Raw genomic sequence first — 57,671 nt, 5'->3', positions numbered from 1 at the left:
CATGAGCGGAATACTGAAATAGCGGCCATTTTTGCTGATATCTACGTATGCCATCTGCTTAAGCTGGGGATCTTTAGCAAAGAATTGCATTTCATGTTGTTCGGAGGTGATGGCTAAATCGATACGTCCAGCCTTCAACATATTGATTAACTGACCGTTATCATTAACAAAAGACACTTTTAGTTGGTTTTGATTGTCATTGAACTGCGGACAGTAAAAAGCGCCTCTAAGTGCGCCAATGATATGAGGTTTTAGTTCATCGAAATGTTTGACTTCAAGTTGTCTATTCGCAAGGGCAAAGTAATAGACGTAGCGCTTGTCGTATCCCAGTAGCATAGGGTCTAGAAAATCGTTGCGCTCTGGCTTCATCGAATGGACGGGGATTAGGTCGACTTGTCCCATTTCTGCCACTTTAATTGTGCGTGCCCAAGGCACATTACTCCAATTTATCTTGTGACCTAGGCGGGCGATGACTTCATTGATGACAGCTGCACCTGGGCCTTTGCACTCACCATTTTCGACATAAATAACAGGATGCCTATCGCGGCAGTGTGCTTGCCAGACAACGGCAGAGGTTTCTGCCCTTGCTTGGGGCAGAAATAAGCATGAAATGACAATGATCAGTATCAGCCTCATACATCTTGCCTATTAAAATGGTCAGTTTTAATTTAGGGCTGGGCAGTTAACCTGACTATGTTTTATTTTTGAGTCGTTTAGCTGCGCAGGTTTGGTCAATAATTGATTGTAGTGCTTATACATCCACTGTGCTTTTTAAGTAATTATAAATTCACTCTATTTTATAACCAAACGGTTTGGCCTGTTAAATCTGACCAAACCTTTTCTGGGGCTCATTCGCTGCTAGGAAACTTACCTATCCGACTCAAGATAGGGCGTTAATTGGGTTTCAATAGCCTCAATTTGAGTTTCGGCGTAGGCAAGTTCGGATTCGGTTAAACATGATTTTGCGGTGTTTTGATGGAGTCGTTGAGCGCTATTCATCCCGTATTTACCAAAATGACGTAGCAATAAACTAGACCAAATAAACATTTGTATAGGTTTATTTAATTGTTCTGCGCCGTAAATATTGACCAGTTCCCGCATAGCAATTTCATGACCTAGCTCTGCCGATTTGACGTACCAAGCTTCTGCCGCTTGTAGAGCCTCTTGAGTGGGTTTTTCACCACTTAAAAATGATTCAGCCTTATAGAAATAAAAATATTGTTGTTGCTCAGCGGGGATTGGATGCTGATGCAAGAAACTGTCACGTAGACGCTCAGCCTCTCTTATCTCTAAGGTACCTAGTTGCTGACTGAATCTGGCTAATTCTTTTAGATGATCGGCTCTATTGCTCATGGCCGCGAGCTGGTAATACATTAACGCTTTAATCGGTTGGCGACTCACGCCTAAACCTTGCTCATAAATCTTGCCTAAGCCTAGCAGTGCGTCTTCATTCCACTTAAGTGCGAATTCTTCAAAGTCAATTTTAGCCTGTTGGTAATCACTCTCATTTTGTGGCGCTTTCAGTAAAAGATGAGCAAATTCAATCTTAGCGAAGTCATTACCTCTAGCGACAGATTGGCTTAACCAATGGCGCGCCTTGTCATAGTCGACAGCCAAATCTTCACCGTAGAGGAAACGTTTACCAAGATAATACTGGCGGAAATCATCGTCTGCGGCGCGCTCGCTAAGTAATGCCTCTGCACGCGCTAAATCTTTAGGTCCACCTTGGCCAGCAGCAAGCATATGTCCTAGATCATCTTTTGCTAATTCATCACCAGCGGCGGCGGATTTCTCAAAGTATTCCCGTGCTTTGGAATAGTCCGAAGTAACGCGTTCATCATGCCAGTAGAGTGTGGCTAAATGGTAATAGGCTCTTTGGTCTTCTTGTGCGGCGGCTTTTTCGAACCAGTAAATTGCTTGGCTAGCATCGGGATCGAGAAAGGGCTGGCTTAGATACAAGTAAGCAAGCTCATATTGAAACTCGGCTTGCCCCGCTTCGGCATTAGGTTTGAGCTGTTCTGCCTGTGCGATTAACTCATCGAGTGTTTGCGACTCAGAAGAGAGCAAATTAGGTAGTGTGAGCATGGGTAAAAATTGAGGCTCTATTTCGGCGGCTTTTTTATACCAATCGTTAGATGCCTTGGGATCGGCGGGAACTTGTGGGAATCGACCGGAATAAAGTTCGGCCATAGCAATGGCGGCAACGGCTAAGCCTTTATCGACTGCCTGCTGAATATAATCTAGGCCAGAGTTGACTTCGCCTTGGTTAATCAGTGTTAAGCCATGATTGAGTAGCGCAGTAGGATCACCTGCGGCAAGTGCTTTAGCTTGCACTTGTTTTTTTTGATATTTAGCGAAAAAAATAAACAGTACAATAAAAGCAATAATTATGAGTATCAACAACATAGTAGTCCATCACTATCGATATTTGGGAGTATAGTAAACGTAAATTTTTACAAGAATGCAAGTTTACAATTTGGGCTAGGCTGATCGACTAAGCCTACCAATCCCATGGGCATTAGCGTTATTTATCTTGCAGATGGATCTCCCTAATGGGGCAGGCAATCTCGATTCCTGCCTGCTTAAGGGCGTTATAAAGAGCGAGGTTCACCTTATATTTATGTTGAAAATAGCTTTGTGTGGGCACCCAGTAACGAACCCCCATTTCAATTCCATTAGCATTAAAACCATTGATGCCAATATTAGGTGTGGTCTCTTGATAAACATAGGGATTATTGCTCAATAACTCAGTAATCACACTAATGGCTCGTTCGGGATCTGTGTTGTAACTGAGATTGAACTGGGTTTCGACTAGCTTATTGCTGAAGGAGTTGTGCAGGATTTCGCCGACGATATGCTTATTAGGAATGCTGATTTGCTCGCCTTCCTCATTGGTGAGTATGGTCATGCCTAAGTGGATACGTTTAACAACGCCGCTTTCCCCTTTAATTTCAATAGTATTGCCTACCACAAAAGGGCGGGTGACGATAATAGTCACGCCTGCGGCATAGTTCGCTAGCATACCTTGTAAGGCTAAACCTGCACCGAGGGAGGCGGCACCAATTGCCGCAACCATAGGGGTAATACTGATGCCGATTTTGCCGAGGGCGATAATCCCAACCATGACGATGATCAGAATGCGGATAAGATTGCTGACAAAATTGCTTAGGGTGATATCGATATTGTGTTTGTCGAATTGCTTAGCGACTAAGCGTGATACTTTACTGGCTACCCATAAACCTAACAAAAAGATCAGCAAAGCACCTACGAGTTGAAAGCTGTAGGTGACTAAAAACTCGGTGATGAGTTGATAAACGCCTTGTAGTTGCTGCAATTCTTGATCGAGTCCAGGTGTTATCATTATGATATCCTTGTAATAAAATTAACTGTGCGATTATAGCGTAGAAATTTCACCAAATACTTTTCGCCCTTCATGTGTGAAGCGTATCATGTAATCGTGGTTGATTTAATGAGTCGATAGGGGGAGTCAGGTATGCTGTTCGCCTATCCAATAATGGAGTCGAGTGTTTATGAAAACGCTGTTGTTATGTTTGTCTTGTCTGTTAACCCCAATCTGGGCGTATGCTGCGAGTTATGTTGCCGGAGATGCGATTAATCCCATTTCACTTCTCGACCAAAATGATAAAACCATTAATGTGACTGATGAGACTCAAGTGCTGCTCTTTAGTCGCAGCATGAAAGGCGGTGATGTGATTAAGGATGCACTTACCCCCTTGAGCGCGACTCAAATGCCAGCGGGTTTAGTTTATGTTGCCGATATCAGTGGTATGCCTTCTTTGATCGCTAAATTTGTGGCTGTGCCACAGATGCAAGATTTACCTTTTGCGATTGGGTTAGATAGGGATGGTGAGATCAGTCGTTTATTACCTGATAACAAAGATATGGCCACTATGATATTGCTCAAGCAGCGTAACATTTTGGACATTGCCTATTTTGATTCCAGTGAAGCCTTGAACCAAGCCCTCGCAAAACTCAATCAGCCGCAGTAACGACTCGATTTAACGGACGTATTTTAAGGCATCCATTAGTCTTCTTTTCGCTGTGTGACTGTTACTTCAAGATAACTGTTTTTAGATGGATATTTTGGCTCCAGCCAGTCTATCCATCTCCCTTCCGATAACGTCGTAAAAAATTCACTTTTTATTCTGATAATGAACACAAATTTACCTTAGGGTTTGTGTGCATAATTATTTGTTTTATAGCGCCTTTTTTTGATGGTTCAGTTCCTTAAAGAGTTGGGGAATAAAAAGTTATTAATTCAGCATAAAAATTCGTTGCGTAAAGCGAAAAAATATCGTTTACTGCGCACGTTTTTACTACATCACACTTACTGTTATCTATCTGACCCAAAGGAGACTCTGGCCCAATGAGCCAATTTCAATCTATTGATGTTGCTGACTATTATGATATGGACACATTCAAGCGTATTGAAGCGTTTGCCAAAGACAAAGCAACCCCGTTCGTCGTGATCGATACCAGTATCATAGCGAAACAATACGATGACATGGTTAATAGTTTTCCTTACGCCAACGTTTATTATGCAGTTAAGGCAAACCCTGCGGCCGAGATCTTATCTTTACTAAAAGATAAAGGATCAAACTTTGATATAGCCTCGATTTATGAGCTAGATATGGTCATGAATGTCGGTGTGACAACCGATCGAGTCAGCTATGGTAATACGATTAAAAAGCGTCAAGATGTACGTGCATTTTATGAGCGTGGCGTGCGTATGTATGCATCTGACTCAGAAGCCGATTTGCGAATGATCGCTGAAGAAGCGCCGGGTTCACGTATTTATGTGCGCATTCTGACCGAAGGTACAGATACTGCTGATTGGCCGTTATCCCGTAAATTCGGCTGCCAAAACGAAATGGCCTATGAGCTATTAGTATTGGCGCAGGAATTAGGCTTAGAACCTTTCGGTATTTCTTTCCATGTGGGTTCTCAGCAACGTGACATAGGTGCTTGGGATTCCGCTATTGGTAAAGTGAAAAGTATTTTTGACCGACTGCGTGATGAGCACAATATCACCCTGAAGATGATCAATATGGGCGGCGGTTTCCCTGCTAACTATATTGATAAAACCAATCAATTGGGTGTGTATGCCGAGCAAATCACTCACTTCCTGAAGGAAGATTTTGGTGATGATTTACCACAAATTATTTTGGAACCAGGTCGTTCGTTGATCTCTAACGCGGGGATTTTAGTGTCTGAAGTGGTACTGATCAGCAAAAAATCTTACACAGCGTTAGAGCGTTGGGTGTTTACCGATGTGGGTAAATTCTCTGGCTTGATTGAAACGATGGACGAGGCGATTAAGTTCCCGATTTATACTGAGCGTCAAGGCGAGCTGGATAAATGCGTGATTGCCGGCCCAACCTGTGACAGTGCAGATATCATGTATGAGCACTATAGCTATGGCTTACCAAATGACTTAGCCATTGGCGATCGTATGTATTGGTTAACCGCAGGGGCTTATACGACGACGTATTCAGCAGTATGCTTTAACGGTTTCCCACCGCTGAAGGATTACTATCTGTAAGCGATTGTGATGACATTAATAAGGGCGCTTAGGCGCCCTTATTTGTCTTTAGAGTAATAGTAGGATTACTCGTGGGATTTGAGGATCTGATAAATTTCCTCTTTTAAGTGTAACTTTCTGCTTTTGAGTTCTTTCACAGTGGGATTGAAATCACTGGCGACACGTTTTTCCAGTTGTTTGATTTCCTCGTCTAACTGATTATGCTCATTAAACTTACGTTGAAAATGAGCATCTTGGGTTTTCAGGGTGGAAATTAATTCTCTGTACTCTGGAAACATCGGCATTCTCCTTGTCGTCATTTACTACACTTCAGGTTACGCCTTAACCCTAACCTTATACCAAGTCGTTAAACGTGACTTAGATCACCTTTAGCGGTCACTTAGATTAATACTAATGGATGATTTATTTTAATCTATTTTAAATCAGTACCTTAGGTATTTGTTGCCACAGACTCTGGCATGAGTTCAGGATCTAGTTCACACTTTGTTTGGTATAAATCAGACTGACATTCGAAATATGGGCAAATTTGCTATCTTGTGAGCAGATGCTGGTGTAGTTGGTAATTTCATTACGACTAAACAATTACTTCTTGCCGATAATTCTGTGATCAAGTTAACCTTCACCGCTTCGATACTAGGTTAAAGTCGATTTTATAAGAATTTAATTATCAAAAATGAAAGGGGTTTTCACAATGGCTGATGTATTTCATTTAGGTTTGACCAAAGCGATGCTCGATGGTGCAACCTTAGCAATCGTTCCTGGTGATCCAGAGCGTGTAAAACGTATTGCCGAACTAATGGACAATGCGACGTTTCTTGCTAGCCACCGCGAGTATACAAGCTATTTAGCGTATGCCGATGGCAAGCCAGTAGTAGTTTGTTCAACCGGTATCGGTGGTCCATCTACTTCTATTGCAGTAGAAGAACTTGCACAATTAGGTGTGAATACCTTCCTGCGTGTAGGGACTACAGGCGCAATCCAACCTCATGTTAATGTGGGTGATGTGATTGTGACTCAAGCTTCAGTACGTTTAGATGGCGCGAGCTTACATTTTGCACCTATGGAATATCCAGCGGTTGCAAACTTTGAATGTACCACTGCTATGGTTGCAGCGTGTCGCGATGCTGGTGTTGAGCCACACATTGGCGTAACAGCTTCTTCTGATACTTTCTACCCAGGCCAAGAGCGTTATGACACTGTCACAGGCCGTGTAACGCGTCGTTTCGCGGGTTCAATGAAAGAATGGCAAGATATGGGCGTACTGAACTATGAGATGGAGTCTTCCACTTTGTTCACTATGTGTGCCACTCAAGGTTGGCGTGCAGCCTGCGTTGCTGGTGTGATTGTAAACCGCACCCAACAAGAAATTCCTAATGAAGCCACAATGAAGAAAACTGAAGTGAGTGCGGTTTCTATCGTGGTTGCAGCGGCGAAAAAACTGTTAGCTTAATTTTTACTAAGCTAAGCGACACTCCCCTGCAAAGTGAGTGCTCAAAATAGAAAAGGTGCCAATGGCACCTTTTTTGTTGCTTTAAAACTATGCCGATACCGATTAGAAATGGTATTGAGCAATCACAGAGTAAGTGTCTTGATCGACGCCTTTCACCCCGTATTTATTGGTCCACAGATCATATTCGATACCCACCAATAATTTATTGGCTTGATGATCACCGAACAGGCTCTTACCGAGATCGTATTTTAGCTGTGGGTTGAAATGGAAGTTTTCCTCGTAGCCGTTATCGTCGGTGGCAAATACCCAGTCGATAAAGCCATCGAGTACTATGTTGGCAGATCCAACAGGGATATCGATACGAAATACAGGAGTGAACTGCCAGCCGTCACTATTGTTACCAGTGCTCATACCATCGCGGCGATAGGTATTAAAGTTAAGATAAGTGAAGTATGGTACTGCTACGTCAACCCCTAAACCGTAAAGTAGGCTGTGGACTGGGCCTTCACCTTCTTCATAGGTTAACGCTAAAGACAAGTCTGTTATTGGGCCAAAGGCGATTTTCTCGCCAAGAATTTTACTGGCACTAAAACGTGGCGAAATTTCACCATAGGTAGTGCTTTCCATGCCTGTATCGTTACCTTTGAAATAGATAAAATCTTGGAAGGCAAACCAATCACCGTATTTCCAGCCGCCAGCCGTTTCTAGGGTGATAGTGGCTTGTTTATCCGATGGCGCTAAATCGTAGTCTTCGCCATAGAGGGCTGTTGCACTGAAATCCCACCACTGTACTAAGTCACCCGCAAATGCTTGAGGAGAAAGCATTAGTGCTAGGCATAGGCATGTTTTTTTCATTGTTATTTCCTGTTGTATAGGTCGAAGTTAATTCGTGTCTTACTCAATCCGCTCTCTGACCTATGGCATGGTTTGATGGGTAAGTTCAAACCTAGCGCGAGTGTACGTCAAAGGACTTGCTCAAAAGTGGGGGCAATATATGCAAAAATTTACATTTATTCAAAGTTTTTATCGAATGTTGTTGTCAAAATCACATAATCATTAGTGAAGGATTTTATTTTTAGATAATTGATTTTTAATGTTTTTTATTGTTATTGCGCCGCTTGTGGATTGGGAGCTTGCTATCTTTTTGAATTGATTATGCTTAATTTTAAAACAACCTAACGGCTTTCGTGGGCGGATATGGGAGAATGAGGATTAAGTCATAGGTGATTGAGTGTGCGTTTTGACTGGGTAAATTTTGACATATTATGTCGATTATCCGAAACTCTGCTGTTATAGTGCAGTAAAGGACACTCTCATTTCAGGGGGAAATATGGAGTTTTCAAATCCGATTTTAGTGTGGGCTGTGGTGGGGCTAGTATTCATGCTCGCCGAAATAGTGGTTCCAGGTGGCATAATAGTGTTGCTGGGTGCGGCTTGTTTAGTCGTGGCAGGTGCGTTAGGCATAGGACTGGTCGAAGGTGTCGTGCAGAGCATGACCCTGTGGTTTATCTCTGCCATTGTGTTGTTATTGGCTTTCAGACAAGTCACTCAGAGGCTCGTTGGTGGTGATTCCCATGTGGATAACACGGATGAAGCAATCGAACTATACAATCAAATTGTTCGCGTAAAGCAGACCATAGGTCCTGGGCAAACACCTGGACGGGTGGAGTTTCAAGGTAGTGAATGGCCAGCGCTTGGCGATGGCAGCATTATTGAGGCGGGTACCGAAGTCAGAATTATTTGTCGTGAAAATATCGCTCTAGTCGTTGAGCCTATTTCAATAGAAGCTTCCAAAAACTAAAGGATGGAATCTATGTTTGTATTTACCTTAGTCATTTTATTTATCTTTTTTATTCTTTATAAGTTGATGTTAATTGTGCCGATGCGTGAAGTGCATGTCATTGAGCGTCTTGGCAAATTCCGCGCAGTATTAAGCCCTGGATTTCATTTTTTGATCCCTTTTTTCGATCGCGTCTCCTACCGTCACGATACCCGTGAGCAAGTATTAGATGTGCCGCCACAGAGTTGTATCTCCAAAGATAACACTCAACTTGAAGTGGACGGCTTGGTCTACCTAAAAGTGATGGATGGCAAATTGGCGAGTTATGGTATTGAAAACTACCGTAAAGCAGCGGTGAATTTAGCCCAGACCACTATGCGATCTGAAATTGGTAAGCTGAGTTTGAGTGAAACTTTCTCTGAGCGTGATAGCTTAAATGAATCAATAGTGCGTGAAATAGATAAGGCTTCCGAGCCATGGGGAATTAAAGTATTGCGCTATGAAATTCGTAATATCACGCCTTCACGCCATGTGATCCACACTCTTGAGAAGCAGATGGAAGCTGAACGCCGTAAACGTGCCGAAATTACCTTAGCGAATGCCGAAAAAGCCGCGATGATCAATATGTCTGAAGGTGAGCGCCAAGAGGCGATTAACCTGTCAGAAGGTCAAAAACAGAAACGGATTAATGAAGCCAAAGGTACAGGTCAGGAGATTGCTATCATAGCGAAAGCCAAATCCGAAGGTATGGCAATGATCTCGCAAGCATTAGCCGTCAATGGCGGCACAGATGCGATGAATATGTTATTGAAAGAACAGTTTATCGCTCAAGTTGGCAAGATCCTCAATGATGCACATGTCTCTGTTGTCCCCGCTGAAATGGCGAAACTCGGAGGTTTCTTCGAAGGCATGGAGCAAGTCACTCAGACTGTGAGTGGCCAAAATAATAGTGGCAAAGGAGCGCGATAATGAATCTTCCATTAGATACAGATTTGATTGTGATGGCAATTTGGGGACTAATATTTGCCATTTTTGTGATTAAACTATTTCAATCGATCCGCCTAGTACCCACTAAATCGGCTTTTATTGTTGAGCGTTTAGGTAAGTATCACAGTACGTTAGATGCGGGGTTTCATACTTTGATCCCCTTTGTGGATAAAGTGGCTTTTATTCATGATTTGAAAGAAGAAACCATTGACGTACCACCGCAGGAATGTTTCTCGAGCGACGAAGTAAACGTTGAAGTGGATGGGGTGATTTATATCTCTGTGACTGATCCAGTGAAGGCCAGCTATGGTATTACTGATTATCGTTATGCAGCAATTCAGTTGGCGCAAACGACGACGCGCTCTGTCATAGGGACACTTGATCTTGATCGTACGTTTGAAGAGCGTGATGTGATTTCAGCCAAGGTAGTGCAAGTCTTAGATCAAGCGGGTGCCCTGTGGGGAATACGCGTGCATCGTTATGAAATTAAAAATATTACACCACCTGAAACCGTTAAAAATGCCATGGAAATGCAAGTAAATGCCGAGCGTGAGCGCCGTGCATTATTGGCTAAGAGTGAAGGCGACAAACAGAGTAAAATTAACCGTTCTGAAGGGGTTAAAGCTGAAACGGTAAACCGTTCTGAAGGTGAGATGCAGCGCCGGATTAACGAAGCCGAAGGTAAGGCTGAGGAAATTTTAACCATTTCCCGCGCAACGGCAGAATCGATTGAACGTCTCGCCTCTGTTATTGCCGCGCCGGGTGGTCACAATGCCCTGCGGATGCAACTCGGTGAGCAATACTTTAAACAGCTCGATGGCTTAAGCCAGAAGAATAGTCGAGTCGTATTGCCGGGTAATATGGTGGATTTCGATTACTGGATGAATAGCATAGGCTTAACGGAAGAAAAACCGAGCTAAGGCTGTGGTTAAAATCTGAAACTAGCTAGATTATTAAGGTCAAATACTTAGGTGTTTGGCCTTATTTTTTGGCCGAAATTTGATTCTGTGTGATGGAGAGTGAGTGGGTTAGACAGCTTCTGTTGAATGAACCGCCAGAAGCTGCAGTTGGGCATAGATAAATTTTTCATTGAATGGAAGGCTAATAAGCTAGGCGTTCATGAATTTGGGAATGGGCGTGGGTTTCAATGAGCTTGGCAATTTGGTTTTGTTCTAATTGCTGAAGCGCAGAAATTTCGTCATAAATCTTGTCTTGAACATCCAGCGGCATGCGCACATGTTCCATAAACATCCTAATTCCCAGCATGTCGCCACTCTTGAACAGTTGGCTGAATTCGGTGGCTTCTATCTCGATTAATGCATTCATAATACTTCACCCTGAGGTTGGATTTGACACAGATACAGCGGTTTTGCTGTTAATTAAGAGATACGCCTAAGTTTGATCTAGGTCAATTAAACTGCATATTAATCTTTCTTAATAAAGAATTTTGTTGTTTACAAATAATGGGTTATAAATTTAGTAGATCAGCAAATTTGAAATGAGTTGTTGTTTAAAACTGACTTTTTATGGGCTGGCAGAATCAATAAGTGAGTCATGTGATACGGACAAAAAAATAGCGACGAGCGATAAAACGCTGGCCGCTATTTATTCTTAATAGTCTATCAGGAGTAGGCTAAAGCCTTATTTAGGAATCGCCAGAATCTGGCAACCATTAATCCCCGCTTTTTGCAGTGTATGACGTTTACGCTCTGCATCACGTTTACGCTCGAAGGGTCCTAAAGCAACCTTGTACCATACGCCAGTCGTACCTTCGACTTGTCTCACTTGCGCCTCTAAACCTTGGAAAGCGATGACGGCTTTCATCTCGTTCGCCTGTGATTCTTGGCGGAAAGAAGCACACTGCAACTGATATTGCATCGGTGTTCTGCTCGCAACAATATCGGGAATATCGACCTCAACATGCTTATTTTCAAGCTCGTTGAGATAGGTCCATTCTTCCTTTGGTTGTGGTGGCAGAGCATTAGGATCCTTCTTTGGCGGAACAATAAGCTCAGCAGTTTCAGTTGTCTCTACTGGGATAATGACCGCTTGGCGTTCAGGTTCTTTGACCTTAGGAGTAAGCACTGCTGTTTCTTGAGGCTTAACTTGTACTTCCGTTTTCTTGGCTGGAGCGGGTATCGGCTTCACTTCTTGCTTAGCATTATCTTTAATGCTTGACAGGAAATAGACGAAACAACCCACAGCGAGTATGACAAAGCCTATCAAGGTCAGCGGCAGCTTCTTACGCGGCGCCGATTTAGATTGTGAAGGCTTTGCTCGAGTTGGGCGAGTCGCGCGGATTGGGCGCGGTTTAGCGCCCGACTGCGGCCTTCTATTGGCATAATCGCGATTACTCATGGCTTACATCCGCTCTAAGGTTTCAATACCGAGTAGATTTAGGCCTTTTTGTAACGTACGAGCCGTCAGTTGCGCGAGTAATAAACGGCTGTTCTTTTGCGCGTCATTATCGGCGGCAAGCACTGGACAAGCTTCGTAAAAGCTAGAGAAAGCACCCGCTAATTCATATAAATAAGCACACAGTACGTGCGGCTGACCTTTATCGACAACACGATTGAGGATCTCACCGAACTGTGCCAACTTATTACCCAGATCTTTCTCTTTTTCATGCTCAAGCACGATTTTCGCTTGGCTGAGATCCAGATCGGTTACTCGCTTGAATATGCCCGCAACACGGGTGTAAGCGTACAGCAGGTAAGGTGCGGTATTGCCTTCGAAGCTGAGCATTTGTTCAAAGCTGAAAATGTAATCGCTGGTGCGGTTTTTCGACAAGTCAGCATATTTAACGGCGCTGATCCCAACGACGCGGGCAATTTCAGTCAGCGTGGCCTCATCCATATCAGGATTTTTGCTACGAACGAGTTCTAGCGCGCGCACATTGGCTTCTTCTAACAGGTCAACTAACTTAACGACACCGCCGCTACGGGTTTTGAATGGACGGCCATCTTCGCCGTTCATAGTGCCAAAACCTAAGTGTTCTAACGACATATCTTCACGGACAAACTTAGCCAGTTTCGCTAGGCTAAAGACTTGTTGGAAATGCAGTGCCTGACGTAGGTCAACAAAATACAGGACGCGATCGGCCTTTAACACGTTCGAGCGGTAGCGCATTGCCGCAAGATCTGAGGTGGCATACAAATAGCCGCCATCGGCTTTTTGGATGATAACAGGCAATGGCTCACCTTCTTTGTTGCGGAAGGCTTCTTGGAATACGACTTTAGCGCCGTTACTTTCGGTTAATAAACCTTGGGCATCTAAATCTTTAACCACTTGCTCGAGATCGGCGTTATAAGCACTTTCACCGTGTACATCGGCGCGGGTCAGGCTCACACCTAAACGGGCGTAGACTTCATGGCAGTGGCTTAACGAAATATCGTTAAATTCGCGCCACAGTTTGTTGCAATACTCGTCGCCAGATTGCAGTTCAACCACTAACTGACGAGCGCGGGTGGCGAATTCTGCTGATTCGTCGAAACGCAGTTTAGCGGCACGATAAAAGTTTTCTAAATCAGACAGTTCAAGTTGAGCTTCTTCACCATTTTTGGCGCGCAGCTCTTCCATATAGGCCAGCAACATACCAAATTGTGTGCCCCAGTCGCCCACATGGTTTTGACGAATAACCTTGTGGCCTAAAAATTCTAACGCACGCACAACACTGTCACCAATGATGGTTGAACGTAGATGGCCTACATGCATTTCTTTGGCGAGGTTGGGTGAAGAGTAATCGACAACAACGGTTTGTGGTGTCGGTAACTTAATGCCTAAATGCTCATCGTTGACGGCATTTTGCAGTTGATCTGCTAAGGCGCTGTCGTTGATGAAAAAGTTGATAAAGCCTGGGCCTGCAATTTCAACCTTAGCCACAAAAGCCGAAGCCGGTAAGGTATCTATGATCAGTTGGGCTAATTCGCGTGGATTCTTGCCTGCGACCTTGGTCAGCATCATGGCTAAGTTGGTTGCCAAGTCGCCATGACTCTTATCCTTGGTTCGATCTACCTGAATGCGTGCTTCAAAGTCAGCAGGCACAATACCTTGTTGTTTAAAGGATTCTAGAGTTTGTTCAAGTAATGATTGGATATGTGATTTCATGGGTTCTAATCGGCACTAACTTTAAGAGTGAATACAGGGAATAACCGCATATTTTAGCCGTTTGTGGTTAACAATTGCTATCTTCCCGATGATTTTTTATCAAATGATTGTCAAATACTCGACTCAGAGGAGATCCTGTGGATCTCTGTCTAAGCTCCATCGGCAGCGTTTAGCTTCGATAAGTTGTTCTACAAGCGGATGAATACGTTCAAACTCTTGTTGTAAGCGATTGCGGTTTTTAGCTTGGAATAAGAGTTGGCGGCGGAACTTGCCGGCTTTTTTATCTAAGGGCGCTGGCATAGGACCAATCACCTCAAATTCTTTATCTTGGGGCAAAAGCGCGGCAAAGGCGTTGAGAAAGTTATCGGCATCACTGGCTAAATGTGCTTCGGCGCGCACCAACACCATGTGCCATGCTGGCGGCAGCAGTGCTTGTTGACGTTCTTTGAGCTGGCTGCGAGCAAACTCGCCATAACCGCGGTGCAGCAAATCCCGCAAAATGGGATTGTCGCTCTGGTGAGTTTGCAATAATACCGTGCCGGGTTTACTGGCGCGCCCTGCGCGACCTGCAACTTGGGTATAGAGTTGTCCAAAACGTTCGGGCGCGCGGAAGTCGGCGCTAAATAAAGCGCCATCGACATCGAGTAACCCAACAAGCGTCACATCAGGGAAGTGGTGGCCCTTAGCTAGCATTTGCGTGCCGACGAGGATTTTATATTCCCCCTTATGAATCGCATTTAAGTGGGTTTCTAATGAACCTTTAAGGCGGGTCGTATCACGGTCGATGCGCACTACTGGATGTTTAGGAAACTCTTGTTGCAGCGCTTCGGCGAGCTGTTCTGTGCCTATGCCTTGGCCCATCAACATAGTACTGCCACATTTGTGACACTGCTTGGGGATAGCGTATTGATTGCCACAATGGTGACAGCAAATTTCGCCAAGGGATTGATGTACTGTGAAAAACGCGTCGCAGCGGTCGCATTCGTGTAAGTGCCCACACTCGTGGCAAAGCAGGGCTGGTGCGAAGCCGCGGCGATTGAGAAACAACAAGACTTGGTTGCCTGCGTCTAAATGCAAGCGGATTTCGTTCAGTAACGGCACTGACATACCGGCTTTCAGCGGCATATTTTTAATGTCGATAATGCCTTGGCGCACTTTTTTAGCCGCACCTGCGCGTTCACCCAATTGTAAATGATGGTAACGGCCGCTTAAGGCATTTTGTAGACTTTCGAGTGAGGGTGTCGCTGTGCCCAAAATCACCGGAATCGCTTCTAAATGGCCACGCATGACTGCCAAGTCGCGGGCATGATAACCAACGCCTTCCTGTTGTTTGAAACTATTGTCGTGTTCTTCATCGAGTATGATGATGCCGGGATACGCCATAGGTGTGAACAATGCTGAGCGGGTGCCGATAATGATTGCAGCCTGACCACAGCGGGCTTGACGCCATGCTTCGAGTCTCTGATTGTCGGTTAACCCTGAATGCAAAATGGCAACATTGACTTTGAAACGGCGCTTAAAGCGATTGATTGTCTGGGGGGTTAAGCCGATTTCAGGCACTAAAATTAACGCTTGTTTGCCTTGCTTGAGGATTTCTTCGAGTACAGCAAGATAGACTTCCGTTTTACCCGAACCGGTAATGCCTTCTAATAAAGTACAGTGATATCCTTGTTGCAGATTTAAAGTGGCAACGGCGACGGCTTGTTCTTTATTAAGTTTATGTGGCGTTTCGTCCATTTCGAGTGTGGTGCGCCAGTCGAGGTTAAGCTCTGCAATTTTTTCATGGCGTGCCACCCAACCTTTATCTTCTAGGGCTTTAAGCGCCGCTTTACTGATGTCTAAGCTGATAACCTCTTCTTGGGTTAAGCTGGCGGTTTTGAGTAACTCGAGTAGTTTTTTCTGTGCGGGTGCGCGTTTAACCGCTTCGGGCGCAATATTTTGGCCTATTTCAGTTAATTGCCAGAATTGGATTTTTTGTGGCGCGGCATCGAGCCCTTTACGCAGGGCCACAGGTAATGCTTGGGTTAGCATCTGCCCTTGGCTGCAAAAATAGTATCTCGCAGCCCAAAGAGTTAATTTATAAAGTGATTCAGGCAGTAAAGGTTTATCGTCGATAAACTCGAGCACAGACTTAATTTGCTTTGGGGCTAAGCTGCAAGACTCAGTGATACCAGTGACTAACCCGATCAATTGTTGACGACCGAAGGGAACTTTAACGCGCACACCTATTTGCGGTGTACTAGGATAGGATTCGGGTACGCGGTAGCTAAAGGTTTGCCGCATAGGCACAGGTAACGCAACTTCGACAAACAATGACATATGCAGGCAAGTCTTAGACAAGAATGTGGTTTAGTGTACTCAGCGCGGCTGGCTAGGGCTAGCCCTAATGATGGTTTACCAAGGATAGTTGAGAGTAAATAAATGGCTAATATAGTGAAATCATTAGGTCTACTTGCTTTGGTGTGCAGCGCACCTAGCATGGCACAAGTCTCCCATGTGAGCATTAATAGCCGGATGTTTGAATTAGGCGCTTACCCTAAACTCAGGGTGAATGTGATCGCAGACAATCAAGATATGTCGCGCTTAGAGTTTGTCGTGCAGCAAGCTAGCGGCGAAGAAAGGTTAATGGTTGAGGAGATTAATCGCTTTTTAGTTTTACTCACTGGCGTTGAAGATGTGAAGGATAGCAGCGCTAAACTCTTAGTGAGAGAGTATCGCCTTGATCGATGGTATGACGTCAAAAGTATTAATTTATTCGGTGCGGCTAAACCGGCCTCTGCCGCGTTAACGACAAAAGCGGTTTCGGACACTAAAAATACCATCACAGCGGGCGCCCCCAAAAGTACGGATAAAGTGGGCATTAAGCCTGTAAAAGTGGTGGCAGAATCAAAGCCACTTGAAGAGGTAACGCCCGCAGTGACTGTTGTTACTGCTGCAAATACCCAATCCAAAGTACCAATGGTAGAAGTGGTGACTGGCTTTAGATTTCCTGAAGCCGCGAATAAACAGAATACGTCGGCTACTGAGATAAACGCCTTCGCTAAAACCTCTGAGACGATTGCTGTTAAAAAAGGGGCTGTTGAAAACGCTGCAACTGAAACTGTGGTTCCAGAAATAGTGAAAACGGCAAATAATGAGCAAAAACAGAATATTGCTGAAACGGCCTCACAGACGCCCGAACATTGCCAGTTAACGTATCTTGCTGGCGAGACGTTGTGGCGTATCGCTAATCGATATGCCAAGGATTGGGATGTGAGTGTATATGGCGCTATGTTGGCGATTTACGAGGCAAATCCAGTGGCTTTCTCGAAGAATAGAATCAATGCACTCAAGAGCAATGCGGTGCTATCTTGTCCTTCGAAAATGATTTTGGATCAGCATTCTGATGCTAAAGAGGCGCGGGCGGTATTTGAGGCTAAAGAAGCGGGAAAATAAGCCGCTTAACTAAAGTCAAAATAGACACAGATTAACCAGCAAACGCTCAGATAATCTACTTGTATCCCTTGTAGGTATGCTGTACCATTCTGCGCCCTAAACATATTGTTATTAACATGCATGTGGTGTCCGACTACGGGTTGGAAGAGCGACATGGCCTTACACTTTTGAGGTAACCCCAATGAAACCAGGTATCCACCCAACATACGCTATCATCACTGCAAACTGTACTTGTGGTAACGTTATCAAAGTAAACTCTACTGCTGGTAAAGATCTGCATTTAGACGTATGTGGTGCTTGTCACCCATTCTACACTGGTACACAAAAAGTTGTTGATACCGGCGGTCGTATCGACAAATTCAACAAGCGCTTCGCAGTGCTTGCAAAGAAATAATTGCGATTGCATTGTTTCTAGAAAAGGCGCCTATGGCGCCTTTTTGCTTTTTGTTATTCGTCAATTTTCTTTATTCCGCTTATTCTACATATCTAGCTGGTACGACTTCACTCAATAAATCGTCAACTTATTCAGTATTGAGAGTTCAAGTGTATAATTCGACTTATTTATAGCAATTAACTATAAGATAAATATGCTAGTTGCCATATATTGTAATTTAACCAACATTTTTGAGATTAAGTCGCTACAACTAGCGCAGTAACTACAAAATATATGTTTGTTTCCTACAAAACATATTAAGAAATGCAGCTTTATTATAGGAGATAAGTTTATAAAACTAAGCTTAGAGGGTCTATTTGGCGGCTAAAGTGAAATTTATGAATCTCTTATTTATAAATTCCCCTTATTGGCGTATCTTACCCCGACCAGCCAGACTATTAACATCACCCTTTGGTGATACTAGATGTGTGTTGGTAGGTCTTACTCTCATAAATTATAAATGTCGCATTTCAGGATTTTAAAATGTCAGATATTCGTCAACAAGCACTCGATTATCATGAATTTCCCATACCAGGCAAAACCGCAGTTTGCCTTACCAAACCCGCCGAAACGAGTCACGATCTCGCCCTAGCTTATAGCCCTGGTGTGGCTGAGCCAGTACGCGAAATCGCTGCAGATCCTGACAATGCGTATCGTTATACCAATAAAGGTAATACGGTTGCCGTGATTACCAATGGTACGGCTATCTTAGGTTTAGGGAATTTGGGCCCTTTGGCTTCTAAACCTGTAATGGAAGGTAAAGCATTATTGTTCAAGCATTTTGCGAATATCGATTCGACAGATATTGAGATTACGCATAATACGCCTGAGGAATTTATCAATACTGTTGCTGCGATTGCTGACACCTTTGGTGGTATCAATCTTGAAGATATTAAAGCGCCCGAATGCTTTGTTATCGAACGTGAATTGATTGCTCGTTGTAAAGTGCCAGTATTCCATGACGATCAACACGGCACCGCAATCGTGACTGCGGCGGGTATGATCAATGCGCTGGAAATTCAAGGCAAGTTGATAAGCGACGCGACTTTTGTGTGTATGGGCGCGGGGGCTGCTGCCATCGCTTGTATGACTATGCTGGTAAAATGCGGTGCGAATCGCGCCAACATTTACATGCTAGACACTAAAGGTGTTATTCATTCTGGCCGTACAGATCTTAATGAATATAAAGCACTATTTGCGAATGATACTGATAAACGCACGCTTCTTGATGTTATTAAAGGCGCAGACGTATTTTTAGGTCTATCAGGTCCTGACGTCATTGGTGCAGAAGAAGTCGCGCTGATGGCCGATAAGCCAGTGATTTTTGCGTGTTCTAACCCAGATCCTGAAATCAAACCTGCACTTGCTCATGCAACGCGTAGTGATTTGATCATGGGTACGGGTCGTAGCGACTATCCAAACCAAGTGAATAACGTATTGTGTTTCCCATTTATTTTCCGTGGTGCATTGGATGTGCGTGCGTCTTGCATTAATGATGAGATGAAAATTGCGGCAGTTCATGCAATTGCATCACTGGCAAAAGAGCCTGTACCCGCGAGTGTATTGAAGGCTTACCCTAATGTGACGTCGTTGAGTTTTGGCCCAGAATACGTGCTGCCAAAACCTATGGACCCACGTTTATTGCCAAATGTCGCCCGTGCTGTTGCACAAGCGGCTATCGACTCTGGTGTGGCTGCAATCACCACTTTACCTAAATACGCCGACTAGGCTAAAAGTGGTAAAAACATCGAAAAGAGGCTAATTAGCCTCTTTTTTGTTTTTAAGTGGACATTAAAGTCACAGCGTCTTGGTTGCCTTTTAGGTTATGCTACTGAATAATCAACGGACAACTTTTGTTGAAATTCTGTTAAAATCGCACAAATAATTATAATAATCCTGCAGGATAGCGGATAGATGAAATTCACCCGAATGTTAACTACAAAATTAACCAGCTTTTGGTTAATGTCATTAGCCGCTATCGCCTTCGTATTTTTGCTGAGCGCTATGATGAGTTTCGTGCAGCTGACCTATAAATTTCAGCAGCAAAAAGTCGCTGAACTCGAAACTATGTTAGTGGATCAGTACCAACACCAACCTGATTGGGAGCTAGAGGCCTGGCTACCGCCTATGCTGCTTGCTTACAATGCCGTTAATTTTCGGTTGACCTTGAAAGATGAAGTGTTATTTGCCTATGAAGGCAACCTTTCTACGCAAAATGCGATGGTGTATGACCATGTGCTAGAGCCGACATCTGGCTTGCGTATGCAGTTAACCTTGACTCAGCCCTTCGAGCATTACACTTTCAGTTGGTATGAAATTCTGATTTTGTTGGTCGGTATCTTAGCCGTGGCTGCCTTAGTGCGTTTTGGTTATTTATGGTTTTCACAGCAGCTCGATGGCATTGAAGAATTAGCCTTACGCAGTCGATTGATTCTGCAAGGTAAGTATGAGCAAGCACTCGCCACCCCCGGAAATGGTAAACCAAGGCTGATTAACCGTGCTTTGACTAAGTTGTTAGAAGAGTTACAAGACGCACAAAAGGAGCGGGGGCGTTTCGACAAGTTCATCCGTTCTAATACCTTTCTTGATGCGGAAACGCGCATTGGTAACCGACTCTTTTTGAATAATCGTCTCGACGCCCTTAGTCATAATCAGGCTATGCTTGCCCACGGGGTGATCTATTTATTAGAAATGGATGATCTGGATTTATTGCAGCAATCCCAAGGTGAAGCAGTGACGAAAGAGCTATTAAACTCGACTGTTAATGCGATAAGTCAATTGCTGCAAACTCAAGCTAATAGTATTTTTGCCCGTCGCTCCCATAATCAATTTGCCATAGTCGTGCCGCAAATCTCCTTAATTGAAGCGGATCAATTTGCCAGCAAATTACTCAAGATATGTCTAAGCCAGCCTTTGCCTGATGTTGAGAATCGCGATAACTTTTTCCACCTCGGATGCGCTTATTTTACCGCAGGCGATAATGCGGCTCAGTTAATTGAAGAAGCCGATATGGCTTTGAGGGCGGCACAATTACAGGGGAATAGTAATTGGTTTATGTATGACAAAGGCGCGATTGATGAAGAATTTGCCAAAGGCTCAGTGCGTTGGCGAAGCTTTTTAGAAAACGCATTAGTGCAAAGGCGATTTTTCCCCTTTAGCCAGCCGATAATTGATTCAGATGGTAATGAGCACCATAAAGAGATATTTACGCGGGCTCGGGATAATCAGGGGGCGTTAATCCGTGCCACACTGTTTATTCCTATGGCGAATAAATGTGGCTTAATGCCACAGGTCGAACGGCAAATTATTGAGCGGGTATTGTTATTATTGTCGAATGAATTAGCAGACGGCATATCGAATGCTCAAACAGTTAAGAAATCAGCGCCGCAGATATACAGTATTAATCTGAGTTTGGATTCGCTAATGAGCCGAGCCTTCACTCAATGGCTAAAAACGACGCTATTAGAATATCGCCATCTAACCACGCGACTGATTTTCGAAGTGTCTGAAGATATCGTTATTCAACATCAAGAAAAGTTGCAGCCTAAATTAGATATGATCCGTAAAATGGGCGCGAGATTATGTGTCGATCATGTGGGTCAGCAGGTTGTCGGTACTTATTACATTCGCGAATGCCATTTTGATTTAATTAAGTTACACAGATCTATCGTGCGTCATATTCATTTACGACCAGAAAACCAATTATTTATCCGCAGTTTGATTGGAGGTTTATATCGAACGGAAGTACAAGTCTGCGCCGAAGGGGTAGAAGTCTTTGAAGAGTGGCAGACACTGCAAATCCTCGGTGTTGGCGCAGCGCAAGGAATGTATTTCAGTGAACCCATAGAGGCTAAGTAAGGGAAGTTCAGTGTTTGGGTGATTAATGTCGTCTTAGAGACAAATAGATCCTATTATTCACGTATTTATCTATAAAATACGAGCATTTGCGGCTAAACTAGCCAGTGCCAAAAATATGACGTTTGCGGTTTTTATTCTGTATCGAGCAGGTCATAGGTCAAGGAGCACTGGAGAGTGGAGTGACAGGAAGTTTGTGCGAAAGAGACTACTCAAGCTTTTAAATTCAGTTGGTTATAGGCATCTTTATGGAAAAAAGTCTTATAGGTCGATTAGCCTTTTGGCAGAAGAGAACAGAACCGACTAGCCTTGGTGTCTATGTCTGCGCCGATAAATTATGGGTTTACGCACCTGCCCAAAAAGAAAATGCTGAGCAGTGGTTACCCTTTGAGCTGAAAGATGAGCACTGGTCATTGGCGTTTGCTGCTGTGGCTAAATCCTTTCCCAATGCACAGTTACAGCTGATTTTGGCTTCCGGCCTTTATCAATTACTGCTGACCGATAAACCGAATGTCGATACTGTCGAGTTATCCCAAGCTTTGCTGTGGTCAATTAAAGACATGGTCACGCTACCTGTACCGCAAATCCATTTGGATTACTTTGAGTCACCCATTCCGAGTAATAAAATCAATGTTGTGGTGGTGGATAAAGCTAAGCTAGTGAGTATGGTGCAGGCCATTCATGAACAAGATTTACAACTTTTCGGTATTAGTATCGAAGAGTTAGCCGTGACTAACTTATTTAATGATGACAACCAAGCGCGTCTGGTGGTAAGCCATAATCCCGGTCAAGAATTGCTACTGACTGTGGTTAAGCAAGGTCAGCTGTATATGCAGCGTCGCGTACGCGGATTTACTCAATTGGATAAGACTCAAGCGGATGAGTTAAGTTATGGCATGGCAGACAATTTAAGCTTAGAAATTCAGCGCTCTATGGATTATTTTGAAAGTCAATTGAGACAGGCTCCGGTATCTTCTATCGAACTCCTCGCCGATGGTGCCGTGGATACTTTAGCTAAGTTAGTCTCGGCAAACTTCAATCAAGCTGTGAATGTCATTGATAAAAGCTGTGTTGGCGCGCGAATGGCGGGATTAGCCTTTGCTGAATTTTATCGAGGTACAGAGTGATTAAATACCGAGTCAATCTTTACACTCCTTCATTATTGCCCCCGAAGCAAAGATTAACCTTTGCGCGTTTAAGTGCTTACGCCTTGGTTTTTGCGATCTTATTTGCTGTTTTAGGTGGTTATAGCTACTGGCAAGTCAGTGAGTTACAACAGGCCCAGCAGTTGGCTGCCCAACAAAAGCAGCAATTCGATACCCAAAAACAGGCATTAGAAGCACAAATTGCTGCGCGTAAACCCGATGCCGATCTTGTTGCGCGAGTCGATTTAGCGGCACAACAGTTAGAGCTGAAGCAATTACTCATGGGAGAATTGAGTCTTAGGACTTCTTTAACTAGCCGTGGTTTTGCGCCAGTTCTTAAAGATTTAGCCGTCGTGTCGGATGCGAGTGTTTGGCTTAGTCATATCGTCATTAATGAGCAAGATTTTATGTTCGAAGGTTTTGCCGACCATCCTCAAAGCATTCCGCAGTGGATTGGCAAACTCAAAACTACGCAGACTTTAAAGGGGCAAGCTTTCTCGTCGATGAGCATGGATCGCGGTGAAGATAAACCTTTGGCCTTTACCTTGAAAAGCGATAACAAGGAGGAAGCCGCGCAATGATGCAAAAGTTAGCCCAATTAGGACAACAGTTTGATGCGCTAAGTCGCCGTGAGCGAGTGTTGATCTCAGTCGCCATTCTGGCCGTGGTCGGCATGCTGAGTTATTTACCCTTAGAGTCCCTGTGGAAAACCCATGTGGCTGTTTCACAACAGCTAAAAGCCTTAGATCAGGAAAACGCGATTTCGGCTCAGCAGATTGACTTGTATCAGCAACGTTTAGCGTTAGATCCCAATCAAGATTACCAACAGCGTTTAGTGTTGTTGCAGCAACAAAATCAAGCCCTAGATGCCCAGCTCGATGAGCAGATGGTGGATATGGTGCCGGCAGACTATATGCCGCAGTTGCTGGGTAATTTACTAGGACAAGTGCAAGGGATTAAATTAATTAAGTTTATGTCGATAGCGCCCATCCCTTTATTACCTGTGGGTGAAGAGAAAAAACTCAATCTATATAGCCATGGTATTCGCTTGAGTCTTGAGGGCGATTATTTTTCTGTGTTGCGCTTTGTTGAAGCCGTTGAGGCCATGCCAGATAAACTTTATTGGAAGCGTCTCGACTATAAAGTTGCAGAATATCCAAAAGCGACCATTGAGATTGAACTTTATACCTTGAGTATTAATAAGGACTTTATCAGTGTTTCTAAATAAGTCTTATATTATCAGTGTGTTGTTATTGGTTAGTAGCCCTATGGTGTCTGCTGAATCGCTGCGCGACCCGACTTTGCCCGGTAAAGGCTTTGCTGTGCAGGGTCATGCGAGTCAAACGCAGGATCAGGCGCTTGTACTTAACAGCATAGTAAGCTCAGGAAACACGGCTTATGCTGTGATAAATAACAAGATATTGTCTGTTGGCGACAGCGTTCAGGGGCTGAGTATCGTTAAAATTACCCCCACTTATGTATCGCTGTCCGATGGACGGAAATTGACATTGTTTCAAGCAATAACAGAGAGATAGGGAATACACCTCAGATGAAAGCGATTAAATACTTTACACCTCTGCTCTCACTTTGCCTTGTGGCGTGTCAGACCACAAATAGGCCACAGCCGGAGGCGAGTAAGGCGGAATTAGCGGCCTCAATGGCGACGGCATCAACTACGCCACCGCCTGCGACTATGCCGGATGCGGTTCAGCGAGAATTGAATTCGGGCGCTTTACTGTCAGGCTTAACCCCTGCGCTGGAAACTGAGCGTCGTTTCGATGTCTCTGCCCATGATGTGGATGCTAAAGTATTTTTTCCAAGCTTAGTCCAAGGTACGCCGCTGAGTGTTGCCGTACATCCTGACGTGCAAGGTACGATTTCGCTATCCCTTAAAGGTGTAACCTTAAGCGAAGCGATTCAAGTGGTTGAAGATATCTACGGTTACGAAGTGAGCCGTGAAGGGCGTATTCTAAGAGTCTTCCCTGCTGGAATGCGTACTGAGACTTTCCCGCTGAATTATCTTTATATGGAGCGCGACGGCTTATCTGTGACGTCAGTGAGTTCAGGACGGATTTCGGATAGCAATAATTCCAATAGTAATTCGAACAATAACAATTCAAACAATAGCGGCTCGAATAATAACAATAATTCGAACAGCAGTAATGGCAATAACTCGAGCAGTAATGGCGGTAGCGATAGTAGCAACGGAACATTTATTCGCTCGCGCACTAAGACTGATTTTTGGGGCGAGCTGAAAGAAACGCTGACAGCGATTATTGGTGACACAGGAAATGGGCGGCAAGTGGTGGTTACGCCGCAGGCGGGTTTAGTGACCATTCGTGCTTTTCCTAGTGAATTACGCCAAGTGCGTACTTTCTTAAATTCCGCAGAAAGTCATTTGCAACGCCAAGTGATTTTAGAAGCGAAGATCCTCGAAGTCACATTATCCGATGGTTATCAGCAAGGTATCCAATGGGATAATGTGCTGGGACATGTTGGCAATACGAATGTGAATTTTGGAACATCAGCGGGCCCTGGTTTAAACGATAAAATCACCTCGGCGATTGGTGGTGTGACCTCGCTGAGTATTAAAGGTTCTGACTTTACGACCATGATCAATCTGTTAGATACCCAAGGCGATGTGGATGTATTGTCTAGCCCAAGGGTGACTGCATCGAATAACCAAAAAGCGGTGATCAAAGTCGGTACTGATGAGTACTTTGTCACCGACGTTTCATCGACCACAGTTGCGGGTACAACGCCTGTGACCACTCCACAAGTAGAGCTTACGCCATTTTTCTCGGGCATTGCCTTAGACGTTACGCCGCAAATTGATAGTGACGGCAATGTGTTATTGCACGTGCATCCATCCGTTATCGATGTGAAAGAGCAGACTAAAGACATCAAAGTGAGTGACGCTTCGTTGGAGCTACCTTTAGCGCAGAGTGAAATTCGTGAGTCTGATACTGTCATCCGCGCCGCCTCCGGTGACGTAGTCATCATCGGTGGCTTGATGAAGAGTGAAAACATTGAAGTGGTATCGCAAGTGCCTTTGTTGGGTGATATTCCTTTCCTCGGTGAATTGTTTAAAAACCGTAGTAAGCAGAAGAAGAAAACTGAGCTTATTATTCTGTTAAAACCTACGGTAGTGGGCGTTGATACCTGGAAAACTGAGCTACAACGTTCTAAGACCTTATTAGATCGTTGGTATCCGGAGACAAAGTAAGCTTCTATGTATCAGAAGCATTTTGGCCTAAGCCAACCTCCATTTTCACTGACACCCAATACCGGATTTTTTTTCGGCCTGTCGCCACATGTGGAAGCCTTGCAAGTGTTGCAAACCGCGCTGCAAACGGGCGAAGGCTTTATCAAGGTGACAGGGGAGGTGGGGACTGGTAAAACGTTGATTTGCCGCAAGCTTATCAACGAATTGCCGAGTCAGTTTCATTGCGCATATTTGCCTAATCCTTATCTCACTCCTACTGAATTACGTTGGGCGGTAGCGAGTGAGCTGGGCCTTAAATACACCAGCAATATCGACCAGCAGCAACTCACTGGACTTATTCAACAGCAGCTTTTAGCCTTGAGCGCCCACGGGCACGCCATCGTATTGGTACTCGATGAAGCGCAGGCATTGCCTGACGACAGTCTTGAGGCGCTGCGGTTATTCACTAATCTGGAAACCGAGACACGCAAATTATTACAGGTAGTGTTATTTGGGCAACCCGAACTCGATGACAGGCTTAAACGCCAAGAATTTAGGCAATTAAGACAGCGTATTACTTTTAGCTACAATCTTCGCCCACTGACATGGGATGAAACCGACGCTTATATTCGTCACCGATTAGCTATCGCTGGGCGTGCGGGCGAACCACTCTTTACATCACGGGAAACACGTCAGATAGCCTATGCGTCCCGAGGGATCCCCAGATTGATCAATATTCTTGCCCATAAAGCCTTGTTACTGAGTTTCGGCGAGGGCGCTACTCGTGTGCAAACCTCCCACGTTAAAGCCGCAATTCAAGACACCGAAGATGCAAGTGTTCGCCGATTATTATCGTGGAAATGGTTGCCTTTTTTCACTTTGATGACAGTGGCTTTCGGTTTGGGATTACAACACTTTTTCAGGGGTGTTGTATGAGCGTGATCAACAAGATGCTGCAGGATCTCGACAAGCGTCAGCAGGGGCATGAGCTCTGCAACGTGGCTCAGCCACAGGTGCAATATTTAGCGCGCAGGCGGGCTCCGTTTAACGGGCTGCTGCTCTGTGGTTTATCACTGCTATTCGGTGGCGCTCTGGTTTATGGCTGGCAACTTTTCATGGCAAAGCCTGCTGAAGCGACTATTTCGGCTCAAACAAATGGGCAAAATGAATCTACTCAGACTCAAATCGAGCCTGTTCAGATAGACAAGATTACTTCGAGACAGTCTCCAGCAAGCGTCGATGTCGTCGAAGAACCGCTTAACGTTGCGACTACGCAGGAGTTCACGACTAAGAGTGAAGAGCTTGAACCCAGTGTCGACGACGTTGTACTTAATCAGCCGCAAGAATTTGAATCAGAACATGATGTTGAACAAGAGTCACAACAACAAGATGACAGCTCAGTACTCGCAGATGAGCTAGTCGATACGGCAAGCGAGCCAAGCCATTTACAGTCGAATCGTGTCACATCGAGCGTGCGAAGCGCCGAGGTCACTGCTGCCGCACCATCGGCATTAATGATGTCAGAACGTGCCAGTGTTGCCGCCGATAATGACCCTAATGCGAGCAATGAGCTTAAAGTACAAGAAGTTAAAGCAGATGCTGGCACTAATCGACTCACGCCCCAAGGGCAAATGGCGATTACTGAGGTGAAGTTGACCCCAAAGCAGCTGGCGCAGAAGCGGTTTACCTTAGCGAGCGAGGCTGAAAGGGATGGCAAACTCAAAGATGCCATTAGTTATTATGAGCAAACATTAGGCTTTGATCCCAGTATGCATGAAGCGCGCAAGCAGTTAGCTGCGCTGCATTATGGGCAAGGTCAATTAGCCAAAGCCAGTGAAGTGTTACAGCAAGGCATGCTGTTATTCCCACAGCAGTTAGACTTTGCCTTATTGCTTGCTCGGGTTCAGCAAGCCTCTGGTCAGGCTGATCTCGCATTAGTGACGTTAGCCAACATACCTGACACGCATCCGCTGGCGAGACAAAAGTGGATGGCACAATCGGATTTAGCGCAAAAGTTAGGACAGTTTTCGTTGTCAGAACAAGCCTATAGACAATTATTGCAACAAGAACCTCAACAGGCTAAATGGTGGATGGGGCTGGCCTATGCGCTCGATTCGCAGCAGCAATTTCCCCAAGCACGCCAAGCCTATCGGACTGCATTAGGCCATAGAGGCTTATCGGCGCAAGCGAGTGCCTTTATCGAACAACGTTTGACTCAGCTAGGAGATAGCCAATGAAACCCAGATTAAAAATGCGTTTGGGCGATCTGTTAGTTCAAGAAGCCATTATTACTGAAGCGCAGTTGCAACAGGCGTTGGCTGAGCAGCGCAATACGGGCAAAAAACTGGGTCGTACTCTGATTGATTTGCAATCGATTACTGAACATCAGTTACTGCAGTTCTTGTCGCAACAATTGAATGTGCCTTTGCTGGATATCAGTAAAATGCCAATCCCAGCGGAAGTGGTGCATCTTATTCCTGAGGTGCAAGCACGACGTTTCCGCGCTTTAGCGGTTGAAGACCGGGGCGATAGCGTATTAGTTGCAATGAGCGACCCCGCGGATTTGCAGGCGCTCGACCACCTCGAAATGCTTATCGCACCTAAGCGTTTGAAGTTAGCGGTAGCGCCCGAGCAGCAACTGCTGCAAGCGTTTGATAACTTATATCGCCGTACAGACCAAATTGCTCAGATCGCCGGTAAGCTCGAAGAAGAATACGCCGCCGATGAGATGTTCGATTTAGCCAGCCTCACGTCGGGCGATAGTGACAATGAAACCACAGTGGTTAAGTTGCTGCAGTCGATTTTTGAGGATGCGGTGCAAATGCGCGCCTCGGATATTCATATCGAACCCGGTGATAAAGCCTTACGTATTCGCCAGCGTATCGATGGTCAGCTACATGAAACGATTCTGAATGAAGTTAATATTGCTGCGGCTTTAGTATTACGACTTAAGTTGATGGCAGGTCTCGATATTTCTGAGAAACGTTTGCCGCAGGATGGTCGTTTTCATATGGAAGTCAAAGGTCATCATATCGATGTGCGTATGTCGACTATGCCGATTTACCACGGCGAATCTGTGGTGATGCGTTTACTCGATCAATCGGCGGGTTTATTGACCTTAAATGAAACCGGTATGCCGCCTGCTATTTTGGCGCGTATTCGTAAACAGATTAAACGTCCCCACGGCATGCTACTGGTCACAGGTCCAACGGGTAGCGGCAAAACGACCACCTTGTACGGTATTTTGAGCGAGCTCAATACCGCCGACCGTAAGATCATCACGGTCGAAGATCCGGTTGAGTATCAATTGCCGCGGATCAACCAAGTACAAGTTAACCATAAGATTGGCTTAAACTTTTCAAATGTATTACGCACCACCTTACGTCAAGACCCCGATATCATCATGGTGGGGGAAATGCGTGACCAAGAAACCGTGGAGATTGGTCTTAGGGGGGCATTAACGGGTCACTTTGTGCTATCGACCCTGCATACTAACGATGCGGTCACCAGTGCGCTGCGTTTACTCGATATGGGCGCTGCGAGTTATTTAGTTGCTAGTGCCTTAAGGGTGATTATTGCCCAGCGTTTAGTGCGCCGTGTCTGCCATAACTGTGGGGTAGAGTATCAACCGACACCGCAGGAAAAAGCCTGGCTGAGTAGTGTGAGCCGCAAAGATTTTACCCATGCAAACTTTAGAATCGGTACAGGTTGCCAGAGTTGTAATGGCAGTGGTTATCGCGGTCGGATCGGTATTTTTGAGATCCTCGAGCTAGACGAAAAGATGATCGATGCTATGCGTACTGGTAATCCGCAGGATTTTGCCAGAGCCGCGTTGCAGAGCCCTAACTTCACCCCACTCGCTGAGTCAGCTTTGCAATATCTGAGCGAAGGCATGACGACGATTGAAGAGGTCGCTAAGTTGGTGGAAGACGTGAGTGAATCTCAGATACCTTTGTCGAAGGATATTATCAGCCAACAAGGCGTTGAGGCGTAATTATGCCAATTTATCAATACCGTGGACGCAGTGGTCAAGGTCAATCCGTTACGGGACAATTGGATGCCGCGTCGGAAAGTGCCGCTGCTGACATGCTATTGGCGCGTGGCATTATCCCCCTTGAAGTCAAAGTCGCCAAAGTGGCTAAGTCGTTCTCACTGACTAAGTTATTTGGTGGCAAAGTCGCGTTAGAAGAATTACAGATTTTTACCCGACAAATGTACTCCTTGACCCGTTCTGGCATTCCTATTTTGCGGGCAATAGCAGGCTTATCTGAAACGGCGCATTCCCAGCGAATGAAAGATGCGCTTAATGATATTTCTGAGCAGCTCACCGCAGGGCGACCCTTGTCATCATCCATGAATCAACATCCCGATGTGTTTGATTCTTTGTTTGTTTCTATGGTGCACGTGGGGGAGAACACGGGTAAGTTAGAAGATGCCTTCATTCAACTTTCAGGTTATATCGAGCGTGAGCAAGAGACGCGGCGACGAATTAAATCGGCCATGCGTTATCCCATGTTTGTATTGATTGCGATTGCGCTCGCTATGGTGATCCTCAATATCATGGTGATCCCTAAGTTTGCCGAGATGTTTTCTCGCTTTGGTGCCGACTTGCCGTGGGCGACAAAAGTGTTGATTGGTACATCAAATCTATTCGTGAATTATTGGGCGCTGATGTTGGTGGCGCTGATTGGCACTATTATTGGCATTCGTTACTGGCACCATACGGAAAAAGGTGAGAAGCAGTGGGATAAGTGGAAGTTACACATTCCCGCTGTCGGGTCGATTATTGAGCGTTCGACGTTAGCCCGTTATTGTCGCAGTTTCTCTATGATGCTCAGTGCGGGCGTACCGATGACGCAGGCCTTAAGTTTAGTGGCCGACGCGGTAGATAATGCCTACATGCACGACAAGATAGTCGGTATGCGCCGTGGCATAGAGTCTGGTGACTCTATGCTGAGGGTATCGAATCAGAGCAAGTTATTTACGCCACTAGTGCTGCAAATGGTGGCTGTGGGCGAAGAAACGGGGCAAATCGATCAATTACTTAATGATGCGGCAGATTTCTATGAGGGTGAAGTAGACTATGATTTAAAGAACCTCACCGCGAAATTGGAGCCAATTTTGATCGGTTTTGTGGCCGTGATTGTCTTAGTGTTGGCCTTGGGGATATACCTGCCAATGTGGGATATGCTCAATGTGGTCAAAGGCGGTAAGTAAGCGATATGGATAATATTTATTTCCTATCTTATACGTGGAACTGAGGTTAAATGCAGACTCAGCAAAAGGCTGAAAGCGATCTATTACGTATCTATGGACGTATGATCGCCATTGGAATTGTATTGGTTATCATGGCGGTGATCGGAGCTAAGTACTTTTTTACCCTACCGCAAATCGCTGCCCGTGGATTGGAAGTGGAACACGCTCGTTTTTTAAATGTGCTAGTGATGGTGCGTTCCCAGTGGTTGTCTTTGGGTAAGCCACCACAATTGCAATTGAACTGGGAGGTATTTGATAATCCCTCCTTAGAAACTGAGTTGAGTGTTGTCGATATCAATGATTTAGGATGGCCACAACCTAAGCACTTAAATGATCAAGGCTGCCAAGATTTGTGGCAACAGTTAATGGGTGCTGAAACTGATAATTTAGGTCTAGAGGCGGATTATTTGGTTAAGGATAATAGCTGTCACTATCGGTCTAAAAATGGCGATAGTTTAGGCTATCAACTGAACTCTGGCAGGGTCATTTTTTTGACTGCTCCGTAAAATATTGTTAACTCAATGGCTTTTTAAAATTGATTTAACTGTTAGAATAAAATTTCTGAGGTCTGGGGACATATATATGAAAACTAAGCAAACAGGGTTCTCATTAATCGAACTTGTGATTGTGATTGTGATTTTGGGTTTACTCGCCGCAACGGCAATTCCACGATTCTTAAATGTCACCGATGATGCTGAAGATGCCAGTGTTGACGGTGTTGCGGGTGGTTTATCGACTGCTGTTAGCTTTGTGCGTTCTCAGTGGGAAGTCGATGGGCGTCAAAATAGCAGCGTTATTCTCGACGGTAACACAGTAAATGTCGATACACGTTTTGGCTATCCAACGGGAACTTCAGTAACCAGTGCGACAGCTATGACAAATGCCAGTTGCCAAGAAGTGTTTAACACTGTGTTGCAGAGTGCTCCACGTAACGTATTATTTAACCAAGATGCACGTAATCAACGTTATACCGCTCGTGTTATTAACGCCGCAGGCGGCAGTGCTAACTCAATTACTGGCGCAGTCGTCGCAGGTTTAGATTTATGTGTTTATCACCAAGTGGCTTCACTGGTACTAAATCAAACGAATGGTGTACCCACTCCTGCCCCTGATTTAACAACGGTAGGTGCTAAGGGAATTGTGTATAACCCAGGCACAGGCAGAGTATTAAGCTTCACTCAAACACCATTTGTACCATAGACAGTAATTAATAGTTTTATTTTGTTCATGTTTTAAGTAGCTTAGTTTAAAAGTAATAGAGTCTAAAAGTGACTTAACTTAATTAGTACTCACATGAGTACTCACTTAGAAAGAAAGGTAGTTTTATATGAAAAGACAACAAGGTTTTACCTTAATTGAATTAGTTGTAGTGATCATCATCTTAGGTATTCTTGCTGTCACAGCGGCACCTAAGTTTATTAACCTGCAAGGTGATGCGCGTGTTTCTGCTTTGAATGGTCTAAAAGCCTCAATCCAAGGTGCAAATAGCTTGGTTTATTCTAAAGCGGCCTTGGCTGGAGAAGAGAAAAAAGCTGCAACAGCAACTCCTCCTCCTTCTGTTGATATTGGCACAGGTACTAACGCAGTTACGCAATTTGGCTATCTTCAAGCAACAGAAATTGAGTTGGAGAATGCTATAGAAGTGAGCTTTGATGAAGGAACCAGTGCTACAGATCCAACAGTTGCTACTGACACCGGTGCAGATTGGATTATATTTGAAGGTACGGGTATTGTGACCATGTGGCAAAAAGGTGCTCCAGCAGAATGTCGTTTTACTTATAAACAAGCAGAAAGTGCGACAGTTGCTCCTGTTTTCTCTGCAATTCCTGATACTTCTGATTGTTAATATGCATTTATTAAAAGGCCTGCCTAGCAGGCCTTTTTTTTAGATAAAATGCGGTTCTTACATGATTTTAAATAAATGAGTCCGCCAAGAGTTTTCCGACATTTATTTGCGTTAATCATATCGTTGGCAGAAACTGAACCTAGTACATGAAATCAGCAATTAACGCGAGTGATGCTTAAATTCTCTATGTCAAAACAGGCCGGATTTACTTTAGTAGAATTAGTAACGACCATCATCTTGATTTCAATTCTTGCTGTGGTTGTACTGCCACGCCTGTTTACTCAGTCTTCCTACAGTGCCTATAGTTTACGTAATGAGTTCATTAGCGAGCTGCGTCAAGTACAGCAAAAAGCGCTCAATAATACCGACAGGTGTTTTCGTGTAACCGTTTCTGGCACTGGCTATCAAGTGAGTCAATTCTCTACCCGAAATGGGGCGGTTTGTTCAGGTACTGCATTATCGCCAAACCCGCTTTATACCCAAGCTTTTCAAGGTGGTGCTCAATTAGTGCTAGTGAGCACTAACAGCAGCAACTTTACCCTTGATTTCGATATCAATGGCCGACTTTTTCCAAGCTGTAATGGTGATTGTATTCGCGTGACCGCAAATGACACTGTGATGATTAATATATCCTCCGAGGGCTATATTTATGCGAAGTAATGCTCTCTCTAAAGGCCATATTCAAGCCCGCCTGTTGGGTTTTACCCTTATCGAATTAGTCATTGGTATGTTAGTGATTGGCATTGCAATAGTGATGCTAACCAGCATGTTATTCCCCCAAGCTGATCGTGCGGCCAGTACCTTACATAGAGTACGCAGTGCTGAGCTTGCACATTCGGTGATGAATGAAATCTGGGGTAAACGTTACGATCAAAACACCAATGCCAATGGTGGCACGCCAGCCTGTGGTAGTCCGCTAGGGAGTAATTGTTCAACGTTATTAGGCCCTGAGTTCGGTGAGAGTCGTAATGACTTTAACGATGTGGATGATTACAACGGCTTAAATGAAACAGCGACTATGCTCAACTCAACCCAAACCTATGCCGCTGCTTATCCTAACTATCGTTTAAACGTCACTGTCGCCTATGGGCCTGCGCCTAATACTAAGCTAGTCACCATTAATGTGACTACGCCGGACAACGAAGTGATTACTTACAATATGGTGAGGAGTAATTACTGATGGCCTCACCTTTATCTACGGTTAATAAAAAATCCACACTAGGTTTTACCTTGGTCGAGATGGTCACTGTTATCTTGATTCTGGGGATTCTCGTGGTAGGGGTGAGTAGTTTTATTATTTTTGGTACGCGGATTTTTGTTGAGTCGAGTTCAGTCGATCAAGTGCTAAGTCAGAGCCGTTTTGCTGTTGAGCGAGTGACCCGTGAGTTGCGCAGTGCCTTACCTAATAGCTTGCGAGTTAATACCGATTCGCTGACCTATCAATGTGTTGAGTTTGTGCCTATCGAAGCCAGCACGACTTATCTAACCATGCCAATAGTGCCAGCTGCCGCCGCGAGCACTGGGATAGTTATTCTAGATAATACGGTGAGTGCGATTCGTGTGAATCAATTCGCTTGGATCTATCCCTTGATTGATGCCGATGTGTATAGCAGCGCGAGACAAAAGCGGGCACAGGTTAAAACGATTGATACTGCGCCTTCCCCTTTGGAGCATCAAGTGACGCTGACTTTTACTGCGCCAACACGTTTTGCAGAAGCATCACCACGACAAAGGATCTATTTTGGTTCGAGTCCAGTGAGCTATTGCTTTGAAAAGGGGCCAAGCGGCAATGAATTACAATTATTGCGTTATGCTGGTTATAGCTTTAATGCCATTCAGCCAAATCCTGCCGCTATGCCTGCCACTATGGGCACGGGCGTGCTAATGGCGCAAAGTGTTGCAAATGTTTTAAATAATGGTGCTGATTTACCGCTAATTTTAACGCCATCTAGCCTAGTGAATAATGCCATGGTGCATTTACAACCGCGGTTTAATGTTAATGGTGAGACGTTCCAATATCGACATCAAGTGCAGGTGATCAATGTCCCTTAATTTATATCGTCAATCGACAGGTCATCACTCGGTAATGCGAATCTTACCCAGAACATCACTAGCAAGGTTGCAACGAACTGCTTTACCTGCGCGTCAACGCGGCAGTGCATTGATTATTGGCGTGTTTGTGATCACAGTGATGTTTCTACTGGCGTCAGCCCTGATCAATATTGTGCAGGATGGCGATACTGGATTAACCCTGGAGGTGTGGGGGACTCGTGCCTTTGCCGCCGCGAACAGTGGCGCCGATGCCGCATTGGCAACATTATTCCCATTAAATGGTTCAGTTGGCATTTGCCCAGCAACGAGCACTTGGAATCCTCCTAATGTAACCGGTTTCCATGCCTGCACTGTGACCTTGACGTGCAAAGCCTATGCGGTAGGTACCACCACCCAATATCGAATCAACAGTAAAGCGGTATGTGAAAGCGGCGAGACCCGTGTTAGCCGACAAGTTGAGGTAGAAGCTCGTGGGAATTAATCTTTTTTATCGTGCCATATTGGCAGCACTTATCTTGAGTTTTCCCTCGTCAGTGATGGCATTCGACCCTATTGATCAGAGTGTGATTTTTGCCAAAGTTGCTCAAGGGCATCATGGTGATTACTCAAACGTGTGCCGTCAGATATCATCGCCACAATTAATGATAAATGGTAATGGCATCATTAATGGTACTGGTGGTGCTGCATTAGATTATTGCTCGAGTAACGATGGCAGTGGGCTTTCTAATAACAGTTGTGATAACGGTACAGGCGGAGTGCGGAAATGCACTATCGATGGCAGTGATATTCGAGGTTTAAAATTAACTGGGAGTAATGCTTTTTTATCGAGTAGTGGTGCTGGTGGCGGTTATGGTTCTTGTAATACTGGCGAGCAATTAACGCTTGGTGGTAATGGGCAAAGTCAGTTTAGCAGTGTTTCGCTTTATTCTGCTTGTACTCTGACTCTATCGGCAACTCAAAATGAGTATCGATTTAACACTATCGCTATTGGGGGCGGCGCGACACTCGTTTTACCTGAAGGGGACTATTGGGTAGATAGTTTTACTTTGAATCAAGATGCTAAGGTGATTTTGCAAGGCAATGTCCGCATTTTTATAAAGCAACAGTTTGAATTAAATGGCAGTAAATTCAATGAAAATAATGCTGCTTCTGCTCTTATTATTGGTTATAGCAATATTCAGCTAAATAGTGATGCTGTACTCAATGGGCGAGTTTATAGCGATGCAACATTAAGTCTAAATAATAACTCGATTATCAATGGCCGAGTCACCAGCCGTTATTTGGTTATGAGTAGTGGTCGTATTAATGATTATGTACCGGTATTACAGTGTTTTAATGACACTTTCTCCCAAAGTGTATTAAGCAGTGATTGGGTCGTATCCCGTAGCAGTGGCACTTTTACTCCATCTATTCGAAGTGGTCGATTACGCTTAACCGAAGCTAAATCTGACCAATCTACGGCATCTACCTATCAAAGACTCTTTCCAGGAAAAGCTAACTTAGTGGAGATCCAGTTTGATCACTATGCCTATGGTGGCAATGGCGCCGACGGCATTGCGGTAGTGTTATCGGATGCTTCTATAACGCCGCAGCCTGGCGCCTTTGGCGGTCCATTGGGTTACGGTTATAAACCTGGTATTAATGGGTTCGCGGGTGGTTGGCTTGGGTTTGGTATTGATGAGTTCGGTAACTTCTCTGGTGAAGGCGGTAGTTCTAATGTCGGCCAGCGACGCCAGTCCGTTGCGGTTCGCGGTTCGGGTGTCGGCACGTCAGGGTATAATTATTTACGCGGCGCTTGTAGTAATGGCACTACTAATACGAACGGTAGTTGCTTATCGCCTGCGGTAGACGGCAATAATGTGTCGCCTGCGCACAGGTATAAAATCACAATTGATTCGCAAGCCGCGAATCAATCTATTGTGAAAATTGAGCGTAATACAGGTTCTGGTTTTGTGACTTTAGTTCCCGCATTTAACGCCGCAGCACAAAATGGTCAGGCGGCCATTCCAAGTGATTTTTTATTGTCTTTAACGGGCTCAACGGGGGGCTCAAATAACAACCACGAAATCGATAACGTGCAAATTTGTGCGTTAAAATCGAATCCTATTGGTGCTCAGATCGATCATTTTGAGTTTGATCATACGGGTCAAGGTCTGACCTGTAATGCTGAGACGGTAACGATTAGAGCCTGTGCAAATGCGAGTTGTAGTCAACTCTTTACTGCACCTCTTAGCGCAACCTTATTACCTGATTCTGTGGCAGATGGCCTATGGGTTGGCGGTAATCAAGTGAGTTTTAGCGGTGGCACAGCGCAACTGCAACTGAGGCGAAATACTCCCGGTGTAGTGACTTTAGGGGTGAAGGGCTCTAATCCCACCACCAAACCCTTAAGCAAAACCCTTTGCCGTATTGGTAATGGTGGCTTGAGTGAAAACAATTGTTCACTCACCTTTGCCGACAGTGGTTTTGTATTCGATGTACCCGATAAGCGTGCGAATCGCCCCGAGCAAGTGTTAGTCAAAGCGGTGAAAAAATCCGATGTGACGAAGCAGTGTGTCCCAAGCTTCCAAAGCCAGACCAAAACGCTGAATTTCTGGAGCAGTTACCAAACGCCAAGCGCGCCTATCTCGCCTAAAGCCGTCACCATCAACAATATGGTAATTGGCACCTCGAGTGCCTCGCCTACGGCGGTGAACCTGCTGTTTGATACCAACGGACAAGCAAGCATTTCAGTCAATTACCCTGATGCAGGTAAATTACAACTAGATGCAAAATATACAGGGACAGGTGATGAACAGGGCTTAGTCATGGCAGGTTCAGACCAATTTGTCAGCGTACCGGCGGGATTGTGTGTTAAACCTGTGGACGCCAGTGCCAGTTGCCCAAGTGCGAATATGAGCTGCAATGCTTATCGTAAAGCCGGACAAAGTTTCGGCATGACAGTACAAGCGATGGCATGGGAAAAAGATGGCGATCCGGACTTTTGTTCGGGCAACTTGCCCACGCCTAACTTTAGTGATGCGCAGATGAAGCTTGCCAGTAAAGTCGTTGCGCCAAGCATTGCCAACGGCGGACTTGATGGGGCGTTAGGCGTGGCATCATACAGCCACTCGGCGCAGGCCAATAATCTCAATACCATCAGCAATCAGACCATCAGCGAAGTTGGAGTATTCCAAATTGCAGCGCAGGCGAGCCCAAATTATTTAGGGACGGCAAGCAGCTTAAATATTCCAATTGGATATTCAGCTAATATTGGCCGTTTTGTGCCCGATAGATTTTTAGTCAGTAACGTATCGGTCATACCTGCCTGTGGCGGCTTTAGCTATATGGATCAGCTGTTCCCTATGTCGATGGAGCTCAGTGCTTTAAATATCGCGGGGGATATAACGAAAAACTATTTCCCGCCATTTTCCCTCGCCACTGCCAAATTAGTGGGAGAAAATAACAATAATGGTGTCGATTTACAGAGTCGCTTAAGTGCCTTACCTATAAAGGCTGAAAGTTGGAATCAAGGTGTGGCGACGGTCGATGCTTCTTACCAAGCTAACTTTAGTCGGGTGACCCCAAATGTGGCGACGAATCTGTATCAGGATGGTCCCTTCGAGCTGCTCGATATTGGCGTGCAATTGATGGATAACGATCCTCGGCCGAATGGGCTTTACAGCTATGTGGCCTCACCAGACATGGATGCGGCATCTACAGGCACTTGCACTAACTGTAATGCTAAGAGAATCAGCACTCAAACCCTTCGTCATGGTCGTGTAGTGATGGATAACACCTATGGTCCTGAGACAGAAATACTGCGTATGCCGACTCGAGCCGAATATTGGAATGGCAGCAGCTGGGCCTTAAATACTGCCGATAACTGCACAACGGCAGTGTATGCTTTGGGTTCGCAGGTTGATCATTCCGCTCTTGGTTACAATTTTGATCCCGACTTAGTGGCGGGACAAAGTGTTGTGCGTTCTGGCGGGACTGCAACATTCCAAGCTGGCCAATTTGAGTTACTCTGGCAAGCCGTTACAACAAGTGGGTTGCCATACCGCGGCCAAGTGACGGCGCCCTTGGATGTGCCGACATGGCTAGAATGGTACTGGAATTGGAATGGCGTATCGCCAACAGGGGTCACTGAACCGCGGGCAAGTGCGTATTTTGGTCGTTATCGAGGGCATGACAAAATAATCTATTGGCGTGAGGTAAACTAATCTGAGTTATTTCTCTCATTAAATTGAACTCAGGCTTTCTCTTGAAATGGGCTGCCATTTTACTTATTAGAAGTCGACGAAAACGCTTGTAACAGATTCTAAATGCAATGCCTTAGTTTGATATTTGTTGCTGAATTGTGTGTTTACTCGTTTTTTGTTGCTGATATTTTCGTCAATAAACAGTATTTTCCGCTTAAATACTGTTTTTTACGTGGCGATTTGAAAAAAAATCACTTCATTAGCGATTGTTAACCTCCTCGGTCTTGTGGAATCAGGGTGGCATTGATAAAGTTAGCTGATTTTTCTTTTCTTCTGACTCCACAGAATACAGGCTAGTTACATGTTTAAGAAGCTACGCGGCATTTTTTCTAATGATCTATCGATCGATTTGGGTACAGCTAACACATTAATTTATGTTCGTGGCGAAGGCATAGTCCTCAATGAGCCTTCTGTTGTTGCTATACGTGGTGAGCGTAGTGGCTCCGGTCAGAAATCTGTTGCCGCGGTCGGCACAGAAGCTAAACAAATGCTAGGCAGAACGCCTGGCAATATCCAAGCTATCCGCCCAATGAAGGACGGTGTTATTGCAGATTTTTATGTGACGGAGAAAATGTTGCAGCACTTTATTAAACAAGTGCACAACAATAGCTTTTTTCGTCCAAGTCCACGCGTGCTTGTGTGTGTGCCCGTTGGTGCCACTCAAGTAGAACGCCGTGCTATTCGTGAATCAGCCATGGGCGCTGGTGCTCGCGAAGTGTATTTAATTGAAGAACCAATGGCAGCTGCGATTGGTGCGGGTTTACCCGTATCTGAAGCGACCGGCTCTATGGTGGTGGATATCGGTGGTGGTACCACTGAAGTCGCGATTATTTCACTTAATGGTGTTGTGTATTCGTCTTCGGTACGTATCGGCGGTGATAAGTTTGATGATGCGATCATCAACTATGTCCGCCGTAATTACGGGAGTTTGATTGGTGAAGCCACGGCTGAGCGTATCAAGCACACTATCGGCACTGCTTATCCTGGCGATGAAGTGCTCGAGATCGAAGTCCGCGGCCGTAATTTGGCAGAAGGTGTACCTCGTAGCTTTACACTGAACAGCAATGAAATTTTAGAAGCCTTACAAGAGCCATTGTCTGGCATCGTAAGTGCTGTGATGGTGGCGTTAGAACAATCTCCACCAGAATTAGCTTCAGATATTTCTGAGCGCGGTATGGTGTTAACTGGCGGCGGCGCTTTATTGCGTGATTTAGACCGTTTATTAATGCAAGAAACCGGAATTCCTGTAATGGTGGCGGACGATCCATTGACCTGCGTAGCACGTGGCGGTGGTAAAGCCCTCGAAATGATTGATATGCACGGCGGCGATCTGTTCTCCGAAGAAACCTAATTTAACTTCGGTATGGGGCGGTTAATCACCGCCTTAGCTTTCCTATGAAGCCAATTTTTGTTCGTGGTATTTCAAACCAATTCCGTCTGACACTGGCAATTATTTTGTCGGTGGCTTTGCTCGTGGCTAATCATCGCCTCGATCCTGTACGGCAATCGTTATCCTCTTTTTTTAGTCCATTGCAGTATTTAGCGAGCGTGCCCGGTGTTGCGCTTGACTGGTCGTCTGAAAGTTTTGCCACCCGCAATATGTTAGCGTTGCAGAATAAAGAGCTGCTCAGGCAGCAATTGCTGATGAGTGAACGCTTACAGCGTTTCGAACACTTACGCCAAGAAAATGAACGTTTACGCGCACTGTTGGGCTCACCAGCCTACCTTGATTCGCGCAAAATGGTGGCTGAAGTATTGGAGGTTGCTAGCGATCCTTTCCATCACTATGCGGTGCTAAACCATGGTTCACGCAGTGGTGTATTTGTTGGGCAGCCTGTGGTCGACGCCCAAGGGGTTGTTGGCCAAGTGGTACAAGTCAGTGAAATGACCAGTAGGGTGTTATTGCTCTCCGATGTATCACACGGATTACCTGTGCGTATCACCCGTAATGATGTGCGCCTTGTTGCCAATGGTACGGGTGAGCTAGATGAAATAGAGCTGCGCCATGTGGCCAAGAGTACCGATATTCGTGTCGGCGATTTGCTGGTCACCTCAGGTTTAGGGAATCGTTTCCCGGAAGGTTATCCGGTCGCGCGGGTTATGGAAGTGTTGACTGAAGATGGTCAAAGTTACGCTCGAGTCACCGCCCAGCCTTTAGCGGCGTTAGATCGTATTCGTTATTTATTGTTGATTTGGCCATCCCCCGATTCTGGTGTGACTTTACCGAGTCAGCCTACCGTGCCTGCTGCGGATCATTCATCGAGCGATAATGTACCAAAAGCAGATAGCGCTGTTCCTGCTGGCGGAAGTGTCACGCCAGCAGAGGCTTCTAAACCTGTGACCGCGCCTGCGACCAAACCGTCAACGGAAACCACTCCTCCTATGGCTGAGGTGCATTAATGAGTTTTCAGGCCGCCAATGGGCGCTTTATTGTTTGGGTGACATTATTTATCGGCGTGATCAGCCAGATCATGCCTTTGCCAAGTGCTGTTGATGCTTGGCGTCCAGACTGGCTATTAATGATTGTTCTCTATTGGTCTATCGCATTACCCCACAGATACAACATCTTAACCGCATGGGTTTTAGGCCTAGTATTAGATATTTTATTGGGAGCCACCTTAGGAGTGCGCTCTTTAGCCATGTCTTTGGTTATTTATATCGCTATCTTGCATTGCCAGCGTTTGCGAAACTTCCCTCAATGGCAGCAGTCGTTAGTGATCATGCTACTGATTTGTATTTATCACTTAGTGATTTACTGGGTGGAATTTGTGATGCAAGAGGCTGTTTTCAAAACAGATCTATTTTTACCTGCGATTTCAGGATTAGTGATCTGGCCTTGGATATTTTGGATTTTACGTCGGGTTCGACGTCATTATAAGGTTCGTTAACTGTGGATTTAGTTTTAGCTTCAACTTCGCCACGTCGCAAAGAATTATTGGCACAGATTGGATTCGGTCGTCCTGAGTTTAGTTTCACGCAAGTGGCACCTGATATTGATGAAACTGTGCAACAGGGCGAAGCGCCAAGGGATTATGTACGACGTTTAGCCGCTGAAAAAGCCCAAGCTGGACTGGCATTATGCGCAGATATGTCACAGCCTGCAGTATTAGGTTCTGATACTATCGTAGTGCTTGAAAATCAAATATTAGGTAAACCGCTGGATGTGGCCGATGCTAAGCAAACGCTCAGTGAACTGTCTGGCCGAACGCATACTGTGATGACGGCTGTGGCACTGACCTACAAAGCAGGCGAGTCTGACTCAACCTTAAAAACCTCAGTGCGCTTAGTCGAAACACAAGTGCGTTTTTGCGTTTTATCGGCAGCTGACATTGAGGCTTATGTGGCTTCAAAAGAGCCCATGGATAAGGCGGGCAGTTATGGCATTCAAGGGCTCGGCGGTTGCTTTGTGGCTGCAATTGAAGGCAGTTATTCTGGCGTTGTAGGTTTACCTCTGGTTGAAACGCGTGAGTTGTTAGCCGAAGTTGGCTTTATTTAACTGCTGCTGGTTGCTTATATTGCGATTTTGGCTTGAGGTTAGAATGAACCTTATTGGCGTTTAGGGCTCTGAATCGAGTACTCCAATGACGTTGACCTTGTTCCTTTATTCGGTTTTCATGCTTAGAGAGTTTGTAACTTCGATTAATTAATCTAGTTTCCCGAATGGGGTGAGTCGTGAATACCAGTCGCTTAAATCCAAATAAAATACAGCGCAAGATGGGTTCAGAATTACTGATCAACGTAACTCCATCTGAGGCGCGCGTTGCTTTAGTTGAGCATGGTGTGCTGCAAGAAGTCCATATTGAACGCCGGATGAAACGGGGTTTAGTGGGGAATATTTACAAAGGTAAAATCAGCCGTGTGTTACCCGGTATGCAAGCCGCCTTTGTCGATATTGGCTTAGATAAAGCGGCTTTTTTACATGCGTCCGACATAGTACCGCACACTGAGTGTGTCGCCGATGTTGAGAAAGGTCATTTCGTTGTTCGTGATATCGCCGAGTTAGTCCGTCAAGGGCAAGACATTATGGTGCAAGTGGTTAAAGATCCGCTGGGCACTAAGGGCGCACGCCTAACGACCGATATCACGCTGCCTTCCCGTTATTTAGTCTTTATGCCAGGTTCTAGCCATGTTGGTGTTTCCCAGCGTATTGAACTAGAAGAAGAACGCAGTCGCCTCAAACAAATTACTTTGCCCTATGTTGATGATGACGGTGGTTTTATTATCCGCACCGCCGCTGAAGGCGTAGGGGAAGATGAGTTATCCCAAGATGCGGCATTTTTACGCCGAGTTTGGTCAAAGGTGAGTGAGCGACGTAAACGCAGTGGTGTGTCGCTCCTGTATCAAGATTTAGCCTTACCTGTGCGCATTGTGCGTGATTTTGTCGGTACTGAGCTGGACCGTATTCAAGTGGATTCTCGCCGCACTTTTGCCGAGTTGCAGTCTTTTGCGCAGGAGTTTATGCCAGAGATTGCCGATAAGATTGAGCATTATTCAGGGCCTGCGCCTATTTTTGATCTCTACGATGTGGAGAACGAAATTCAACGTGCACTCGGCCGTAAAGTCGAGCTCAAGTCTGGTGGCTATTTGATCATAGATCAAACCGAAGCCATGACGACTGTGGATATCAATACTGGCGCCTTTGTGGGGCACAGGAATCTTGAAGAAACCATTTTTAATACCAACCTCGAAGCGACCCAAGCGATAGCGAGGCAGTTACGTCTGCGTAATCTCGGCGGTATCATTATTATCGATTTTATCGACATGATGACGGCGGATCATAAGGCTCGTGTTCTTAGCAGCTTAACTAGCGCTTTGTCTAAAGACAGGGTGAAAACCAATGTGAGTGGTTTTTCGGGGTTAGGTCTAGTCGAAATGACCCGTAAGCGTACCCGCGAAAGTTTAGAGCATGTCGTCTGCGGCGAGTGTCCGGCCTGTCATGGCACGGGGAGCATGAAGACAGTCGAGACGGTTTCCTATGAGGTCTTTCGCGAAATAATCCGTTTAAACCGTGCCTACGATGCTGATGAGTTCCTGTTGTATTGTTCGCCTGCCGTGTATCAAAGTCTGCATACCGATGATAATCATCTTATTGCTGAACTTGAGGTTTACATAGGTAAGCGCATTCGTTTGCAAAATGAGCCTATGTACTCACAGCATAAATACGATGTGGTGATGATGTAGTGGCTACACTTTTTACTGCAAAAAAATTTAGCCGTTTTTGTTGGCAATTTCTGGCGCTTATTTTGGTCTTGTTTGCGCTTGCCGTCAGTTTGATCCGTGGCTTATTACCGCAGGTTGATGAAGTTCGCCAGCAACTGGTTAATTACGTAAAAAGCGAATATAAAGTCGATGTGCAAGTGGGGGAGTTATCCGCCCATTGGCAGGCATTTGGCCCAGCAATTAACATCGATGACTTAGTGATCCCGCCACAGGAACAACTGCCTGTGACCTTGATGATCAAGAACGTACAAGTGAAGTTAGATTTTTGGCAATCGCTGCTCACGCTCACCCCGCGAATTGAAGATGTTAATTTTGAGGGTGTCCATGTCACTTTAGACATGGATAAGCTTACTGAAAACGATCCCGCTACAATTAATAAAGCCCCGCAACTCGATTGGCTCTATGCCCTATTACTCAAACAACTCGATAGATTCTCCTTAACCAATGCCACAGTGCAATTGCTGAGCATGCACCAAGAGTTTCGCCCGATCCATATTCGTCATTTGAACTGGCGCAATCAGGGTGAACGTCACCGTGGTGCGGGAGAGTTGTATCTTGATAGTCATGCCTCTGAGCATGAGTCTCTCGGATTACAGTTAGATATCAAGGGCGATGGTGCAAATCCCGACAGTTTGACTGGGCAGATTTATTTGGCGGCTAACTCTTTGGATTTAGGTGAATGGGCTTCACGTCAGCCTAATCCCTATGATTCCACTCAAAAGTTACCCTTAGAAGGGGTTGTCAATCTTAAGGCTTGGCTTACGTTTTCCGACCGCAGCATCAGTTCTGCTATGGTTCATTTTGAGCCGAGCTGGCTGCAATGGACATTAAAGCAAGAGCCGCAGAAATTTGAAATTCAAGCGGGCGATATTGTCTGGCAGCCAAAGGAGACGGGTTGGGAAGTGCAAAGTTCAGGACTGGATTTTGTCACCAATGGTGAGCATTGGCCGGCGTTAACGCTGGCCGCGAAGCGTCAAAACGATGAATTATTTGCCTATGTGAATCAAGTTAATACTCAGAGTCTATTGCCGCTGCTGCCGCTATTCCCGGGAGTCGATAGAGCCGTATTACGTCAATGGCATGCGTTAGCTCCCGAGGCGAATATTGGACCAATCCGCCTGTATCAAAAAGCCGACCAGCCTTTGCTCGCCAGTACCGAAGTGAAGCAGTTGCATTGGCAGAAAGCCGACGGTATTCCCAATACTCATCCTGTAGATGTGAACCTGCGCTGGCAAGATAAGACGCTGTATTTCTCTCTACCTGAACAAGTGTACACCCTCGATTTTGGTGATGAATTTTCGGCGCCATTAGTGTTCAATGGTGCGCCAATTGATGGTCAATTCGATACTGAACATCTGAGTTTAAATGTGCCTCAGTTGCAGTTTGAAAACGAAGATATCGGCGTTGATGCGGCATTGAATTTGGACTTTAGCGGTGCTGCACACATGGCGCTGGCGGCCAATGTTCGTATCAACAATGTGGCTAATGCCGACAAGTATTTCCCCAATAAGGCGATGGGTGAATCACTGGCCGAGTATTTGGATACTGGGCTTAAAGCGGGTCAGACCCAAGATGCGCAAGTTGTTTGGCGTGGCCCGTTAAGTGGTTTTCCCTTCGACGATAATAGCGGCGTGTTTCAGGCAGCATTTACCTTAACAGATGCCAAATTTCAGTTTCAACCCGACTGGCCAGCGGTCACAGATCTGTCCCTTAACGCTTTGTTTGAAAATACCCGCATGGATCTTTGGTTAAACCAAGGCAAGCTGATGAATGTGGATGCCACAGGGGCCCATGTATTTATTCCCGCCATTGGTGAACAGACGCTGCTAAGGATTGAAGCCGAACTTGCTACTCAAGGCAGTGCGGCGACTAAGGTGTTACAAGCCTCACCTTTGACGAACTCAGTAGGCAAAACCTTAGATGTCGTGCAAGTGCAAGGTGCTGTCACTGGCACTTTAGACATCAGCATTCCACTGTATGAAGGTGAAGCTGAAGATATTCGTGGTCAAATCCGTTTTGATAATACGCCTGTATATATTGCTCAGCCAGGGCTTCAACTTCATGGCGTGACTGGTGTTGTCGACTTTGCGAATGAGGTTGTGACAGGAAAAGGCATCAAAGCGCGCTTGTTCGAACAACCGCTCAGTTTAACTTTCGACACTCAGCCTAAAGGTAAAGATTTTGGCCTTAATCTTTCGCTGAAAAGTCGTTGGGATCTCAGCCGTCTCCCCGATGAATTGCACAATCCCTTGAGTGATTTTTATCAGGGAAAAATCAGTTGGGACGGCGCTATGACTATGCTATTTACTGAGCAAGGTTATCAAATCCAAGCCAAAGTGACTTCGGATATGCTGGGGACGCAACTGTTACTCCCAGGATACTTTGCTAAACCCGAAAATGAACCACGACCTTTAGTCGCTGAGTTTGTTGGCGATCAAGATGATGCGACACTCGATGTCAAACTTGCCAGTCATGCCGAGTTTATCGGTGGTTTCGATGCCGATAAAGGCGCAAATTTTAGTTATTTTGACTTGTTATTGGGGCGTTTATTTGGTGAGGATGAAGCCAGAAATACGGAACAAGGTCATATTCAAATCGATCTCGGTAAGGCCAAATTAGCCGAATGGTTACCTGTGATTAATGCCTTTGTTGGTCAAGAGAAAATACCGAAAACGGGCATTTTAGTTGATGATATTCCACATAAAAGTTTATTTCCTGCGGTGGCGAGTATCGATTCTCATATCGGTCGGCTCGATCTTTTAGGGCAACAACTGACGGAGCTTAGGCTTAATGCTAAGCCTAACGAGACGGGATGGCGTTTTAATACCGTTGCCAACGAATTTGACGGTTGGATCGATTTCTATCCAAATTGGAAAACTCAAGGTCTCAAAGTTGTGGCGAATAAATTTTATTTTTCACCTGAGGTAAAGCCGAACACGGATGCCGATTTTGCCAGTGATCAAGTGCTCACTAACTTGCCGCCAGTTGCAGTGAATGTGGAAGATTTTCGTTTCTTCGATAAATCCTTTGGAAAGCTTGTTTTGCAGGCGAGCCCACAAGCGGCAGGATATAAGATTCAAACATTGTCTTTGACTACGCCCAATGTCAATTTGCAGGGCAGTGGCATTTGGCAGCAACAGGCTGGACAGAATAAAACGGACCTCAGTGTTGAGTTAAATGCCACTCAGTTTAGTTATCTATCTGCTCAATTGGGTATAGAGCCTGGCGTTAATGAAGCCCCCTTGAAGGTTAATGCGGACTTATCTTGGCAAGGTGCTCCCTATGCCTTCTCCCTCGAAACCTTAAATGGCAAGGTGAAATTTAACTTAGGCAAAGGCCACTTATCTCAGGTGAGTGACAAGGGCGCACGGATTTTCTCCCTGTTCAGTTTAGATTCTTTGGTGCGTAAACTGTCGCTGGATTTCACCGATGTCTTCGGTCAGGGCATGTATTTCAATTCTTTCAATGGCAATTTGCAGATTGATAATGGCGTGGTGAAAACCACTGACACTGAAATGGATGCCATCGCGGGTAATATGAAGGTGCGTGGCTATACGGATCTCACCACTGAAAGTTTGAATTACGATATCCGCTTTGTGCCGCAGTTGGCCTCAAGTGTGCCGACTGTCGTATTGCTCAGTACCAGCGCTTGGACACTGGGTCTGGGGGCCTTTGCCCTGACAAAAGTGCTTGAGCCTGTGATTGAAGTGATTTCAGAAATTCGTTTTCGGGTGACTGGGACTATGGCAGAGCCTGTGGTCGAAGAGTTAGAGCGAAAGAGTAAAGAGATTGAAATTCCAGAATCTATTTTACCTGTGGTTGGCGTTGAGCGCCCAGCGGTGCCGACTGAAGCCGCGAGTCATAACGCCGATATCACTCAGCCGGTAGAAACTAAATCGACCGAGGCTCAATTAACAGAAGCTAAGCCAACTGAAACTAAGTTAACTGAAGCTCAGTCAACTGAAGTTAAACCAAGCAACGCTAAATCTGAGCCACAGCTTCAAGCAACACAACCAGAAGCGCTCGAGCCACAAGACGTTAAGCCTGAAGAGGCCAGATCTGAAGAATCAAAGTCAGAAGAGCTAAAGCCAGCAACAGATCAAATTAAAGTGCTCGATTTAAAGCGGGAGCAACCTCAAGCGACGCCTTCGCCTGAAGCGCCGAACACGCATGTCACACCAGAGAATCAGCCAGCAGTAGAACCGATTAAGCAAATTCAGGGAGATCAGAATGCACATCAGCCTGTTGCAATGTCAGAGCAGTCGCGACGTCAGCGCCAATCTGCAGTTTATCGAATCGCAGCTTAACGAACTCAAACGGGATGCCGATGCGCCCCATTTAGTCGTGTTACCCGAATGCAGTTTACTGTTTGGTGGTCATGAAAGTCAGCAACTTGCTTATGCGGGCGATGTCCATCAGAGTCCGCTCAAATCGGCGTTAAGTGCACTGGCCGCCAAGTATCGGGTGTTTATGGTCGCGGGGACTATTCCGGCGTTGGCTGAGGATGGTCGTGTCTATAGTCGCAGTTATCTGTTTGATGATAAAGGTGATACTTTAGGGCATTACGATAAACTGCACCTTTTTGATGTGGATGTTGCCGATGGTACAAAACAATATCGCGAGAGCGAAACCTTCTGCCCCGGTGATCACATTAGCGTTATCGATACACCTTTTGGCAAAATTGGCTTAACCATCTGTTATGATTTACGCTTTCCCGACTTGTTTAGGGCGATGCGCCTTGCGGGTGCCGAGATTATTGCTGTTCCTTCTGCCTTCACCAAGGTGACGGGGAAAGCCCATTGGCAGGTATTGTTACAGGCAAGAGCGATTGAAACCCAATGCGTTATTCTTGCTGCAGCTCAGTGGGGACAGCATAACGAAGGCAGCCGTGAAACTTGGGGGCAGAGCATGATAGTCGGTCCTTGGGGGAATATTTTGGCTGAACTCAAAACCGGTACAGGTTGGGTACAGGCTGAGGTCGACTTAACCGAACTGCACAGTATTCGCAGTAAAATGCCCGTCATGCAGCATAATCGTTTCCTTGAACCAAGCTTGAAATAATGTGCTAATAGCCAGCAGACGAGTTGAAATGCTGAATTTGCGTTTGAGTCGATATGCAGCATTAACACATAGAATTAGTACACCGAATTTACACTCAGAATATCAAGATCCCTTGGGGTCAAAGAGAGCATAGATGCCATTTTTAGCACAAGTAGAGCAAAGTTTATTGAAGAATGGGTTAGCGTTAGAGGGCCTGCAAACCTATCTAAACACCATACATCAGCACAAAATCGATTATTCTGATCTCTATTTTCAAGGTAGTCGCCACGAATCTTGGGTGCTGGAAGACGGCATCATCAAAGACGGTAGTTTCCATATTGAACGCGGTGTGGGCGTGCGGGCCATCAGCGGTGAGAAAACGGGTTTTGCCTATGCCGACGATATCACTCCTGCCGCCTTAAGCGCTGCAGTACAGGCTGCCCGTGGCATTGCTAGTGCGGGTGAGCAGACTCAGGTACAAGCCTTTAAACGTCAAAAAGCATTGGCGTTATACGACAGCTTAGATCCGATTGCGGCGATGGAAGAAGTCAAAAAAATCAACCTACTGAAAGAAGCCGATGCTTTTATTCGCAGTCTAGATAGCCGGATTATTCAAGTGGTGGTTAGCCTTGCTGGTGTGCACGAAGAAATCCTCGTTGCTGCGAGTGATGGCACTCTGGCGGCCGATATCCGTCCTCTGGTGCGTTTTAATTGCAGCGTGATTTTGGAAGAAAACGGTAAACGTGAACGTGGCGGCGCCGGTGGTGGTGGTCGTCATGACTACGGTGTTTTAATGGCAAGCGATGACACTGGTTTACCTATGTGTTTCGCCTTTGCCCGCGAAGCCGTGCGTCAAGCGCAGGTCAATCTAAATGCCATCGATGCACCTGCGGGTGAAATGCCAGTGGTGTTAGGTAATGGCTGGCCCGGTGTATTGCTCCACGAAGCGGTTGGACATGGTTTAGAAGGCGACTTTAACCGTAAGGGCAGCAGTGCCTTTAGCGGCAAGGTTGGTCAGCAAGTTGCGTCTAAGTTAGTGACTGTGGTCGACGATGGCACCTTGCCTAATCGTCGTGGTTCACTGAGTATCGACGATGAAGGTGTACAAACCCAAAGAACCGTATTGATTGAAGACGGTATTTTAAAGGGTTACATCCAAGACAAACTCAATGCTCGCTTAATGGGTGTTGCGCCAACGGGTAATGGTCGCCGTGAATCCTACGCACATTTGCCTATGCCACGTATGACCAATACTTATATGACGGCCGGTGAGTCAGATCCCAGTGAGATTATTAAGTCAGTGAAGAAGGGCATTTACGCCCCTAACTTTGGCGGTGGCCAAGTCGATATCACTTCGGGTAAGTTTGTGTTCTCAGCATCCGAAGCCTATTTGATTGAAAATGGTGAAGTTACTCAAGCCATTAAGGGGGCTACTTTAATCGGTAATGGCCCTGAGGCTATGAGCCAGATTTCTATGGTCGGTAACGATATGGCTTTAGATCAAGGTGTGGGCGTTTGTGGTAAAGATGGTCAAAGTGTGCCTGTGGGTGTGGGTCAACCGACCCTAAAACTCGATAAGCTCACTGTGGGCGGAACAGCATAAAACCTAGAACCTTACGTCTATGGGTTCTAGTCGCTACCCACCATGAATGTTATCATTCGCAAAGGAAGTTAGAGTAACTACTCTAGAGGTGTTAATGAAACTATCACGTGTGGTCTGGCTGTGCCTATTATCATTGCCTTCGGCTGGCTATGCTCAGCCGATTAGCTTTACTGATGCTTGGCAGCAAGTGCTGAAGGTGAGCGACAAGTTGCAAGCGCAATCCCAGGAAGTTAACCGCGCTAAGGGTGAACAAGAGGCGGGCGAGAGCTTAAATTTCCCCTCATTAGACATTCGCGGTAATTATATTCATTTGGATAAACCGATTGAGTTTGATCTGAAAGAATTAAATTCTGTGGTTTCTATCCCGCCATCGCTTGGCGGCATTATTGCGGGTATTCCGCCGCTGCCCTTAAGTGAACAAGATATTTTTAGCGCCAGCTTACAGGCAATGTGGCCGATTTATACGGGCGGACAAATCACTGCGGCTCAAGGTATACACGCGGCTATGGTGGCCGAGAAGCAACAAGAATTACAATTGGCAACTCGTGATTTATTTACCCTGCTGGTGGATAGATATTACGCTGTCGATGTGACGTTGGCATTGGTGAATACTCAGACTGATCTGGTTGGCTCGTTAGCTAAGCATGTTGATCATGCTTTAGCACTAGAGCGCGAAGGGCAAATTGCTAAGGTTGAGCGCCTCAATGCTCAGGTCGCCCTAGACAATGCTAAAGTCAATTTAGGCAGTGCTCGTCGGCAACATGAAATGGCAGTGATCGCGCTGGCTCGTATGCTGCAGCAAAGTCAGGTGAGCACAAATTCTCCCTTATTTGTACTGCCGCAGGCTCCTTCATTCGCTCAACTCAGCCAAATTACCCTGAGCCAACATCCGGCGCTCAAATTGCTCGAAGCGAAAGAAACGCAAGCGAACGGTTTAATAGCGTTGGAAAAAGGTAAATACCATCCAACGGTTTTCCTCTTCGGTAACTACACCTTGTATGAAGAAGACACACTCTTGACGAGCATCACACCTGACTGGATGGTTGGGGTTGGGGTCAATGTGCCACTGATCAGTCGCGATGGTCGTAGCGGTAAGGTCGAAGCGGCGAAAAGTGCACTCTTACAAGCTCGTTATACCAAGGCACAAACTAAACAAGACTTGAGCCTGCTGGTGGATCAAAGCTATCGCCAATTATTACAGGCCGAGGAAGAAGTGACGGCGCTCGATACTTCGCTCGAACTTGCTATTGAAAACCTGCGCCTGCGTGACATCGCCTTTAATCAAGGGCTTTCAACTTCTATCGACAGAGTCGATGCGGAGCTGAAACTAAGCGCGGTGAAAACTCAGCAATTGGCTGCCCGTTATCGTTATGTGCAAGCCTATGCCAGATTAATGGCCATTAGTGGTCAACTAGATGAATTTATCGGTCGTACCACAGCCCCTACCCAAGTGCAGGAGACAAACAATGCGCGCTAACAGAATACTTGCCCTTGTGGCGTTGGTCGCATTAGGCCTTATCTTAGCCTATGGACTTAAGCTCGCTTATAGCCCGCAGCCGAGTTTGTTGCAGGGCCAAATTGAAGCCCGTGAGTACAATGTTTCGTCCAAGGTGCCAGGTCGAGTCGAGCAAGTGCTCGTGCGCCGCGGTGATAGTGTTGCCCAAGGGGATTTATTATTTGCGATCCGCAGTCCTGAGCTAGATGCAAAGTTAATGCAGGCCGAAGGTGGCCGTGATGCCGCTAAGGCGATGCAGCTAGAAGCCAACAACGGTGCTCGCAGTCAAGAAGTGATGGCAGCCAAGGAGCAATGGCTCAAGGCGCAGGCGGCGGCAACGCTCGCTAAAACCACCTATACCCGAGTCGAAAACTTATTTAACGAAGGTGTGGCGGCAAGACAAAAACGCGATGAAGCCTTTACTCAATGGCAAGCGGCAAAATACACAGAACAAGCGGCCTTAGCCATGTACCAAATGGCCGAGGAAGGTGCGCGGGCGGAAACCAAAGTGGCTGCTGCAGGTAATGCCCGTAAGGCTGAAGGTGCAGTGAAAGAAGTTAGTGCCATTATGGAAGATAGCCAAATGCGCGCACCTAAATCGGGTGAGATCAGCGACGTGCTGTTACAGGCGGGTGAATTGGCACCCAGTGGTTTTCCGATTGTGAGCCTGATTGATATGCAGGATGCTTGGGCCGTGTTCCAAGTGCGAGAAGACCAACTTAAACGTTTCAAAAAAGGTCAAACAATTCAATTAACGATTCCGGCACTCGGGCTGGATGTGGATTTTACTGTGTCCCATATCAGCGTGATGGGTGAGTTTGCCACTTGGCGTTCGACCGAAAGTGGCCATGATTTTGATATGCGTACCTTTGAAGTGGAATTGCGTCCAAACCAGCCGATTACTGATCTGCGTGTCGGCATGTCTGTGCTGCTGCGCAGTGAGTAAAAGTCGTGACTGAACGTACGCCTCACGCCAACGCGGCGGACAAGATTAAGGGCGAATCACAGCCATCGAGCATAAGCTTTATGGCGTTGCTCACAGCGTTAGTTCGCCGTGAGCTGCGTGCCCTATGGCATGACCCTTGGCAGTTAGCGCTGATAAGTTATATTCCACTACTGGGGATTTTATGCTTATGGTGGTTGTTCAGTGCAGGTCTGCCAAGGCAACTGCCCGTGGCGATTGTTGACCAAGATCATAGTCAATTGAGCCGCATGTTGACCCGTCAGCTTAAGGCAAATCCGGTTACCGATCCGCAAAGTTTTACCGACTTATCCTCGGCGATAAGCGCGATGCAACAGGCGAAAGTCTACGCTATTGTGGTTTTTCCCTATGATATGAAAAAGGATTTACTTACAGGCCATAAGCCTACAATTGATGTGCGCTACAACAGTCAATTTTTGCTGGTGGGTAAGTTACTCTCAAGCCAAATTCAGCTGAGTTTAGGCGACGGATTACAACAAGTCGCGGGTTTAAAGCAGCTCGCAAATGGTACACCGAAATCCCAAGTCGCAGTGAATTTAAGCCCAGTCAAAAGCCAAACTACAGCCCTGTTTAACCGAAATAACAACTACATAGGTTTCTTAGTACCGCCAGTGCTGATTGCGCTGTGGCAGTTGTTATCTATGTTAGTGATGGCAAACAGTTTAAATCGAGAGCTGCATTTAGCGCCTACCACTCAGGCCGATGGCATGTCGAATATCTTAACTGAACATTTTTGGCTTAAGGTGTGGGCGAAAATGGTGCTGTTTACGCCGATATTGATGCTGCAGGGCGGCTTTATTTTAGCTTGGTTGTATTTGTATCTTGCTCTGCCGATGGCGGGGAGTTTAGCCCTATTATTGCTCGCGCAATTAGTCATGTTATTGGCAGTCTGGAGCTTAGTGTTATTAATATTTGTAGTGATGCGTGACAGTGCGCGGGTCATCAGCTTTTGTACCGCTTTATTTGCGCCAGCGTTTGCCTTTATGGGCATTACTTTTCCGACTCACGAAATGCCGCAATTAGCCCAGTGGTGGCGACTTATCATGCCATCGAGCCATTATATTGAGTCCCATGTTAGTATCGTGAGTTATGGCGCAACTTGGCCAAGTGTGGCGAGCCAAATCACCAGTTATTGGGGCTTTATCTGTCTGATACCTTTGATATATTTCCTGTCGCGTAAATTACTGCCTACCACAGTTAACACCAATGCTTCAGTGACGGTTTATGACTCGGACGCAGCTATATCTGCGAAGGGGCAATAGGATGAATTTATCCAATAGCGAACACGCAAACACACCACGTCAGCTCAGTCTGTGGCGACTGATCCTCACTGAGTTTAAGGCTATTATTAGCGATAAAGCGATCGCAGTGACCTTATTTGGCGGTGTACTGTTTTATTCGGTTTTGTATCCTTTGCCTTATTTGAATCAAGTGCCGACCGAGCAACAACTGATCGTGGTGGACTTAGACCATTCTTCCCTAAGTCGTCAATTGATCCGTCATGCCGATGCCAGCGCAAAAATTCAAGTCATAGGCCAAGTCGGTTCGATTACCGAGGCGAAGCGATTTATTGAGACGCGTAAGGCTCACGGCTTACTCGTGATCCCTGAAGGATTCCGCCGCGATTTATTGCTCGGTAAAGGTGTGACGCTAAGCTATGGCGGTGATGCTAGTTACTTTTTGATTTATTCCGCGGTTGTTGAAGGTTTAGTTAGCGCTGGAATGGATGCGGGTAAACAAGTGCAATTGATTGGCATGCTTGCTCAAGGACAAAATCCTAAGCAGGCCCAAGAGAGTTTAAACTCGCTTCATCTTAACAGTGTACCTGCCTTTAACCAGAGCCTAGGTTATACGCCCTATGTGGTACCTGGACTGTTCTTGCTGATTTTGCACCAAACCTTACTCATAGGTACTGGCATTTTAGGGGCCGGGCAATGGCGACATAAAGGGTATTGGCAGCAGGTGTCACCGGTGCAATTAGTCTGTGGTCGTATTCTTGCTTTCATGTTGATTTATATCTTCTTTACCAGCTTTTATGTGGGCTATTGTTATCACTGGTATAACGTGAGTATTCAAGCGAGCCTTGGCTTAGTTGCGCTGTGGTTATTGCCGTTTTTACTGGCTACCGCCGCCGCAGGTGTTGCCATGAGCACCTTATTCACTCGCCGTGATTTACCCACCCAAGTGCTACTGCTGATCTCTATGCCTATTCTATTCGTGTCAGGTTTTGTGTGGCCGATAGCACTGATCCCAGAACCTTTAGTACTCGGCTCACAGTTTATTCCTGCCGTACCCGCGATTATGGGCATGCTAGAACTCAATCAAATGGGTGCAAGTTGGGCGAGTGTGATGCCAAAATGGCTGCAACTCTGGGGCTTATTTGCGGTCTTTTTCGGCCTAGCGATGTTGGGGATTAAGCGTCGAGCGAGATTGTTGCTGATTGGTACCCATTAGTTTTTAGCGATACCTTAGATTTATATTTATTGGCGAGTGTTAATCGTTTACTGAGGACGTAATGACGTTTTACCCACCCCCTCATAAAAGTTGCTGTTCATATTATCCAAATCTTGCTCAATCCACTGCATTTAACCCTGTTGTTATTTAACCCACCGTAAAAACTGGGCATCTGAAAGCGCACTCGCTACAATCGCCGCAATTGTGATTATAGGAGTCGACATGAGTACATCTTTACTTAACGCACCAACGGGTTTGCAGGCACGAGTGATTAGCTTGGTTGAGCAAAACTGGTTTGGTCATTTTATTTTGACATTGATTTTAATCAACGCGGTGCAGTTAGGTATGGAGACCTCAGCCAGCCTGATGGCGCAATACGGTACTTTGTTGATGAGTCTTGATAAGGTGCTGCTGAGTGTATTTGTCGTGGAGTTATTGCTGCGGATTTATGCCTACAGGGGGAAATTTTTTAAAGACCCTTGGAGTGTGTTCGATTTTACTGTGATAGTGATTGCACTGATCCCTGCATCTGGGCCTCTGGCTGTACTGCGTTCGCTACGGGTGTTGCGGGTGCTGAGAGTGTTAACAATTGTGCCATCAATGAAACGGGTCGTGTCAGCTCTGTTGGGATCACTTCCTGGATTGGCATCGATCGCCACGGTATTACTGTTGATTTATTATGTGTTTGCGGTGATCGCCACCAAAATCTTTGGGGGTAAGTTTCCGGAATGGTTTGGCACCATTGCTGATTCGTTTTATACCCTATTTCAAATAATGACGCTTGAAAGCTGGTCTATGGGAATTTCGCGGCCAGTGATGGAAGTTTACCCTTATGCTTGGGTATTTTTCGTGCCATTTATTCTGGTGGCTACTTTCACTATGCTAAATTTGTTTATTGCGATTATCGTCAATACCATGCAAACCTTCAGTGACGAAGAGCATGCATTAGAGCGTGAGCAGGACAAACAAGTCTTGGAGCAGGAACAAAGACAAATGCACGAGGAGTTGAAAGCCATCAGACTCGAGCTACAACAATTACAAACCTTGCTGCGCAGTGCTGCTGGTGATTCTTCTAATGTATCGACAAAGGGAGATATTGGTTCTGATTAAAGCAGATTAAGGAGCGTGAGCTGATATCAAGTCTTGTACTTGGATTCTGTCGTTTTTCGCTAAGCCATCACAGATTGCGGATCACTTAATATTTTTATTGGGTTGTCTTCTTGTTGGTTTTGGGGGAGAATTCGCGCCGAAAAAATAACCGAGATACTCAGTATCTCGGTTATTTTTTATTTATGGCGTATGTGTTTTAAAACAATTGAGGCCGGTAAACATCCGGAAATGATATGAGGTTCAGTTGAACCTATTTTACTGAGGAAAGACCAATGGGGCTGTTGTGTACCGGATTGTCGGTAGTTGTTGTAAATCAAGTTGTTGCGTTAGCCATTAAACCGAGAGTACAGACGGTTAGCCGCAAGCAAAAACTAATTGCAGATGCGTGCTTAGGTGTTCAACCCTGTAC

At 45.6% G+C, this 57,671-nt stretch carries 49 protein-coding genes (1 of these 49 only partly in view); 40 read left to right on the top strand and 9 right to left on the bottom strand.

The window, feature by feature from the left end:
- The 3 genes from KO531_RS06605 to KO531_RS06595 all read right to left on the bottom strand — a co-directional run.
- A protein-coding gene (locus KO531_RS06605) for a transporter substrate-binding domain-containing protein (RefSeq protein ID WP_219250689.1) crosses the window boundary here: on the bottom strand, positions 1 to 636 show its 5' portion. It extends 141 nt beyond the left edge of the window; 636 of the gene's 777 nt are visible here — the first part of the coding sequence; its start codon is at positions 634 to 636; the stop codon falls past the left edge of the window.
- A 231-nt stretch (positions 637 to 867) separates the two neighbouring features.
- Positions 868 to 2,406 (bottom strand): tetratricopeptide repeat protein, encoded by a 1,539-nt coding sequence (locus KO531_RS06600; RefSeq protein ID WP_219250688.1) that lies wholly within the window; start codon positions 2,404 to 2,406, stop codon positions 868 to 870.
- Positions 2,407 to 2,524: 118 nt separating this feature from the next.
- Positions 2,525 to 3,361, bottom strand: a complete 837-nt coding sequence (locus KO531_RS06595) for a mechanosensitive ion channel family protein (RefSeq protein WP_131523458.1) — start codon at positions 3,359 to 3,361, stop codon at positions 2,525 to 2,527.
- A 169-nt stretch (positions 3,362 to 3,530) separates the two neighbouring features.
- Between KO531_RS06595 and KO531_RS06590 the strand changes: the two genes are divergently transcribed.
- Both KO531_RS06590 and KO531_RS06585 read left to right on the top strand, forming a co-directional pair.
- The gene (locus tag KO531_RS06590) at positions 3,531 to 4,010 is read left to right on the top strand and encodes a hypothetical protein (protein WP_219250687.1); all 480 of its coding nucleotides are present in this window, start codon (positions 3,531 to 3,533) and stop codon (positions 4,008 to 4,010) included.
- A gap of 377 nt (positions 4,011 to 4,387) precedes the next feature.
- On the top strand, positions 4,388 to 5,563 hold the full coding sequence (locus KO531_RS06585) for a type III PLP-dependent enzyme (protein WP_105251256.1): 1,176 nt from the start codon (positions 4,388 to 4,390) through the stop codon (positions 5,561 to 5,563).
- A gap of 65 nt (positions 5,564 to 5,628) precedes the next feature.
- Here KO531_RS06585 and KO531_RS06580 read toward each other — a convergent pair whose 3' ends face one another.
- The gene (locus KO531_RS06580; protein ID WP_006083288.1) at positions 5,629 to 5,841 is read right to left on the bottom strand and encodes a YdcH family protein; all 213 of its coding nucleotides are present in this window, start codon (positions 5,839 to 5,841) and stop codon (positions 5,629 to 5,631) included.
- Between the two features lie 413 nt (positions 5,842 to 6,254).
- On the opposite strand from KO531_RS06580, the gene udp reads away from it, so the two are divergent.
- Positions 6,255 to 7,013 (top strand): uridine phosphorylase, encoded by a 759-nt coding sequence (gene udp, locus KO531_RS06575; protein ID WP_105251257.1) that lies wholly within the window; start codon positions 6,255 to 6,257, stop codon positions 7,011 to 7,013.
- A 102-nt stretch (positions 7,014 to 7,115) separates the two neighbouring features.
- Here the strand turns inward: udp and KO531_RS06570 are convergent, their stop codons facing one another.
- Positions 7,116 to 7,868: an outer membrane protein OmpK gene (locus KO531_RS06570; protein WP_028759442.1), complete on the bottom strand. Its 753-nt coding sequence runs from the start codon at positions 7,866 to 7,868 to the stop codon at positions 7,116 to 7,118.
- Positions 7,869 to 8,343: 475 nt separating this feature from the next.
- On the opposite strand from KO531_RS06570, the gene KO531_RS06565 reads away from it, so the two are divergent.
- The 3 genes from KO531_RS06565 to KO531_RS06555 are packed head-to-tail and all read left to right on the top strand — an operon-like array spanning position 8,344 to position 10,700.
- Positions 8,344 to 8,814: an NfeD family protein gene (locus KO531_RS06565; RefSeq protein WP_219250686.1), complete on the top strand. Its 471-nt coding sequence runs from the start codon at positions 8,344 to 8,346 to the stop codon at positions 8,812 to 8,814.
- Between the two features lie 12 nt (positions 8,815 to 8,826).
- Complete coding sequence (locus tag KO531_RS06560; protein ID WP_219250685.1) at positions 8,827 to 9,762, top strand: slipin family protein; 936 nt, start codon at positions 8,827 to 8,829, stop codon at positions 9,760 to 9,762.
- Positions 9,762 to 10,700: a stomatin-like protein gene (locus tag KO531_RS06555; RefSeq protein ID WP_219250684.1), complete on the top strand. Its 939-nt coding sequence runs from the start codon at positions 9,762 to 9,764 to the stop codon at positions 10,698 to 10,700. Before KO531_RS06560 ends, KO531_RS06555 begins: the two co-directional genes overlap by 1 nt.
- A gap of 181 nt (positions 10,701 to 10,881) precedes the next feature.
- Here the strand turns inward: KO531_RS06555 and KO531_RS06550 are convergent, their stop codons facing one another.
- The 4 genes from KO531_RS06550 to priA form a co-directional block, all read right to left on the bottom strand.
- Positions 10,882 to 11,106: a hypothetical protein gene (locus KO531_RS06550; RefSeq protein WP_006083282.1), complete on the bottom strand. Its 225-nt coding sequence runs from the start codon at positions 11,104 to 11,106 to the stop codon at positions 10,882 to 10,884.
- A gap of 315 nt (positions 11,107 to 11,421) precedes the next feature.
- Positions 11,422 to 12,138 carry an SPOR domain-containing protein gene (locus KO531_RS06545; protein WP_219250683.1) on the bottom strand — a complete coding sequence of 239 codons (717 nt, stop codon included), beginning with the start codon at positions 12,136 to 12,138 and terminating at the stop codon, positions 11,422 to 11,424.
- A 3-nt stretch (positions 12,139 to 12,141) separates the two neighbouring features.
- Positions 12,142 to 13,887: an arginine--tRNA ligase gene (argS, locus tag KO531_RS06540; protein WP_105251263.1), complete on the bottom strand. Its 1,746-nt coding sequence runs from the start codon at positions 13,885 to 13,887 to the stop codon at positions 12,142 to 12,144.
- A 123-nt stretch (positions 13,888 to 14,010) separates the two neighbouring features.
- Positions 14,011 to 16,206, bottom strand: coding sequence for a primosomal protein N' (gene priA / locus KO531_RS06535; protein ID WP_219250682.1), 2,196 nt, complete (start codon positions 16,204 to 16,206; stop codon positions 14,011 to 14,013).
- Between the two features lie 102 nt (positions 16,207 to 16,308).
- Between priA and KO531_RS06530 the strand changes: the two genes are divergently transcribed.
- From KO531_RS06530 to KO531_RS06365, 34 genes are all read left to right on the top strand, one after another.
- Positions 16,309 to 17,322 carry a FimV/HubP family polar landmark protein gene (locus KO531_RS06530; RefSeq protein WP_219250681.1) on the top strand — a complete coding sequence of 338 codons (1,014 nt, stop codon included), beginning with the start codon at positions 16,309 to 16,311 and terminating at the stop codon, positions 17,320 to 17,322.
- Between the two features lie 181 nt (positions 17,323 to 17,503).
- Complete coding sequence (gene rpmE, locus KO531_RS06525; protein ID WP_063883331.1) at positions 17,504 to 17,716, top strand: 50S ribosomal protein L31; 213 nt, start codon at positions 17,504 to 17,506, stop codon at positions 17,714 to 17,716.
- 522 nt (positions 17,717 to 18,238) lie between these two features.
- Complete coding sequence (locus tag KO531_RS06520) at positions 18,239 to 19,483, top strand: malic enzyme-like NAD(P)-binding protein (protein WP_219250680.1); 1,245 nt, start codon at positions 18,239 to 18,241, stop codon at positions 19,481 to 19,483.
- Between the two features lie 186 nt (positions 19,484 to 19,669).
- Positions 19,670 to 21,613: an RNase E specificity factor CsrD gene (gene csrD / locus KO531_RS06515; protein ID WP_219250679.1), complete on the top strand. Its 1,944-nt coding sequence runs from the start codon at positions 19,670 to 19,672 to the stop codon at positions 21,611 to 21,613.
- Positions 21,614 to 21,858: 245 nt separating this feature from the next.
- Positions 21,859 to 22,737 (top strand): MSHA biogenesis protein MshI, encoded by an 879-nt coding sequence (locus KO531_RS06510; protein WP_105251268.1) that lies wholly within the window; start codon positions 21,859 to 21,861, stop codon positions 22,735 to 22,737.
- Complete coding sequence (locus KO531_RS06505) at positions 22,734 to 23,336, top strand: fimbrial assembly protein (protein WP_105251269.1); 603 nt, start codon at positions 22,734 to 22,736, stop codon at positions 23,334 to 23,336. Before KO531_RS06510 ends, KO531_RS06505 begins: the two co-directional genes overlap by 4 nt.
- On the top strand, positions 23,333 to 23,983 hold the full coding sequence (locus KO531_RS06500) for an MSHA biogenesis protein MshJ (RefSeq protein ID WP_219250678.1): 651 nt from the start codon (positions 23,333 to 23,335) through the stop codon (positions 23,981 to 23,983). The genes KO531_RS06505 and KO531_RS06500 overlap by 4 nt, the downstream gene beginning before the upstream one ends.
- Positions 23,970 to 24,290 (top strand): MSHA biogenesis protein MshK, encoded by a 321-nt coding sequence (locus KO531_RS06495; RefSeq protein WP_105251271.1) that lies wholly within the window; start codon positions 23,970 to 23,972, stop codon positions 24,288 to 24,290. Before KO531_RS06500 ends, KO531_RS06495 begins: the two co-directional genes overlap by 14 nt.
- A 14-nt stretch (positions 24,291 to 24,304) precedes the next feature.
- Positions 24,305 to 25,981 (top strand): pilus (MSHA type) biogenesis protein MshL, encoded by a 1,677-nt coding sequence (gene mshL / locus KO531_RS06490; RefSeq protein ID WP_219250677.1) that lies wholly within the window; start codon positions 24,305 to 24,307, stop codon positions 25,979 to 25,981.
- Positions 25,982 to 25,987: 6 nt separating this feature from the next.
- A complete protein-coding gene (locus tag KO531_RS06485; protein ID WP_212600517.1) occupies positions 25,988 to 26,896 on the top strand; it encodes an AAA family ATPase in 909 nt (302 codons plus the stop codon).
- A complete protein-coding gene (locus KO531_RS06480) occupies positions 26,893 to 28,197 on the top strand; it encodes a tetratricopeptide repeat protein (RefSeq protein WP_219250676.1) in 1,305 nt (434 codons plus the stop codon). The genes KO531_RS06485 and KO531_RS06480 overlap by 4 nt, the downstream gene beginning before the upstream one ends.
- Positions 28,194 to 29,954, top strand: coding sequence for a GspE/PulE family protein (locus KO531_RS06475; RefSeq protein ID WP_219250675.1), 1,761 nt, complete (start codon positions 28,194 to 28,196; stop codon positions 29,952 to 29,954). The genes KO531_RS06480 and KO531_RS06475 overlap by 4 nt, the downstream gene beginning before the upstream one ends.
- Before the next feature lie 2 nt (positions 29,955 to 29,956).
- Positions 29,957 to 31,177 (top strand): type II secretion system F family protein, encoded by a 1,221-nt coding sequence (locus KO531_RS06470; protein WP_126491075.1) that lies wholly within the window; start codon positions 29,957 to 29,959, stop codon positions 31,175 to 31,177.
- 50 nt (positions 31,178 to 31,227) lie between these two features.
- A complete protein-coding gene (locus tag KO531_RS06465) occupies positions 31,228 to 31,722 on the top strand; it encodes an MSHA biogenesis protein MshF (protein ID WP_219250674.1) in 495 nt (164 codons plus the stop codon).
- A 76-nt stretch (positions 31,723 to 31,798) separates the two neighbouring features.
- Complete coding sequence (locus tag KO531_RS06460) at positions 31,799 to 32,416, top strand: type II secretion system protein (protein WP_105251278.1); 618 nt, start codon at positions 31,799 to 31,801, stop codon at positions 32,414 to 32,416.
- A gap of 127 nt (positions 32,417 to 32,543) precedes the next feature.
- Positions 32,544 to 33,062 (top strand): type II secretion system protein, encoded by a 519-nt coding sequence (locus tag KO531_RS06455; RefSeq protein WP_219250673.1) that lies wholly within the window; start codon positions 32,544 to 32,546, stop codon positions 33,060 to 33,062.
- A gap of 171 nt (positions 33,063 to 33,233) precedes the next feature.
- A complete protein-coding gene (locus KO531_RS06450) occupies positions 33,234 to 33,722 on the top strand; it encodes a type II secretion system protein (RefSeq protein WP_219250723.1) in 489 nt (162 codons plus the stop codon).
- Positions 33,712 to 34,242 carry a type II secretion system protein gene (locus tag KO531_RS06445; protein ID WP_219250672.1) on the top strand — a complete coding sequence of 177 codons (531 nt, stop codon included), beginning with the start codon at positions 33,712 to 33,714 and terminating at the stop codon, positions 34,240 to 34,242. Before KO531_RS06450 ends, KO531_RS06445 begins: the two co-directional genes overlap by 11 nt.
- Entirely contained in the window at positions 34,242 to 35,114 is an 873-nt protein-coding gene (locus KO531_RS06440; RefSeq protein ID WP_219250671.1) for a type II secretion system protein, read from the top strand. The genes KO531_RS06445 and KO531_RS06440 overlap by 1 nt, the downstream gene beginning before the upstream one ends.
- Positions 35,104 to 35,595, top strand: a complete 492-nt coding sequence (locus KO531_RS06435; RefSeq protein ID WP_219250670.1) for an MSHA biogenesis protein MshP — start codon at positions 35,104 to 35,106, stop codon at positions 35,593 to 35,595. Before KO531_RS06440 ends, KO531_RS06435 begins: the two co-directional genes overlap by 11 nt.
- Positions 35,585 to 39,319: a DUF6701 domain-containing protein gene (locus tag KO531_RS06430; protein WP_219250669.1), complete on the top strand. Its 3,735-nt coding sequence runs from the start codon at positions 35,585 to 35,587 to the stop codon at positions 39,317 to 39,319. The genes KO531_RS06435 and KO531_RS06430 overlap by 11 nt, the downstream gene beginning before the upstream one ends.
- A gap of 340 nt (positions 39,320 to 39,659) precedes the next feature.
- Positions 39,660 to 40,709, top strand: a complete 1,050-nt coding sequence (locus tag KO531_RS06425) for a rod shape-determining protein (protein WP_105251284.1) — start codon at positions 39,660 to 39,662, stop codon at positions 40,707 to 40,709.
- 44 nt (positions 40,710 to 40,753) lie between these two features.
- A complete protein-coding gene (gene mreC / locus KO531_RS06420; protein WP_219250668.1) occupies positions 40,754 to 41,758 on the top strand; it encodes a rod shape-determining protein MreC in 1,005 nt (334 codons plus the stop codon).
- On the top strand, positions 41,758 to 42,246 hold the full coding sequence (mreD, locus tag KO531_RS06415; RefSeq protein WP_105251286.1) for a rod shape-determining protein MreD: 489 nt from the start codon (positions 41,758 to 41,760) through the stop codon (positions 42,244 to 42,246). Before mreC ends, mreD begins: the two co-directional genes overlap by 1 nt.
- A gap of 2 nt (positions 42,247 to 42,248) precedes the next feature.
- A complete protein-coding gene (locus KO531_RS06410) occupies positions 42,249 to 42,854 on the top strand; it encodes a nucleoside triphosphate pyrophosphatase (RefSeq protein ID WP_219250667.1) in 606 nt (201 codons plus the stop codon).
- A 218-nt stretch (positions 42,855 to 43,072) separates the two neighbouring features.
- Entirely contained in the window at positions 43,073 to 44,539 is a 1,467-nt protein-coding gene (gene rng / locus KO531_RS06405) for a ribonuclease G (protein WP_168825804.1), read from the top strand.
- The gene (locus KO531_RS06400; protein WP_219250666.1) at positions 44,539 to 48,885 is read left to right on the top strand and encodes a YhdP family protein; all 4,347 of its coding nucleotides are present in this window, start codon (positions 44,539 to 44,541) and stop codon (positions 48,883 to 48,885) included. The genes rng and KO531_RS06400 overlap by 1 nt, the downstream gene beginning before the upstream one ends.
- Positions 48,809 to 49,639, top strand: a complete 831-nt coding sequence (locus KO531_RS06395) for a carbon-nitrogen hydrolase family protein (RefSeq protein WP_219250665.1) — start codon at positions 48,809 to 48,811, stop codon at positions 49,637 to 49,639. The genes KO531_RS06400 and KO531_RS06395 overlap by 77 nt, the downstream gene beginning before the upstream one ends.
- A gap of 133 nt (positions 49,640 to 49,772) precedes the next feature.
- Positions 49,773 to 51,221, top strand: a complete 1,449-nt coding sequence (gene tldD, locus KO531_RS06390) for a metalloprotease TldD (RefSeq protein WP_105251291.1) — start codon at positions 49,773 to 49,775, stop codon at positions 51,219 to 51,221.
- Between the two features lie 94 nt (positions 51,222 to 51,315).
- On the top strand, positions 51,316 to 52,698 hold the full coding sequence (locus tag KO531_RS06385; RefSeq protein WP_219250664.1) for a TolC family protein: 1,383 nt from the start codon (positions 51,316 to 51,318) through the stop codon (positions 52,696 to 52,698).
- A complete protein-coding gene (locus KO531_RS06380) occupies positions 52,688 to 53,662 on the top strand; it encodes an efflux RND transporter periplasmic adaptor subunit (protein ID WP_219250663.1) in 975 nt (324 codons plus the stop codon). The genes KO531_RS06385 and KO531_RS06380 overlap by 11 nt, the downstream gene beginning before the upstream one ends.
- 80 nt (positions 53,663 to 53,742) lie before the next feature.
- Complete coding sequence (locus KO531_RS06375) at positions 53,743 to 54,960, top strand: ABC transporter permease (RefSeq protein ID WP_219250722.1); 1,218 nt, start codon at positions 53,743 to 53,745, stop codon at positions 54,958 to 54,960.
- 1 nt (position 54,961) lies between these two features.
- Complete coding sequence (locus KO531_RS06370; protein ID WP_198573070.1) at positions 54,962 to 56,152, top strand: ABC transporter permease; 1,191 nt, start codon at positions 54,962 to 54,964, stop codon at positions 56,150 to 56,152.
- A 222-nt stretch (positions 56,153 to 56,374) separates the two neighbouring features.
- Positions 56,375 to 57,262 (top strand): ion transporter, encoded by an 888-nt coding sequence (locus KO531_RS06365; RefSeq protein WP_219250662.1) that lies wholly within the window; start codon positions 56,375 to 56,377, stop codon positions 57,260 to 57,262.
- Positions 57,263 to 57,671 lie beyond the last annotated feature (409 nt).

The sequence above is a fragment of the Shewanella sp. NKUCC06_TVS genome (assembly GCF_019345515.1).
GTDB lineage: Bacteria > Pseudomonadota > Gammaproteobacteria > Enterobacterales > Shewanellaceae > Shewanella > Shewanella oncorhynchi.
Note: the sequence above shows the minus strand (reverse complement) of the source record. Positions and strands in the feature narration are given on the sequence as shown.

Bases quoted from the DNA above. Each gene is read 5' to 3' on its own strand.
- udp (WP_105251257.1), top strand. From the start codon at position 6,255: ATGGCTGATGTATTTCATTTAGGTTTGACCAAAGCGATGCTCGATGGT.
- rng (WP_168825804.1), top strand. From the start codon at position 43,073: ATGGGTTCAGAATTACTGATCAACGTAACTCCATCTGAGGCGCGCGTT.
- KO531_RS06475 (WP_219250675.1), top strand. From the start codon at position 28,194: ATGAAACCCAGATTAAAAATGCGTTTGGGCGATCTGTTAGTTCAAGAA.
- KO531_RS06370 (WP_198573070.1), top strand. From the start codon at position 54,962: ATGAATTTATCCAATAGCGAACACGCAAACACACCACGTCAGCTCAGT.
- argS (WP_105251263.1), bottom strand. From the start codon at position 13,887: ATGAAATCACATATCCAATCATTACTTGAACAAACTCTAGAATCCTTT.
- KO531_RS06520 (WP_219250680.1), top strand. From the start codon at position 18,239: ATGTCAGATATTCGTCAACAAGCACTCGATTATCATGAATTTCCCATA.
- KO531_RS06555 (WP_219250684.1), top strand. From the start codon at position 9,762: ATGAATCTTCCATTAGATACAGATTTGATTGTGATGGCAATTTGGGGA.
- KO531_RS06460 (WP_105251278.1), top strand. From the start codon at position 31,799: ATGAAAACTAAGCAAACAGGGTTCTCATTAATCGAACTTGTGATTGTG.
- KO531_RS06580 (WP_006083288.1), bottom strand. From the start codon at position 5,841: ATGTTTCCAGAGTACAGAGAATTAATTTCCACCCTGAAAACCCAAGAT.
- KO531_RS06550 (WP_006083282.1), bottom strand. From the start codon at position 11,106: ATGAATGCATTAATCGAGATAGAAGCCACCGAATTCAGCCAACTGTTC.
- KO531_RS06425 (WP_105251284.1), top strand. From the start codon at position 39,660: ATGTTTAAGAAGCTACGCGGCATTTTTTCTAATGATCTATCGATCGAT.
- KO531_RS06435 (WP_219250670.1), top strand. From the start codon at position 35,104: ATGTCCCTTAATTTATATCGTCAATCGACAGGTCATCACTCGGTAATG.
- rpmE (WP_063883331.1), top strand. From the start codon at position 17,504: ATGAAACCAGGTATCCACCCAACATACGCTATCATCACTGCAAACTGT.
- KO531_RS06485 (WP_212600517.1), top strand. From the start codon at position 25,988: ATGTATCAGAAGCATTTTGGCCTAAGCCAACCTCCATTTTCACTGACA.
- KO531_RS06545 (WP_219250683.1), bottom strand. From the start codon at position 12,138: ATGAGTAATCGCGATTATGCCAATAGAAGGCCGCAGTCGGGCGCTAAA.
- KO531_RS06585 (WP_105251256.1), top strand. From the start codon at position 4,388: ATGAGCCAATTTCAATCTATTGATGTTGCTGACTATTATGATATGGAC.
- KO531_RS06480 (WP_219250676.1), top strand. From the start codon at position 26,893: ATGAGCGTGATCAACAAGATGCTGCAGGATCTCGACAAGCGTCAGCAG.
- KO531_RS06440 (WP_219250671.1), top strand. From the start codon at position 34,242: ATGGCCTCACCTTTATCTACGGTTAATAAAAAATCCACACTAGGTTTT.
- KO531_RS06395 (WP_219250665.1), top strand. From the start codon at position 48,809: ATGCACATCAGCCTGTTGCAATGTCAGAGCAGTCGCGACGTCAGCGCC.
- KO531_RS06455 (WP_219250673.1), top strand. From the start codon at position 32,544: ATGAAAAGACAACAAGGTTTTACCTTAATTGAATTAGTTGTAGTGATC.
- KO531_RS06570 (WP_028759442.1), bottom strand. From the start codon at position 7,868: ATGAAAAAAACATGCCTATGCCTAGCACTAATGCTTTCTCCTCAAGCA.
- priA (WP_219250682.1), bottom strand. From the start codon at position 16,206: ATGTCATTGTTTGTCGAAGTTGCGTTACCTGTGCCTATGCGGCAAACC.
- KO531_RS06380 (WP_219250663.1), top strand. From the start codon at position 52,688: ATGCGCGCTAACAGAATACTTGCCCTTGTGGCGTTGGTCGCATTAGGC.
- tldD (WP_105251291.1), top strand. From the start codon at position 49,773: ATGCCATTTTTAGCACAAGTAGAGCAAAGTTTATTGAAGAATGGGTTA.
- KO531_RS06530 (WP_219250681.1), top strand. From the start codon at position 16,309: ATGGCTAATATAGTGAAATCATTAGGTCTACTTGCTTTGGTGTGCAGC.
- KO531_RS06445 (WP_219250672.1), top strand. From the start codon at position 33,712: ATGCGAAGTAATGCTCTCTCTAAAGGCCATATTCAAGCCCGCCTGTTG.
- KO531_RS06385 (WP_219250664.1), top strand. From the start codon at position 51,316: ATGAAACTATCACGTGTGGTCTGGCTGTGCCTATTATCATTGCCTTCG.
- KO531_RS06500 (WP_219250678.1), top strand. From the start codon at position 23,333: ATGATGCAAAAGTTAGCCCAATTAGGACAACAGTTTGATGCGCTAAGT.
- KO531_RS06595 (WP_131523458.1), bottom strand. From the start codon at position 3,361: ATGATAACACCTGGACTCGATCAAGAATTGCAGCAACTACAAGGCGTT.
- mreD (WP_105251286.1), top strand. From the start codon at position 41,758: ATGAGTTTTCAGGCCGCCAATGGGCGCTTTATTGTTTGGGTGACATTA.
- KO531_RS06365 (WP_219250662.1), top strand. From the start codon at position 56,375: ATGAGTACATCTTTACTTAACGCACCAACGGGTTTGCAGGCACGAGTG.
- KO531_RS06465 (WP_219250674.1), top strand. From the start codon at position 31,228: ATGCAGACTCAGCAAAAGGCTGAAAGCGATCTATTACGTATCTATGGA.
- KO531_RS06450 (WP_219250723.1), top strand. From the start codon at position 33,234: ATGCTTAAATTCTCTATGTCAAAACAGGCCGGATTTACTTTAGTAGAA.
- mshL (WP_219250677.1), top strand. From the start codon at position 24,305: ATGAAAGCGATTAAATACTTTACACCTCTGCTCTCACTTTGCCTTGTG.
- KO531_RS06470 (WP_126491075.1), top strand. From the start codon at position 29,957: ATGCCAATTTATCAATACCGTGGACGCAGTGGTCAAGGTCAATCCGTT.
- KO531_RS06600 (WP_219250688.1), bottom strand. From the start codon at position 2,406: ATGTTGTTGATACTCATAATTATTGCTTTTATTGTACTGTTTATTTTT.
- KO531_RS06375 (WP_219250722.1), top strand. From the start codon at position 53,743: ATGGCGTTGCTCACAGCGTTAGTTCGCCGTGAGCTGCGTGCCCTATGG.
- KO531_RS06560 (WP_219250685.1), top strand. From the start codon at position 8,827: ATGTTTGTATTTACCTTAGTCATTTTATTTATCTTTTTTATTCTTTAT.
- KO531_RS06510 (WP_105251268.1), top strand. From the start codon at position 21,859: ATGGAAAAAAGTCTTATAGGTCGATTAGCCTTTTGGCAGAAGAGAACA.
- KO531_RS06565 (WP_219250686.1), top strand. From the start codon at position 8,344: ATGGAGTTTTCAAATCCGATTTTAGTGTGGGCTGTGGTGGGGCTAGTA.
- KO531_RS06590 (WP_219250687.1), top strand. From the start codon at position 3,531: ATGAAAACGCTGTTGTTATGTTTGTCTTGTCTGTTAACCCCAATCTGG.
- mreC (WP_219250668.1), top strand. From the start codon at position 40,754: ATGAAGCCAATTTTTGTTCGTGGTATTTCAAACCAATTCCGTCTGACA.
- csrD (WP_219250679.1), top strand. From the start codon at position 19,670: ATGAAATTCACCCGAATGTTAACTACAAAATTAACCAGCTTTTGGTTA.